Below are 56,819 nucleotides of genomic sequence, written 5' to 3' on the forward strand. Positions count from 1 at the left end.
CCTTCCGCCACGAGGATGTCGCCATTGGGCAAGACGAGCGTCTGGCGCGGGATCTTCAGATCGGTAGCAATCGCCGTGACGGCGTAGCCCTCCGGCACCGTCGGCTTCTCCTCGCCCCAGTTGGCCGGATCAGCGATTGTCATGCTGGGCAGCAGACCTCGCTGGGGCTCGGGGAGCTTGGGGTCGGCGCCGAGCGATTGAGCGATATTCTGATCCTCGCCACCGCATGCACTCAAAAACAACGCCACGGTCAGGACGGTTAGTGGGCTCGTGTGTTTCATGCTTTACCTCCTGCACGCAGATTGGTGAGGCCGATCCAGGTCGCCACGCAGGCCAGCACGGTGACTATCACCGATAGAACCAGGCCTGAGGGCATCGCTGCCCAGGCGTCCTTGGCGTGCTGGAGTGCATTGATGAAGCCCAGCACCCAAGTGGCCAGCAGGAGCAGAAGGTAAACCAGCGGCCGACCCTTTTTCTCCGTCGCTCGGGCCAGATTGACCAGCGCAAACAGTATCGCCAGCCCGCAGAAAACCAGGCCCCCCGCAATCAACCATGAGGAGAAATTGCTCCACTGAATCTCGTACGTGCGGTAGTAGGCGATATCACTCAGCATGGCGCCGAGAAACAGGGGGACGGTACCGGCAAGCAGCGTCCCGTGCAGCGGGTTCGGTACGTGGCGGGAGATGCTGTGCGTAGTGTGGTGAGTGCTGTGGGTGATAACGGTCACGGAGGCTTCCTCATCGCTGGGCGACCCTGGCCTGATGCCGTTGCGGATGCGCTAGCCCGCCGGGTTCGCTCTGAATGTGCATAAGAGGGGATCGTACCGCTGGGGAATTAGTTCACTCTCGTCTGTGTGCCTGGCCACCGGGAACGGAATGCTCAGAGCCTCCAAGTCGGCAGTGACTCCGTTATCGAAAGCAAAAGTTGCACGTTAATACTGGCTCCGAACAATTCGAAGAGACGTGCCTGCGGGCAAAGAGACGGGATACAGATTTGTTAAGGCAAGCAGCCTGGTTTCGATGAGCTACGCAATCGCAGTTCGACTACTCATCTGCAATTTGCGGCGCACTGAAGACCTTACTGTAGTAGCCCGACGGATCAAAACAGCAAACTCTCTTCTTTCCTGAGGCAAGCATGTCACACGCATCGTTGATCCGCTTCTCGCGCGTCTTTGCCTGCTTGGCGGAAATAACCCAATGAATCCAGTCGAGGCGGGCAACAGTGGTCGTGCCATCCCAGGTGGCCCGAGCCTCAGGGGAGGCCTCCAAAGCCTCAAGTAGATCAGCGGGGACGTCCGGTTCAGGCTCCAGCTCTACGGACACAATGTCAAATCGTGCGGTGTCACCAAAAGCGGCGCCTGAAGCTTCGATCAGCTCCTCATCGATCCGCAGCCAATGGCTTTTCTGACCATCCGGCTCGAGCAAGGCCCTGAAGCCTTGTCCATTAATAGTCCCGTCCACTGTTGCCCGACCGCGCCTCGGCAGCTTCGCGCTCGCCTCTCTAGGCAGGATCACGAACCCCCATGAGCTGCCGCTCCCCGGCTGTTTGGGGCGAAGCAATCGTGCATTGAACTGGGATCGTGTGTCCGCTTGCGTCATTTAAATCACCCGTACGTATGCGCCTAACGTTTAGGTTAACGGGTTGGCTTTTGCCCCCTCAGCGAGCGAAGCGAGCCATTGGATTCGTTTGTTAGGCAGGAAATGCTTGGATAACGTCAAGCTCCTCTGCGTAGGCTCGTGTGGCGCTTGTAGAAACTGCCGAATACCAACTAATACGTATGGCTCAGGGTTCCATGGTGCCTAACGGCGCACGTCAGCCGCGTGCGTCCTGCACGTCGCCTGCGCGCCTGTCAGGTGCGTCTACGCCCATGACTCTGAGTCTTTGCAGACCAAGTGAATGATTGATGCTGGGCTCGATACCCAAAATGCTTGAAACCCTTGCGGCAGCGGCTCGATTTCGTCGCAGCGGATCACCCCCGCCGCTTTGAGATGCTCTGAAGCAGCCGCGATGTCATTTGTGACTACCTCAAGCCAAGTCTCAGCCTGACTAATGCCAGGCACTTGGTCGATCCAGAGGTTGTTAGAACCAAACTCGAAGCCGACCGACGGAGCGTGCTTCGTTATTTCCTTCAGGCGAAGCACATCGCGATAGAACTGAACGGTAGCCTCATATAGATGAGGCGGCACTTTCATCGCAATATTGCGTCCAGCAGCGAAGTTTAGCTCTGTGCTCATATCGAGGCTCCCGAATATCTTGACGTTTGGTTAAAAGCGGGCTTTAGCCGGTCCCAGCGAACGAGCTGAGCGCTTTGAGGACATTGTTATGTGGCGTTGCCGCTAATGTAAATAGCTAAAGCGGTGCCTCCTAGAAGCAGCGTGGCAATGCCCGTAAAGCAAACAAGAAACCTCGTGATGGTTGTCGCCTCTTCATAACCGTGTATTCCAATTTTTGGTAATGAATTAAGGCTAATTGCCCGACAAACACACCAGCCAAGCCGCCAAGCAATTTCCTCGTAAAGAAATTCGAATATTAGCCAAGTAGACGCCCTGGCAAATAAATGTAGCAGCTTTATGATTAGTTTAAATGAGTGTTCTATGAGTTCATCCATGAAGTTGCCTTAAGTAAAATAACGCCAAGTTTATCCGTAGAACGGACTCGGCTTGCCGGCGGCGTGACTTTCAGTTGAGTGCCCGGTTAAGTGTTAGTCGGCTCATTAAAGAGAACCTTGTTAGAGAAAGGGTCCGTCACCGTAAAGCACCGATCACCCCATGGAGCATCCTCGATCACTGGCTTACTGAGTTTATATGGTTTAGATGTTACTTCGCGATAGAGCGAATCAAGGTCTTTTACATTGACGAAGACTTTGCTACCCGGCGTGCAGTCACCCGAATGTTCGCTTAGATGGAAGACAAGATTGCCTTTTGATACCTGCATGTATATTGGGAAATCGGCCTCAAAGCGATGCTCCCAATCCAGCTTCATACCTAGAAACCCCAAATAGAATTCCTTTGCTTTGTCTTCATCAAAAATTCGCAAAATGGGTATTGTTTGAAATTCCATGCTAGGTCCTTGATACATACCCGTGGACGCTGCTTGTGCGCCAGCTTGGGCGAGTTCGGGCGCGAGCCGGCCCGGACGGCCCGGCGCACTTTCTGGTGGATAGGCACATCCGCTTGAGAAGGAATGGTTAGCCAACTTCACGCAGGACGCTTGGCCAGCAGTGCCCACACGCCTGCGGCCGAGAGGAGCGTGCCGCCTGATAGATTGAAGCGACGCTGTGCCTGCGGAGAGGCCAAGAGCTTGCGCGCTGAAGCGGCGAAGACTACATAGAGGCTTGCATTGATTGTGGCCATGACAACGAACGTGACGGCAAGAACCCAAAGCTGGCGCGTTACGCTGGCACCTGGGTTGATGAACTGGGGCAGGAACGCGACGAAGAATACGATGCCCTTCGGATTAAGTGCCGTAACGAAATAGGTATTTGCGAACAACTTCCAGCGGGACTTCGGGGCGGCCGGCGTGGTCAATTCGGCGGACGAGACGCCTGCATGCAGGAGTTTCACGCCGAGGTAAAGCAAGTAAAGGCCGCCCGTCCATTTGACCACGGTGAACCAAAAGGCCGACGTTGCCAACAGGGCACCCAGCCCGAGTAGCGAAACTACCAACGCAGTTGAGTCGCCTAGTGCGACGGCGGCGATAAGCGGGACATTGGCGCGACGGCCGTGGGCCATGGAGTAGCTGATGACCGTAAGGATGGTTGGCCCAGGAATGATGAGAAGAACCGTAGATGCGGCGACAAAGGCGAGCCAGAGTTCAATGGACATAGGATGTTCTCTCTAGAGATAGCTAACGCTTGAATTAACCCCGCCGCAAAGCGGTGTCGGCTTAATGAATTGTCATGCCCTTGCCTCACTCTGACCATTTCGGTTTCCAGACAACATCAGGCCGAGGGGCTCTCCTTTCGGGGTTTATGTTTGCTCCAAGCTCTAACGCCAGAGTTAAGCCGACTTGCGAAGCGGAGCCAACAATGTAGCAATAATTTACATTGATGATGGGGCGAAGCAGTTCGGCGTGAACGAATTGTTAGGCCACAAAGCGGTGGCCGGCTACTTGTAGCGCCTGTACTGCATGCTCAAGATTCTCGGATTTGACCAATATGTAGTCCGTATCGAAAGTACTGGTCGCAAAGATGCCGATAGAGGCACTGGCGAGAGGGCTGAGGAATGAGGCTAGGACGCCAGTCTGATCAAAGGCGAATGGACCATGCACTTTGATCGCGCGCCAAGGTTGATCCACTTTGGTCAAGTCAGTTGCGACGTTCTCTGAGCAGACAATAGAGAGCTCGTCATCCGTCCGGGTGATTGATATGAAGTCGCGTGAGGCCAGAACGGTGCTCGGTACGTCAGCACTCGGTTCTAACCGTGCGACTACAAAGCTTTTGGGAAGTACAGAAAACGATAGTTTCATGGCTTATGATCTAACACTGGAGTTATGCGGCGGCGAGGCCGTCCGCCTTGAATGAGTTGTTAGGCATCGCTTTTTGCCCTCTGCAGCAGGAACACGAACCCGCAGCCACAGCCCGCTGCCACGATGCCCCAAAAGTAAGAGACCGGAATGGCGATCATGGCCCACATTTGTGCCTCGGGCTCAGCTGGATAAATTAGGGACGTGAACGCTACTACTATAGGCACGACAAGCGCACCCAACGCAATGCTGACAAAGACACCGTTCCCGCGTTTACGAAGGTAGGCGGCCCCTAATAAAGCGCCAATGACGCATGCGATAAGCCCCATAGTTTGATACCTAGCGCCGTCAGTTGCAGCGCCTTGTTGAGCGACATATTCACCCTAACTGTACGTTTCTACCGCGAACTCAATAAGACAAAATCCGTGTCCGAATGGATCGGAGAAAGTTATGCATTTTGAACCCTTCCACTCAATACATTCGCTTTCCTGACTCGCGCCTGCTCCCAGTGCACGTTCTGCCGCCTCCACGATGTTGTCCACAACGAAATCCAAATGGACTGGCGTCCAATGCCTGGAATACCGGCGTGTCTCGGAAGTGTTTCGTGCCGAGTTTGAACCGGGAGGGTTTTGCAGAAGATAGATGACCGACGACGTGCCCGTAAGCTCAGCCACATCGTCATCCAACGTACGGTTGTGCTCCAGCCCCAAGGCGGCGCAGTAGAATTCTATCGCTGGCTCGAGTTCCGGGACGTCAATATTCACCACTATTCTCATGGCTCAGCTTCCATTTTCAGCACGCCCAACGTTTGGTTAAGTGGCGGGCTTTAGCCCGTCCCAGTGAGCGAAGCGAGCGGCTCGAACCACTTGTTAGGGCGCGCCGCTCTCACCACGACCTCGCACATTAACCCACACCAACATCACAGAGCCGATGGCGCATATTGATGTTAACCCAACGCCAATTAAAAGCGTGCCGGGCTCGGTACGCAACACTAGCCAGCCTCCACTGAGGTTATGGATTACAATCGTGCCGCAGAAATAAGCCGGAACTAGAAGCAGTAAGGCGCAAACCCACCTACAAAAAGTGCTGATGCAGCAAGAACTGACAGGCAGTAGTGCTGGAAGCCACAACGGTAAGCAAACAAAAGCGCTACACGTTAACCAGAAGAGTTTCGCACGGTTCCCAAACTCTTCAGGCTCAAGAGCATAAGAAGTCGATGCCCCCAGATAAAATACAAATAAACCAAGGGCCAACGCGCCCATCAAAAAGAGTTCTCGCACTGTGATTGGCATGGGAGCCCTAACGTTTGGTTAAGAGGCGAGCTTTAGCCCGCCCTAGCGAGCGGCTTGAACCGTTTGCTAGGTTGCAGTACAAATTAAAAAACCGACCAATCGTACTGCCAACGAAATACAAACCGAATATGGTTGGAACGCCAAGAATGAGGTAAGAGGCAACCCATCCGAGTGATGCCAAAAATCCCCCTAGCCCTAGAGCTTGAAACGGACCGATTTGAAAGGCGATAGGAAGTTGTAAAAGTACAAAGCTTCCTTTCGGATCGCCCCGGATGACAAGTGAAGCAATGATGCAACCGGCAGCCATTACTGCATAGGCCAGGGATAGCGCTGCCCCCTGCTTTGCTGAAGCGTGTGCTCATACGAACCTAACGATTAAGCTAACGGGCGAGCAAAAGCGTAGCTTTCGCGAGTCCAGCGAACGGAGTGAGCGGAAGTTGAGCGCATTGTTAGGCTTCCGGCCACTCGGTTTTGGGGGCTTTGTAGCTAGGAATTAACGCTAGCAATTCTTCCAAATTCGCTTCTCCTGTAATGCAGTACTCACCAGGCGGATAGCTTTCAATTTGAAAGTCATATTGGCCAGGCTGCATTCCTGAAAGGCAGAGTACAGAGAATGTTACGGGTATGCTCCCTATTCGGAAACCTATTCCGTCCCTCTCTTGCTCAGACGAGCCGTATAGCAAAAAACTACTGGCATACTCATTTTTGAGTCGATCTATCAGAGCTTGAATGCCTGCGCTATGCATAAAAGAAAGCCTAACGTTTGGTTAAGGGGCGGGCTTTAGCCCGTCCCAGTGAGCGCAGCGAACGGTTTGAACCACTTGTTAGGCGGTTATTTTTTCACTTTGCTTTCTGTGTATTTTTGGATTTTATTCAATAGCTTCTCGGTGTGCTCAGAAAGCTTGTTGTCGTTATTTTGTTGCCACTGCTCTAGCTTAACTGTTTCGTAGCTTCGACCAATTATTAGTGCTCGTCTCGCATAATCAGAGCCATTTTTGTCAATTTGCTCAAGAATTCTTTGGTATGCATCAATTGCGCGCGCGTGGCCGAACTCTACTTGAAGCTGCCTATACTGATTTGCTGATATTTTATATACGAGTACTGAAAAAATAGCCCTAGAACCAAGGTTAAAAATAGTGCGATTACTGAAGTTTTTTTGAGCATGAATCAATGAAGCCTAACGTTTGGTTAAGGGGCGGGCTTTAGCCCGTCCCAGTGAGCGAAGCGAACGATTTTGAACCAGTTGTTAGAGATTTACCTGCGATGGGTTCGTGGCGCATTAAGCTAAGCTGCTTGGATCAAGCCAGTTGCCGGTTGCCTTGTAGCTAAATTCCAGTTTTTCCGCAGGTGAGGGATTGACAGTGATCAGTAGGGCTGAATCTTTTGCACGTTTAGATATTATCTTTGAGACTTCGCCTGAAATTTCCACTGACGGATCGCCGAAGAACTGTGCGGGGAAGGCAACTTGGATCTCTTTATTTCGAGACTCTGGCCCAGCCGTGAATTTTCCTTGGCATATTTGTGTGCCATTGGTGTATCTCAGGTATTCGCCATTTGCGTTTAAGCCCTTTTCTTTAAGCGGGCTTTGATGTAGGTGTTCCTTCACCAGTGTTAACAGTTGAGTTTCTGTTGGCAAAGTTGTTGGGAGTTTATCGATTAAGGGAACAGCCCATTCGGGAGCCTTCTTTGATGACTGTCTATAATATAGGTGGGATATTAACCATGAAACTAGCCCGCCAAGAAAGAAAAGAAGAAACTCCATGATGACCTCCATGTTTGCTTGTCTCTAACGCTTGGCTCACGCGCCGGTTTGGAGCCGCGAAGCGGCGGAAAATAGGTCGCTGTGCAGCCGTTTGTTATACGATACCCCACCATTCTCTCTCGGGGTTCCAAGCGTAGTCATAATGACTACTAACTTCTTCGCCCATAAGGGTATACGAATAGCTAGCCCTCAATTTATATTTATCGAGACTCTTTATTACAGCTTCAGGGATGCCATTCTCTCGGAAATAAACCAATGTAGGGAAATCTCGGGCCCTGCTGTCGTTCGGTCCCATATTCATACTATTTGAAAATAGCCTCGGAATTTTGATCACTTCACTATCGCGCACCAGAGAAAGCTCCAAATTGAGGCCGCGGCATTCATTTTGGCTAAAGTTCGCGTAATGTAAGACAGTTTGGTGAACGTTTTCGCTCGTTTCTTCAAGGATTCGCCGGTCGTTGTGTACCTGCAATAGAAGCTTCGGTTTTTGAGATTCTTTAAACACTGACAGATTCACGAAGTAGCCGTACACAACAAAAACCGCGGAGACCAAGCCACCTAAGGCGGTAACAATATAGACCACGATCGTAGTTTTATCTGTGAGATCAAAACTCTGATTCGCAACAAAAATCACAGCCACCGTCGCAGCTACAGTCAAGATGGCGGAAAGAATAATAGGTAACTTCATATTGTCCTTTTCGTATAACGTTTGGTTAAGGGGCGGGCTTTAGCCCGTCCCAGCGAGCGGTTTGAACCAGTTGTTATGTGAAATTACACTCGGAACATAATGCATGCGCTGTTTCTTCATCTATTTCAGGGAATAGCTCTTTTAGGTCTTGAGGTTTAGCCAGACTAAGTTTTTGGCATTTTTTTCTAATTTCACGGGCCGAGACAAAGGGGTTTTCTGGTAGTTTATTAACTAGCTCAAGTGCGCGACCGTAAAATTTGTCAGTAGGGACTGGCATTGGATGATTTGTTTGGCTTCTGGAAAGCTCAAGAGAAAAAGCAACTGCAATTCCCTCTTCTAGATAATTTGTGAAGCCTATTGTGGGGTCAAGAAGGTGAATGGTTTCATGTGCTAATTCATATAGAGCTGTGGGCCAATAGTTTGATGCGTTAGAGCTGAGTGAAGCCCAAGCTCCATCACCCTGAACGCTGTTCATAATACAGGGCCTGTCACCTTCAAAGGTTGGCTGGAATATTGTTTTTGTTTGGTCTTTCGCACCAATTAGCTCCTCAGCCTTTTTCAGAAGAAAATTTTGAAGAGCCCACATATCTGGTTTAGATTTTATCGGTGGATATTCTGGAAATTGGTACATAGGCGATATTTCACATAACGTTTGGTTAAGGGGCGGGCTTTAGCCCGTCCCAGTGAGCGAAGCGAACAATTTGAAACACTAGTTAGAGGCTGCACAAGTAGTTCTGTTGTTCAATGTACCAAGACTCAGGATATGGCTGATGATCTTGTTGCTCTGACGTTGTGTATTCACCTAAATCGCTGAACTGATAGTAAATTTGCATAGCTTCGAAATGAGAGTTTGCAAAAAATAGCCAGATGCAGACGCTGCCAGGTTCATTTAGCTCGCGTGCGGAATTACCTGCGGGCCCAAAGGCAATACAAGATGGAAGTAACTCCCCATCGTCACTCGGGCATAGCCAGACTTCGTGGATGTAGCCGCGCAAACTCATTGTTGCCTCTAACGCAAAGTTCAGGGGCGTGCGAAGCACGTCCAACTGCAACGCAATGTTAGGCCGTTAGCCATAGGTCTAAGAGGCTGAATAGTCGTTCAAAGCGTAAAGTTCAAGGTAACCGCATTCAGAGCACCTAAAAGCGCCAATAGGGATCTGCGAGGTAGAACTACGTATTGGCCCTAGCCAAAATGACTTCTCGGGTGGCCCATCATGCCAGTGTGATAATTGAACGCCCTGACCAATGTCGGGAATAAACCCCTGCTCCATGCTGCCACCGCACTTCGCACACTTCCGTTGTTCCATATGTTTAAAATCCCTTCACAGTGCCTAACGTTTGGTTAAGGGGCGGGCTTTAGCCCGTCCCAGTGAGCGAAGCGAGCGATTTGAACCGATGGTTAGGCTTTTCAGGAGAACTCATGGAGTTCACCTTCTGTAATGTTCCACTCTAGAACCTCATGCCTCAGCTCAGCAAATGTTCGGAGTAATTTGCCAAGCCTATTTATCTGTGATGGTTCGGCACGAATACAAAAATCAAATATCTCTCGATCCGGCAGGCTCTGATTATTATTGAAGCGAAGCTGGATAGCACAGCCTCCGGCTGAGTTTGTGTTGAAAACGCGTAGTCGAAAGTAGTAAGCGGTGCGATCTTCTGGAATTTCTGAGCCGATTTCGTGAAGAAAAACATCGCTACTATGGCGCGGGAACTGCTCTAACACGCTTGCCCATTCATGAATGGCTCTCGCATTTTCATAATATTCAAACCCGGCAGACAAGTTGCCGTTTGACGCGCTCACTACCAGATTTAAATGGTAAGGCTCTTCATACGGATGCCTTACGATGCGGAGGTGTGGTTTCATTGTTACGCCTAACGTTTGGTTAAGGGGCGGGCTTTAGCCCGTCCCAGAGAGCGGAGCGAACGATTTGAACCAGTTGTTAAATGACAAGCTCGCGGATAGCCCCAGTGTCATCGACGTATTGAAAGCCGTTGTACACTCTTGATGCGCCGTTCCATGCAGCTGTTGCCGAAACGGGTAAGGCTAGCTGGTTAATAGTTAGAAATTCTTTGAATTCACTGACTGCGTTCTTGCTTGGTTTTGAGGCACCATACCAAACTGAATACCAGTTGCCCTTGTGAAAAACTGAAAAAGATTCCGAACCATCAAATAAGCCTTTGAAGACTTTGCCGTCAGAAAAAACAAAGTGTGCTAACTCAATTTCAATAGCATGCTCTGAAAAGTCTGGATGAGTGTTGGGTATGACGAACTCAAAGCTGTCATAGCCTTCCTCGTCGTTGTGATATACACACCAACGGTTACTCTCTAAGTCGGCGACTGTTAATTCTTCTATGCGTTTTGGCACGGTTCAAGCCATTGTCATTTAACGTTTGGTTAAGGGGCGGGCTTTAGCCCGTCCCAGCGAGCGAAGCGAGGGATTTGAACCAGTTGTTAGGCATGCGGTGATTGGCCTTCTGTTTCAGAGGTTACAATTCCAGGGTCTGTGCAGCGTTTAACAGATAAATGGAGTACCAAAAATGTTGAAGGTGGATTTATGCCTCCCTCCATTCGTTGTTTTTCTGTTGCAGCAAATACAAAGAACCCCTTAGACGATAGCTCCTGAATTTCTTCTTCAAGCTCTTTTGCCGCACGTATCCGCTCAATTGGTTCCAATTCGCTAGCTATATCGCCCCAATCAGATACGTTCTGAATGAAGCCGCCAACCAGATCGACTTCTTCGTCGTTTAGATTGTCGCTGTAATCGGAGTATGTGCCATGGCATGCCATGGCGAGATTTAGTATTTCTTTGCCCGAGCGAATAACTGGAAGCTGAGTTGGTATTTCGCTTTTGATTCGACTAATCCTGACGGGGGAGTTCTGAGGCTTATCAGTTAGCTTTTCTGCAACCCATTTTTCATGATTTGACTTTATGTTATGGAGCACGCTTGCTGTATATGTTTCTTCTTGGTCATCAATCATTTTGTGGTGAACTCTGCATAGCAGCATCAAGTTCGATAGGCTATCTATCTCCTCTGTTGGGAATTCCGGATTGTGCCTTGGGCCTCCTTTTGCGCCAGATATAATATGGCACTCATCTCCCACAACCGATTCGGGATCAGCCGGTGTAGGGTCTATGACAAGTGCTTGTCTGCATATTGCGCATAGGTTGCCGGATTTCCCCCAGAGTATTTTCCGATTTTTATCTGAGATGGACACGTGGGCTTCCTTGAGTATGCCTAACGTTTGGTTAAGGGGCGGGCTTTAGCCCGTCCCAGCGAACGAAGTGAGCGGCTTGAACCGCTTGTTAGGCAGCGGAGCAAATCGGGCTTCGTCGATGAATACCCCACAGTGGCCGAGCTCGAAAAAATCATCAAGCCCGAAATAGGTGGCAGGTTCACACCCGTGCACGGCGCTTGGGCGCCAGCCTGGGCGAAGTTCGGGCGAGAGCCGGCACGGACAACACGGCACACTTTAGTGCTGCGCAAAACGTTCAGATTAATGATTGAAGCACCGGGCGCTAAACCAACTTTCATACTGTGCAAATGCCAGAAAAGAAATGACGCCTAACGTTTGGTTAAGGGGCGGGCTTTAGCCCGTCCCAGAGAGCGAAGCGAACGATTTGAACCGCTTGTTAGGCGTTTACTCTGCTTTGCGCTTCGGATGTTTAAAAACCTGCGAGTAGGTATTTTGCCAAAGCTGATCTTGCACGCAGCCTATTAAGCTCCGGTGTGCGGCCTCCTCTAGAATATTTTCTATGGCTTCGTCAGGTATTAGTACGCGGTGCGATTGCCTAGCACCTATGCAAACAGGACAGCCATCTTCAATTGAATAATTCGACAAACTTGACGATACCCAGCCAATTCGCCGAGGAAATCGCTTGTATTTCCAGAGATGGGAGATTTGCTCCGCCACCGTTATTTTTTTGTAGGGGTATAGAATGCTGAAGCTCGATAAGTGAACATCATGTGAGGACAGGTTTCTGACAAATATATATATACCTGATTTTAGGTCCTCTCCCTTGCCCTCAATTCCGAATATTAAATCAACTTTTATTTTTGGTTTTGACTGAAAGACATTCCAAAAAAATACCAGTGTAGATAAGCAAGCAGCATAGATAGCGAGGTAGTCCGTTGTTTTCAATTTATATGCATCCTGCCGTATTTTTCAGTGCTTTGCGCCTAACGTTTGGTTAAGGGGCCGGCTTCGCCGGTCCCAGCGAGCGGAGCGAGCGATTTGAACCAATTGTTAGGCAATAGGTATCGAGTCGAACGCAAGACATGCTGCCAACGCCGAGCTCGCCCGGCGGTGCGCACGGCGTGTCGGCTTTGGCCCCGGAAGTTATTTGTGATGTGCGCATTTCCTGAAAGCAACTCCTTTGCGGGCCACAAATAACGGCCTCTACTACCAGGCGACCATTCGATTCAGGAACACCGCGCTGATGCGGCGATTGTGTTTCCTGACTCGGTGCTGAACAACCCATTTCGCTCTTGCGCCTAACGATAAGCTAACGGGCGGCCAAAAGCGTAGCTTTTGGACGTCCAGCGAACGAAGTGAGCGATAGTTGAGCGCATTGTTAGGTGGCATACTCCTGGCTTAGCTCAAGAGATAGTGCTAATGCTATATCTACTTCGGCTCGTGCTTGCTGAGATTGTTCGGCGCTATGCCAAATTACATTGCCTGAGTTCCAACATAAGAATAATGCTGCCTCCAATATTTTGGTGCATATGGATGGCATGCCAGAAAGCTCGATAGACCAACCTTGCGGGGTAAAGTGAATAAATTGATTTCTGAGCTCTAGCAGTACTTCAATGCTTCTGTCTAACTCTGGGTCTTGAGGGAGAGCTTGGCTGTGAACATAGAAGCTCATAATCTCATTGTTTTTAACCTTTTCATAAAGGTTGGGGAAGTGGTCTAGTCTCTCAGGTGGCCATTGCTTACCTGCCTCATGTGCCTTTAGGCATTTTGCTGCCAGCGCATCTGGCATGACCCTAAGATTATTTCCAGCTCGCAGAGACATAACCATCGCGCCTTGCATCGCGTTATGCAGAGCGATCACAACCCACTTCCAATACTCAAGGTCATCGCGGACGGAGGTCAGCATTTGATGAACCATGCGGACTGATGAAATGAACTCTTGCTTTTCGTCGGTTCTAAGCCAGCGAGTCATTTTCTAGTGCCACCTAACTATAATTAGACACCAAATGGTGCATAAAATGCCGAACGGGCTTGGTGTATAACATTCCTTGTCATTGGAACTCTCCTTGTCTAGGCTGGGCGCTTCCGAGTGACGATGAATGTATAAGGGAGTTATACACCATGGATGGAAAGCCGCGATTGCTGGATCAGGTGCGGGAGCAGATCAGGCTCAAACACTACTCGATCAGAACTGAACGTGTCTATTGCGAGTGGGTTAAACGCTACGTTCGCTTTCACCAATATCGACATCCGGTCGAAATGGGCGCGCCGGAAGTGGAAGCCTTTCTTTCTGATCTTGCGGTTCGCCGTGATGTATCTGCTTCAACGCAGAATCAGGCGTTAGCCGCGTTGCTGTTTCTCTATAAGCAAGTCCTCAAGCAGGATCTACCTTGGCTAGGCGAGGTGGTGCGTGCAAAAAAGCCAGCTCGGTTACCGGTTGTGCTCTCGATGGAAGAGGTGCATCAGATATTAGGGCGGCTGAACGGCGAGGTCGGGCTTGTAGCTCGGCTTCTGTACGGCGGGGGTTTGCGTCTTATGGAAGGGGTTCGGCTGAGGGTCAAGGATGTCGATTTCGCTCGCAACGAAATCATCGTTCGGGACGGCAAAGGCCAGAAAGATCGCGTGACCGTCATGCCTGCAAGTCTGGTTGCGCCGCTTAAACAGCATATGGCCCGCGTGCAGTTTATCCATCGCCAAGAACTGGCCGAGAACAGGGGAGACGTATATCTGCCCGACGCTTTGGCGCGTAAATATCCAAAGGCGCCATGGGAGTGGGCCTGGCAGTACTTGTTTCCCGCGCCGGGTCCCTCTGTCGATCCGCGCAGCGGAGCTGTACGTCGACATCATCTTGACGAGAAGCGCGTGCAGCGGGCCTTCAAGCGAGCTGTGAAGGAATCCGGGATAGCCAAGTTGGCGACCCCTCATACGTTGCGGCACAGCTTTGCGACTCATCTGTTGGAAAGTGGGCAGGATATCCGCACCGTGCAGGAGCTGTTGGGGCACGCCGATGTAAAAACGACGATGATTTATACCCATGTGCTCAACCGTGGTGGTTTGGCGGTGCTGAGCCCTTTGGATCGGATGTGACTACGTGGGCGAAGGCGTAATGCCGTGCTGAAAGGTGTGCCATGACACGTTAACCATACGGCTATCGATTGGCAGGCAGGTGAGTTGCCTATCGACACAGGCTCGACTGAGCCCGAGCGATTCTGAATGTTGACCTGAGTATGTGAGGGAGAAATCAACGCGCGCGATCTACGGCTTCTCGAGAGCGCGTCGCGTTGTCTGTCGCATTCGATGCTTCCGGCTCGGCTGCAGCGGGCTCGGCGGAAGGCTCGCTGGACGGTGCCGCTGTAGGCGTGCCGATGCTTTGGTTAGCAGCACGGCAGGTCAGTTCAGCGAACGGCTCGTCAGGGGAGTAGTCACCGGGTACCCGCTCGACCCGTTGAGTGTTTGGCGTCACGGTGAATACGGGCGGGGCGGAGGTGTCTGCCCGTGCCTCGGCAGGCACGTGGAACTCGCAGGTCACCGTCTCGCCAGTCTTGTTCATGACCTTTACCGCCCGAATCCCCACCAGTTCGCCGCCGGCCTCGGTCGTTTCGGTCGGCACGCCCATGGCGCTGACCTCGACATCCAGGCCGTTCAGGTGCGTGATCACTTCGGGCTTCGGCGTCTGGGCGAATGCAGGCTGCGCGCAGAGCGCAATGCCAAGGGCGATGAGCAGTGGCTTGGTCATAGAACCTCCTTGAGTCGATGCCTGCTTAGAAGGGTTCGATGGGTAAGGGTTCGGTTCTTCCCGCAGGGATTGATTGCAAAAGATTGAATCGTCATCGAAATGTGATCGCGAAAGCGCGCTTCGTCTCGCTCGGGTGTTGCCGTGGCATTGAGCGGTAATGGCAGCGCGACGATCACGTCGATGCGCCATGGGTGTCGGCGCATGCCGGGTTATTTTGTTGTTTTGAGATTGCGCGCATAGAGCGCTTTTCCGCCAGTTGAAGTGGTTCCGCGTGACTCCAGTTCGAAGCGCTTGGGTTGGGATTTGATCAAGTCGCTTAGCTTCTTGAACCCGTAGAGACGCGGGTCGAACGCAGGGCGGAGCTTGCCGATGTTGGCGCCTAACGCACCCAGATGGACCCAGTCATCCTCATCGTCGGCAATATCGCTGAGCACCTTGGCGATGAAATCCACGGGCACCTTTTGCGATTTGACCTGGGTGCTCTTGTCGGCGGCCTTGGCTTCCTCTTCGATCTTTTCGATTGGTGCCGGCATGGGTGATCTGTCGCCGTTGTTCGGCGGCTCCTGCGAGGACTTGGGCGCGTCGGCACGGAGGATTTCGGTATAGATGAACTTGTCGCAGGCGGAGACGAAGGGCGAGGGCGTCTTCTGTTCGCCAAAGCCATAGACGGTCAGGCCTTCTTCGCGGATGCGCGCGGCCAGGCGGGTGAAGTCGCTGTCGCTGGATACCAGGCAGAAGCCGTCGAAGCGCCGGGTGTACAGCAGGTCCATGGCGTCGATGATCAGCGAGCTGTCGGTGGCGTTCTTTCCGGCGGTGTAGGCGAATTGCTGGATCGGTTGGATTGAGTAGTCGAGCAGCACTTTTTTCCAGCTGCCGAGGTTGGGCTTGGTCCAATCGCCGTAGATGCGTTTGACGCTGGCGACGCCGTACTTGGCGATTTCTTCAAACAGGCCCTCGACGATGGCTGCGGGCGCGTTGTCGGCGTCGATGAGGACGGCGAGGTGGGTCTGTTGGCGGGTGCTGTTGGGCTTGGCGGCCATAGGGTCGTCCCTGAATGGGTTTCGTCGACCTTAACGTCAGTGACGGGGCGCCGGCCATAGGCAATGTCTCGTTTGGGTGCGACGCACTGGGCAAAGCCGCAAACCAAGCAGTGTGGGTGTCTCGTGCAGTTACTGAGGAATCACTCCGAAGCCGCGAGCCATCAGGGCGGCCAGCAACGGGATCAGCAATAAGGCGAGCAGTTCGATGCGGATGATCAGCTTCACCCAACGTGTCGTGGTCGGGCTGATCGCTGGAACCTGACCGGCCTTCAATGCAGGGCGCCACTTGAGGAAGGTGACGGTGGGGTAGATCGACAGCAGGGCCACGACCACGAACAGCCCGATCTTGGCGTGAAAGAAGCTGTTATTGATGTAGTAGTCGAACCCCTTGCCGTAGCGCATGGCGCGCGCCGCACCTGTGACCAGCACCAGGCCGGCGACGATGCCGAAGGCAGTGTCGGCGCGTAACAGGCTGCGTGCCCGCTTGAAGTCCAGCGGCTGACTGAACAACTGATGTTCGAGGGTCAGTAGGGCGAAGAGCAGGAAGATCGCCACGAAGTGTAGGTAGGCGGCGACGGCATAGGCCATGTTCAGTGTCCTTTCGATGGTGCGGCCGCGGGTGCGGCATGAGTCGAGGTAAACCATTGTTGCTGGCGTTGCAGGCGTCGGGCGATGCTGCCCAAACAAATGCCACGCAGAAGCATGAAGGCGAGAAAGGCCAACCACAATCCGTGATTGCCCATTCCCCGCAACAGCCAGCCCAATGGTAGCGAAATCGCAACGGCCAGGAGCATCGCGTTGCGCATTTCACGTGCACGGGTGGCACCGATGAAAAGGCCATCGAGCAGGTAACTCCAGACGGCTACCAGCGGAAGCGCCGCCAGATACGGCAAATAAGTTATTGCCGTTTCGCGCACTGCAGGGATGTCAGTCTGCAGGCCGATGAACAGCTCGCCGCCGAGCAGGAAGAACAGGCCAAAGGCGATGCTCGCCAGCAGTGACCAGCCGCCGGCGACGATCAGGATACGACGCAGCTCGATACGGCTCTGCGCACCGATGGCGTGGCCAGTGAGCGCTTCTACTGCATGAGCCAGCCCGTCGAGCGCATGGGCGGTGAGCATCAAGCCGTTGAGCAGCAGCGCGTTGGCTGCAACCGTGGCATCGCCTAGGCGGGTGCCCTGTACGGTGACCAGAAAAAACACCAGTTGCAGGGCCAGCGAGCGCAGAAAAATGTCGCGGTTTACCGACATCAGCGGCTTCCAGCTCGCCCAGTGGCGCATGGCCTTGCTGTCCAGACAACCTCGATAGCGCAACAGGGCGCCGCGGGTCAGGGCCAGGCCGACCAGCACACCGCTCCATTCGGCGATGACCGACGCGCGCGCGGCACCGGCCACGCCCCAGTCCAGGCCGATGACGAACCAGAGGTCGAGCGCGACGTTGATCAGGTTGGTGGTGAGCAGGATCGCCAGTGGCGCGCGAGCGTTCTGGGTGCCGAGAAACCAGCCGATCAGCGCCAGACTCGCCAGTGCCGCGGGCAGGCCGAACAGGCGAATAAGGAAGTAGTCCTGCGTCAGGCTGTCGAGCTCGGCGGACGGCTGCATCAGCTGCAGCGCATACTCTTTGAGCGGCAGCGCGACCAGGCTCAGCAACAAGGCGAAACCGAGTGCGAGCAGCAGGCCTTGCAACAACACCTGTCGCAGCGCGCCGCCGTCCTCACGCCCCGCCGCTTGGGCAGCGAAGCCGGTGGTGCCCATGCGCAGGAAGCCCATGACCCAGACCAGCAATGTGTAAAGGCTACCGCCCACCGCGACCGAAGCCAACTGATGCGCATGCGGCAAATGGCCAATCACGGCGCTGTCGACCAGCGCCACCAGCGGCACGGAAAGGTTGGAAAGAATCATCGGTGCAGCCAATGCCCAGACCCGTTTATGGGTGGGCGCGTGCTGCCAGGCGGTCAACAGCCGTGACATGAAGAGGCTCCAAAACAGCCGGAAATCATACGTTGGCGCGACGAAAGCGACTAGCGAGAGGGCTGCAAAGGGCGAAACGGCCGAGGAAAAGGGGGGGGGCGGACGAACGATCAAGTCATCAAGGCATTACAAACAAAACATCTGATTGTCCGCCCCGCTTGCCTGAGCTCGCAGTCTTTTCTCCATCAATGAATCAACCAGCTCAACAGCCAAAGTCCGAGAAACAGGTAAATCACGCCGGCGATGATCGAGCGTCGGAAGAAGGCGCGAGCGGCGGCCACCAGAAACATCAGGCCGATCGCCAGGGCGATCAGGCTGATCAGCGAACGATCCATGCCCAAGGTTCGCGAAAGGCCCTCCAGAAAGTTCGCCCCGGCATCGGCGAACAATCCGAAGAGGCCGCTGAGTGCATCGACGATGTAGCGGATTACCGTGCCGAGCGCTTGGCCCAGCCATTCGAAAAAACCTTCCACCCGCATGTCTTTCTCCTGCCGTTCGATCCGGGGCTGCAAGCGCAGCCGTTCCTTGGGGCATTGGGCTATCAATCCGTCTGCCAGTTCCCACGGCCCGGATTGAACCGGCGTTTTGCCGGCAGGTCAGTACAGGCTGATCGGCTCCTGTGTTGTGTGCCGTCATGCAATTGCAACCCTTTGCGAGTAGGCTGTCCGCCGATGCTCTAGCGAGAAAAGACGATGCCGATTTTTACCAACGCGCAGTCACGGTGGTTGCCAAGCGCGCGCCCGAAAGCCTGGGCCCTGGGTATGCTGGGCGCCGGTTTGCTTTACGCCGCTGCGACATTTCATCTGGATGAACGGGTGTTTTATGGGCTGAAATCCGCCTGGTACGAGAACAGCTGGGAAGCACGCAGCCTGTGGCTCCCCGAGTACAACGTGCGCGTCGAGGCGCAGCCGGTGGCGTCGATTTCCAATAACTTGTCCGGGCTGACCTTCGATGATGGGCGCAATCATCTTTGGGCTGTGGTGAACAACCCAGAGTTACTGGTCGCGCTGGATCAGGATGGCAACTTTCTTGAGCGTTACCCCTTGCAGGGTTTCACCGATGTCGAGGGCATCACCTACCTGGGCGACAACCTGTTGGCGGTTGTCGAAGAACGCAGTCAGTCGGTGGTAATCATGCCGGTGCCGGATCGTCCCGGTACGTTGCAGCGCGAGGACTATGCGTCGGTCTCGCTGGCGCTGGGCGAGGAAGACAATGCCGGTTTCGAAGGCGTTGGCTACGATCGCGCCGGTGATCGGTTGTTCGTGGTGAAAGAGCATTCGCCGCGCAAGCTTTATGAAATCCAGGGCATCAAGGCCAGCCTGAACGGCCAGTTGGACCTGAAGATCATCGACCGCGAATCATGGATCGAGGACACGGACATGGCTACCGACCTCGCCTCCGTGCACTTCGACGAGCGAACCGGCCATCTTGTGCTGCTCAGCGACGAAGCGAAGATGATGTTGGAACTCGACAGCGAAGGCGGGCTGGTCAGCTTCCGTTCGCTGTGGAGCGGCTTTGCCGGCCTCGAAAACAGCGTGCCGCAAGCCGAGGGCATGACCTTCGATGCGCGGGGCGATCTATACCTCGTCAGCGAACCCAACCTGTTTTACGCGTTCGAGCGCAAATAGCTTGTTTCGACCGCCGCGCTCAGCCGCGGCGGATCATCCACACGCCACCGAAGATCAGCACCAGCCCGGCAACCTTGCCGACGCTGATCGATGACTGACGAAAACCCGCCCAGCCGAAGTGATCGAGCAGCAGCGCCATCCCCAACTGCCCAGCCAGCACCAACGCCATGAACAGCAACGCGCCAATGCGCGGGCCGGCGAACGCCGCCGTGGCGATGAAAAACATGCCGAGTAGGCCGGCGCACCAGTGGTACCAGTGCAAACCCTTCAGTGCCTGAATCGAGGGCATATCGCGCTGGACCAGAACGACAAAGATCAACGCCACGGTGCCTACGGCAAATGAAAGCATCGCCGCGCTCATGACGCTGGTCAGGTGTTTGGCCACTTGTCCGTTGATTCCGGCCTGCAGCGGCAGAAACGCCCCGGCAATCAAAGGCAGAACGAGAAGCCACCAGGCTACGACAGGCATGCGAATTTACTCCGATGATTACAAAGACAACCCTGCCAGGACGGCAGGCCAGAGATCGATGATGAACCCCAGCTCTCGGGGCAATTTGCAGGTGTTTCGTTACTACGCTCCACCTTTTGGCGAGCCCATGGATCATTAATGGGCTGTTGCGCCAGTATTCGCCACGAAGCGCGCCTCCCACGGTTCGGCATGGTCTCTAGCTTTGTGTAGAAATCCCGCCCTCGGGGCGAAGCGTTTACCCTTTGTCGGCAGTTCGAAGCCCGCCACTGCAGCAGGCCGGGTTCGGAACGGACTGCAGTCTACTGCGGTGGATATTGCGCAAGCACCTTGGCGACGGTCTCGCGGAACATTCCGGCGCGCTCCTGAGGACTGCCAGGATCGTCGCGCAAGACTTGTTCAGCACTGCCGCGCCAGACCAGCTTGCCGTCCTCGGCATCGTAAAAATCTACCTGCAGGGTACCGACCTGGTAGTGAATGGTGCGGGTGTCGGTGATCATCGGCCCGCCCCAGAAACCATGCCACGGGCTGCCCCAGGCTCCCATCGACGTGGACGTATATTGCTGGGAGCGCTCGTCGACGATGAACCAGGCCTGTATCAGCACATCCGGCTGGCTGCCGGACTGAGCCTGGCGCAGACCGCGCTGGTCGAGCTGTTCGCTGACCGCGCTACGGATGCGCTGCTCGGTGAGGTCGCTCTTGATCCGCGGATCATCCGGGCGGTACTGCAGCGCCGGCTCCTGCCAGCTCCAGGTCCGGTAGGCGGAGAAGTCGCGCTGCGGATCGAAGTCACGTTGCACCTGAGTGCTCTGGCAGGCGGCCAGCAGCAACAACAGGGGAAGCATCAGTAATGAACGGAACATTTCGGTTCTCCTCGCGATAGGGGCATGCAGGCTCAGCGCGGTGGATAGTCGGCAAGGGCGTTATTCACGGCTTGACGCGCGGCATCCTTGCGTTCGGCCTGATTGCTGCCGCTACGGGCTTCGGCGCGGTTGCTCCAGATGGCCTGGCCTGAGCTGCTGTCATACATCTCGACGTACACCGAGACCACCTCTTCTTCGTAGGTGCGCATTATCGGCGCACTGGTCCCAATGCCATAACCGCTGCCGTAACCGCCGTAATGACCAGCCCCGATATGAGGGCCGTAATCGTCATACGTCTGCCGCACACGCGTCTCCATGTTGGCTCGAGCACTGATCTGCACGTCGCCCTTGGTATTCTCTGGCGCAGGCCGCAGGCCGCGCTGATCGAGGGCGCCGGCGACCATTTCCTGAAGTTCTTCCCCGGCGAGCGAGGCCGTGCCAGGCGGTGGATTGCGCCAGCTCCAGCTCTGATAACTGGAAAAATCCCGCGGTGCCGCAGGGTACACCGGAGACTGGATCTGCTCGACGGGCGGCGCGGGCGGAATCGGCGCGGATTCGCTGGTGTACGGATTATTGCTCTGGCAGGCCACGAGACTTAGGCAGAGCAGCGGCAGGGCAGCGCGGGTAAACATGAAATACCTCCCGGCCGGCACTCAGCGGGGCCGACACAACCAGTGCAGGTAGCGTCCGAGACCGGCGAAGGTGGGATGGCGGCGGTAGGCCAGTTCCATCTCGATCAGGTCGGCAGGCTCGGTGCGGGCCTGGAAATCGGCGGGCATGTAATCATGGAATACACGCACGCCACTGGTTGATTCGACCTGCCAGTGCGGTGCGAGTTGCGCGGCCAGCTCGCGTGGGTCGAGTGGCTGTTGCGGCGTCAGGCTCTGACGTTCACCGGCAAAGCTCTGGCTGCGCAGCTTCTTGAAGTGCCCCTTGAGCAGGTTGCGGTAGATCAGCGCGTCGCGGTTGTAGAAGGCCAGCGATAGCCAGCCATCGGCGGCGGCCAGGCGATGCAGCACCGGCAGGATCGCGGCGGGTTCGGCCAGCCATTCCAGCACCGCATGGCAGATGATCAGATCGAAACGGCCGTCGACATGGCTTTCCACGTCCTGCCAGGGTGCCTGAATAAAGGTGGCGTTCTGGCCCGCTTCGGCAAAACGCTCGCGAGCACCTTCGAGCATCGGCTCGGCGGGCTCCGCGAGCGTCACTTGATGGCCTTGCTGTGCGAGCCAGAGACTCATGTGCCCGAGACCGGCACCGATATCGAGCACGCGCAGCGGGCGTTGCGGTAGCACTTCTGTGAGGTCCGCCTGCAACACCGCAAGACGGATCGCACCCTTGGCGCCGCCGTAGATCTTCTCGGCGAATCGCGTCGCCAGCTCGTCGAAATGGCGATCGGTCATCGAGTGAACCGCCGCTCGTTGTCCGCCAGCTTGGCCAGCAGCGCCTGTTCCATGTCGATGCCCAGTTCGCTGCACATCAGCAGCAGGTACATAAGGATGTCGCCGACTTCCTGGCCGGCATGCTCAAGCTTGTCGGCAGGCAGTTGCCGCGACTCGTCCTCGGTCAGCCACTGGAAGATTTCCACCAGCTCGGCCATTTCCACGCTGGCGGCCATGGCGAGGTTTTTCGGGCTGTGAAAGCGCTGCCAATCGTTGCGATCGCGGATGGCGTGCAGGCGTTGGGTGATCTGTTCGATGTTCATCTGGTGGCAACTCGTTGGAAGGCGGCTAGCTTCCGTCAGCGCGCCGATGCTCGCAAGGGGCAGCACCGGTTCAAATGTTCGCGGCGGTCCGGCGTACCTTGAGCACGCGCTCCATGGCGAGCACACCGGGGCGATAGTCGTTCTGCTCGATGGCGCGAATCGCCTGATTCAGTGCCAATTCGGCGATCTGCTCATGCTGCTGGGAAATCGCGTTGACCGGTATCGGCAGGAAATCCAGCAGCTGCGCGTCACCGAAGGTGGCCAGCCGCAGCTGCGCCGGCCATAGCAGGTCGCGCTCGCGCAGGGCATCGAAGACGCCTTCGAGCAGAACATAGGCGGTGGTGATCAGTGCGTCGGGCAACTCGCCGTGGTCAAGCAGCGCTAGCATCTGCTCGCGGCCACAGGCGCGGCTGAACTGCTCGGCCTGCTTCACGCTGATCTGGCCCGCGTGTTTTTCCAGTGCTTGGCGAAAGCCTTGCTCGCGCTGCTGGCTGATGCGCAATCCGGGCCGTGCGCTGATCAGCGCGATATGCGCGTCGATTGGTGAATGCAGTGAGTGGGTCAGCTGCGTGGCGGCTTCGCGGTCGTCGCTGACGACCGAGCAAAACTGCTCCGGGTCCAGCGCTCGGTCGAGGGCGATGATCGGCGTGCCGCTCGCCTGAATCTTGCGATAGCTGGCGTCATCCGCCGGCAGGCAGCTGGCAACGATCAGCGCATCGCAGCGCCGCGAGCGCAGCACCTGGATGACTTGGCGTTCAGTTTCCGGCTCGTCATCGGAGCCGACGATCAATAACTGATAGCCGCGCAAGCGGGCGCGTTGTTCGAGCAATTTCGCCAGCCGGGCATAGCTGGGGTTTTCCAGGTCGGGAACGATGAAACCCAGGGTGCGCGACTGTCCGCGCCGCAAACCGGCAGCCTGTTGATCGAGTTGGAAACCCTGTTGCTCAGCCACTGCCATTACCCGATCCACCGTGGCCTGGCTTATCCGCCGCTGTACGGCCTGGCCGTTGAGGACGTAGCTGGCGGTGGTCACCGAGACATTGGCGAGGCGGGCGATGTCGGTCAGTTTCAACTGCAGAATCCTGGGCTGAGAGACAGAAGGTATGAACTTGGGGTTCTAGAGTTACCCAATATTGCGTAATGTGCCAGCCTTTGCTGAAACGTTTCAGCAGCTATCCGGTCATAAGCGCCGTCCGGGTGATCCCAGCGCCCCAGCCGGCAAAAGAAACAATCGTGAGCCCGCACAGGAGTTCTTCATGCTTGAGTTGAATGCCCAGCATATCCACATGCATCAGGCGGCCGCCGACAAGCCTGCCGCTCTGGCTTTGCTGGCCGAAGTGCTGGTGGCTGACGGGCTGGTGGCGCCCGGTTATCTCGACGGGCTTCGCGCGCGCGAAGCGCAGGGCTCGACCTTTCTTGGCCAGGGGATCGCCATCCCGCACGGCACGCCGGAGACCCGCGATCAGGTCTTCACCACCGGCGTGCGCCTGCTGCACTTTCCAGGTGGTGTGGACTGGGGCAACGGCCAGCAGGTGTATCTCGCCATCGGCATCGCCGCGCGTTCGGATGAGCATCTGCGTTTGCTGCAGTTGTTGACCCGAGCGCTTGGCGAAGGCGATCTGAGTGAGGCGCTGCAGAAAGTGCATAGCCCCGAGGCGATCATCGATCTGCTGCAGGGCGCGCCGCAGGAATTGGCGTTGGATGGCGAGCTGGTGGCGCTCGGTGTCGCCGCCGATGATTTCGACGAGCTGGCCTGGCAGGGCGTCAAGCTGCTCAAGCGCGCCCAGTGCGTGGAGCCCGGTTTCAATGCCGGGCTGGCACTGAGCCAGGCGCTGCCGCTGGGCGATGGGCTATGGTGGTTGAGCAGCGAACAGTCGGTGCAGAGTCCTGGGCTGGCCTTCGTCACGCCCATCAATTCGCTGGTACACCAGGGGCAGCCGCTCAACGGCCTGTTCGTGCTCGCCAGCCTGGGTGAGGCGCATCGGGCGATGCTCGAGCGCTTGTGCAATCTATTGATCGAGGGGCGCGGGCAGGAACTCAGCCAGGCGACCTCCAGCCGCGTGGTGCTCGAAGCGCTCGGCGGCGAGGTGCCCGCCGACTGGCCGAGCGCTCAGGTGCCTTTGGCCAATCCTCACGGTCTGCATGCGCGGCCCGCCAAGGTGCTGACTGAAATCGCCCAGGCGTTCGACGGCGATATCCGTGTACGTCTGGCTGGTAGCGAGATTGCCGGCGTGTCGGTAAAGAGCCTCAGCAAACTCCTGGCGATGGGTGCGCAGTGTAGTCAGGTACTGGAATTCATTGCCGAGCCTTCGATAGCCGGCGATGCGCTGCCGGCACTGGTGCGAGCTGTGGAAGAGGGATTGGGTGAGGAGGTCGAGCCCTTGCCCGAGCCGGGCCAGGTGATGGAAAACGCCGGCGCGTCGCTTGCCGCGCAACCGGATCAAAAGACTGTCGAGCACGCGGCTTTGCGTGTCGGCGAGCGCGTGATGGCCATTGCCGCCTCGCCCGGCATCGCCATCGGTCCGGTACTGGTGCGCAAGCCTCAGGTTATCGACTACCCCAAGCATGGCGAATCCCCGGCGGTCGAGCTGCAGCGCCTGGATGCAGCGCTCGACCGCGTGTTCAGCGAAATCGGCGTGCTGATCGAGGAAAGTCAGGTCGCCAGCATTCGCGACATTTTCACCACTCATCAGGCCATGCTGCGCGATCCGGCTTTACGCGAGGAGGTGCAGGTACGGCTGCAAAAGGGCTTGAGCGCCGAAGCCGCCTGGGTCGAGGAAATCGAAAACGCCGCGCAGCAGCAGGAATCGCTGCACGACAAGCTGCTGGCCGAGCGCGCGGCGGATCTGCGTGACGTCGGCCGCCGTGTGCTGGCCTGCCTGACCGGTATCGAGGCGGAGCAGGCGCCCGATGAGCCCTACATTCTGGTGATGGACGAAGTGGCACCCTCGGACGTTGCCACGCTCAACTGCCAGCGCGTCGCCGGCATCCTTACCGCTGGCGGCGGTGCGACCTCGCACAGCGCGATCATCGCCCGTGCGCTGGGCATTCCGGCCATCGTCGGCGCCGGGCCAGGCGTGCTGGGGTTGGCGCCGAACACGCTATTGCTGCTCGACGGCGAGCGCGGCGAACTGCTGGTTGCGCCGAGCGATGCGCAACTGGCCGACGCCCGAAGCGAACGCGCCGAGCGCGAGGAACGCAAGCGCCTGGCGAACGAGAGACGAATGGAGCCGGCGATCACCCGCGACGGTCATCCGGTAGAGATCGCCGCCAACATCGGCGCGGCCGGCGAGACCGCCGACGCCGTCTCCCTCGGCGCCGAAGGCATCGGCCTGCTGCGCACCGAACTGGTGTTCATGAATCATTCCCAGGCGCCGGACCAGGGGACTCAGGAAGCGGAATATCGCCGCGTGCTGGAAGCGCTCGAAGGACGGCCCTTGGTGGTGCGTACGCTGGACGTCGGCGGCGACAAGCCGTTGCCGTACTGGCCGATGCCCGCCGAGGAAAATCCGTTCCTCGGTGTGCGCGGCATTCGCCTGAGCCTGCAACGCCCGGACATTCTCGAAACCCAGCTGCGCGCGCTGCTGGCTTCCGCCGACGGTCGCCCGTTGCGGATCATGTTTCCCATGGTCGGCAACATCGATGAGTGGCGCACCGCCAAAGCCATGGTCGACCGGCTGCGTGCGGAGCTGCCGGTGGCCGATCTGCAGGTGGGCATCATGATCGAGATTCCGTCCGCCGCGCTGATCGCGTCGGTGCTGGCTCGGGAAGTGGATTTCTTCAGCATCGGCACCAATGACCTGACCCAGTACACCCTGGCCATCGACCGCGGGCATCCGACCCTTTCCGGTCAGGCCGATGGCTTGCATCCGGCGGTGTTGCGGCTGATCGATATGACCGTCGAAGCCGCGCACGCGCAGGGCAAGTGGGTTGGGGTGTGCGGCGAGCTGGCCGCCGATGCGCTGGCGGTGCCGATGCTGGTGGGTCTCGGTGTCGACGAACTGAGCGTGTCCGCCCGCAGCATTGCGCTGGTCAAGGCGCGGGTGCGGGAGCTGGATTTCAGCGCCTGCCAGCGGCTGGCCAGGCAGGCATTGCTGTTACCGGGTGCGCATGAAGTGCGGGCTTTTGTCGGGGAGCATTGCTGATGGCACGCGTCCTGACGGTCACCCTTAATCCTGCACTCGACCTGACCGTGCAACTGCCATCGCTGCGCCTGGGCGAGGTCAACCGCAGCGAAAGCTTGCAGGTGCATGCCGCCGGCAAGGGCCTCAACGTGGCGCAGGTGCTGGCCGACCTCGGTCACCAGCTGACCGTGACCGGCTTTCTCGGCGCGGACAATCCGCAGGCGTTCGAGCAATTGTTCGAGACGCGCGGGTTTGCCGATGAGTTCGTTCGGGTGGCAGGGGAAACCCGCAGCAACATCAAACTGGCCGAAGCTTGCGGACAGATCACTGACATCAACGGTCCTGGGCTAATGATCGCCGAGGCGGAGCGCGTCGAACTGCTGGCCAAGCTAAAGCGCCTCGCGCCCGCACATGATCTGGTGGTGGTGGCCGGCAGCCTGCCGCGCGGTGTTCAGGTGGAGTGGTTCGTCGAGCTGCTGCGCTCGCTCAAGCAACTCGGCGTGCGGGTCGCGTTGGATACCAGTGGCGCGGCGCTGCGCGCCGGCTTGGCGACGGCGCCCTGGCTGATCAAACCAAACGAAGAGGAGCTGGCCGAGGCCCGCGAAATGCAATCCGCCGATGCGCAGGCGCTCGCCCGGGAGGCTTGGCGATTGCAGGTCGAAGGCGTTGAGCACGTGGTCATCTCACAAGGCGCCGAGGGCGTGAGCTGGTTCTCGCCGGGCGCTGGCTTGCACGCCTGTCCGCCAAGAGTGCAGGTGGTCAGCACCGTTGGTGCGGGTGACTCGCTGCTCGCCGGCATGCTTCACGGCTTGCTGGAAAACTGGCCCGCCGAACGCACCCTTAGCCACGCCACGGCCATCGCCGCGCAGGCAGTTGGGCAGGTCGGCTTCGGCATCACCGACCCGGCACAACTCGCCGAGCTGGAAGCCGCAGTCCGGCTTCAGCCGCTGACCCAATAATTCCAATAAGAGGTGAAAGGAATGAATCTTCTCATCGTCACGGCCTGCCCCAACGGAATGGTCACCAGCGTGCTTACGTCGCGCTTGCTCGAAGCGGCTGCCCATCGTCTGGGCTGGTCGACCGCCGTGGAAGTCCACGACCCCAAGGCTATCGGCTCGCCGCTGACGCCCGCGCAGATCGCCAATGCGGACCTGGTCGTGGTGGTCAAGACCGGGCCGTTATCGCTGCAACGCTTCATCGGTAAGCGCGTCGCTCAATCGACGCCGTCCGAAGCCCTGCTTGACCCGGAAGGCTTCCTGCGCAGCGCCGCCGAGACGGCCGGCGAACTGCAACAGGATGACGAGGCTGATGCAGCCCAGTCCCGCAGCAAACCCAAGCTGGTGGCCATCACCGCGTGCCCGACTGGCGTGGCGCATACCTTCATGGCTGCCGAAGCCCTGCAGCAGGCGGCGATCCGCAAGGGTTACGATTTGCAGGTGGAAACCCGCGGCTCGGTGGGTGCACGCAATGTGCTCGACGCGCAGGCCATCGAAGAGGCCGATGCGGTGCTGCTGGCCGCCGATATCGAGGTGGACGTCGCCCGCTTCGCCGGTAAGCGAGTGTTTCGCTGCGGCACCGGTGTAGCGCTGAAACAACCCGATGCGACGCTGGATCGCGCGCTGGAAGAAGCAACGGTGCTCAGCGGCGGCGCCGCGGTCAGTGCCAGCGGCGGCGAGCAGAAGGGCGAGAAAACCGGCGTCTATAAACACCTGCTCACTGGCGTTTCGTACATGCTGCCGATGGTGGTGGCCGGCGGCTTGCTGATCGCGTTGTCCTTCGTCTGCGGCATCGAAGCATTCAAGGAGGAAGGCACCTTGGCCGCGGCGCTGATGAAGATCGGCGGCGAAACGGCTTTCCAGTTGATGGTGCCGCTGCTGGCCGGTTACATCGCCTATTCCATCGCCGACCGGCCTGGCCTCGCGCCTGGCATGATCGGCGGGCTGTTGGCCGGCACGCTGGGTGCGGGTTTTATCGGCGGGATCATCGCGGGCTTCGTCGCCGGTTACGCGGCCAAGGCGGTCAGTCGCTGGATTCCGTTGCCGGCCAGTGTCGAGTCGCTCAAGCCGATCCTGATCATCCCGTTGCTGGCCAGCCTGGTCACCGGCCTGGTGATGATTTACGTGGTGGGCACGCCGGTGGCGAAGCTGCTCGCCGGTCTCACCGAATTTCTCGACACCATGGGCACGTCCAACGCCGTCCTGCTCGGGCTGCTGCTCGGCACCATGATGTGCGTCGACCTCGGCGGACCGGTGAACAAGGCGGCCTATGCCTTCTCTGTTGGACTGCTCGCGTCGCAAAGCTACGCACCGATGGCCGCGACCATGGCCGCCGGTATGGTGCCGCCGATCGGCATGGGCATCGCCAGCATCATCGCCCGGCGCAAGTTCGCCCAGAGCGAGCGCGAAGCCGGCAAGGCCGCGCTGGTGCTCGGTTGCTGCTTCATCTCCGAGGGCGCGATTCCCTTCGCCGCGAAAGACCCGCTGCGCGTGATTCCCGCGAGCATCGCCGGCGGCGCGCTGACCGGTGCGCTGTCGATGGCCTTCGGCGCCAAGCTGCTGGCACCCCACGGTGGCCTATTCGTGCTGCTGATTCCCAACGCCATCAACCATGCGCTGCTGTATCTGCTCGCAATCCTCGCCGGTAGTTTGGTGACTGGGGTGATTTACGCCGTGATCAAGCAGCCCGAGGCTCAGCCGCTCGCCGTTGGGGCAGCAACCTGATCGGCGGGCCGAAAATGCTGAACTAAAGCCCTTCCCGCCGTATCCACTAAAAGCTGGTCGAGACTTTGTGTCAGAAAGTTTCGCCAGCTTGCTTTGAAGAACGAATCGGCAGGAGAGCGTTGCATGAGTATCGAATACGGGCCACGACCCTTGCGTATCACCCTGACTGCCTTAGTAGTTTTGGTGCTGGGCGGGCTGATGGCGGTCGGCGGCGGCTACCTCGCGATACTGGGCGGGTCCTGGTACTACCTGATCGCCGGCATCGGACTGCTGGTGGTGGCGGGCCTGCTGTTTGCCCGGCGCCGTGCGGCTATCTGGCTGTATGCGGTGCTGCTGCTGGCGACACTGGTCTGGGCGCTCTACGAAGTCAGCTTCGACTGGTGGCAGCTGGCGCCGCGGATCGATCTCTGGTGTATTCTCGGCCTCTGGCTGATCCTGCCTTTCGTCAATCGCTACGTGAGCGACCGGTTGGTCTGGCGCGACGGTGCCAGCGGATTGCTCGGGCTCGGCCTGCTGGCCGGGGCGCTGATGGCGGCTTACTCGCTGGCGCAGGATTACCATTCGATCACTGGCGAATTCAGCGACGCCCAGATGCAGGGTCTCGACCCGCAAGGGCAGGCCGGTCGCTCCGAGAGCGAGTGGCCGTCATACGGCGGGTCCGAGCAGGGTGACCGGTACTCGACGGCGGATCTGATCACGCCGGAGAACGTCGGCAAGCTGGAAAAAGCCTGGGAATACCACACCGGCGATCTACCGGGACCGAACGATCCGGGTGAATTCACCTACGAGGTGACGCCACTGAAGGTTGGCAACAGCCTGTATATCTGCACGCCGCATAGCATCGCCATTGCGCTGGATGCCGATACCGGTGAGGAGCGCTGGCGCTACGACCCGAACATCAACCGCGATGCCAAGTATTACCAGCACATGACCTGCCGTGGCCTGGCCTTCCATGATGCGACCCGCTATGCCGCGGCGGTCTCGACCACCGGGCAGCCGGACCAGCCCGCTGCACGCTGCGAGCGCCGGCTTTTCCTGCCGACCAACGACGCCACACTGATCGCCCTCGACGTAGAAGACGGCAAGCCCTGTGAAGATTTCGGCGATTCCGGGGTGGTGGATCTAAAAGTCGGGTTGGGTGATGGCGCGCTGGGCGTTTATCTGCCGACTTCGCCGCCCGTGGTGACCGAGAAACTGGTCATCGTGGGAGGGTCCGTTACCGATAACGGTTCGGTGGATTCTCCCGGTGGTGTTATTCGCGCATACGACGTTCGCAATGGGCGGCTGATCTGGAACTTCGATCCGGGCAATCCGGACGCTACCGAGCCGTTGCCGCCAGGCGAAACCTATACGCGCAGCACGCCGAACTGGTGGACCACCGCGACGGCGGACGAGTCGTTGGGCCTGGTCTACATCCCCACAGGCAACCAGACGCCGGACCAGTGGGCAGAACCGCGTACGCCGCAATCCGAGCGCTTCACCGATACTCTGGTCGCACTGGATCTGGCGACCGGCAAGGTGCGCTGGGAATTCCAGACCGTCCATCACGACCTCTGGGACCGCGACCTGCCGTCCCAGCCAACCTTGGTCGACATCGACGGACCGCAGGGCAAGGTCCCGGCAATCATCCAGCCGACCAAGCGCGGCGACCTCTATGTGCTTGACCGCCGCACAGGCGAGCCCATCGTGCCGGTGGATGAGTTTTCCGTGCCGCAGGGCACCGATTACGGTGACTTCACTGCCCCGACTCAGCCGGCGTCGGCGCTCAGCTATGCGCCCGACGAACCGCTGTATGAGAAGGACATGTGGGGCGGCACCCCGCTGGACCAGATGATGTGCCGGATCCAGTTCCGCAAGTTGCGTTACGACGGTGACTTCACGCCGCCGTCGCAGAAGGGCTCGCTGATCTATCCGGGCAACGTGGGCACCTTCAACTGGCCATCTGTGGCGGTCGATCCGAGCCGGCAGCTGCTGTTCGGTGCGCCGAACTACTTGGCGTTCGTCTCGACCATGGTCAAGCGCAGCGAAGTCGATCCCGATGAGCGTTCCGGCGGCGGCGAGACCGGTCTGCAACCAAACCTCGGCGCGCCCTACATGGTCAGGCTGGAGCCTTTTCTGTCGGTGTTGGGCCTGCCATGCCAGACCCCGCCGTGGGGCTTCGTCACCGCAGTTGATTTGCGCACCATGAAGAAGGTCTGGATGCACAAGAACGGCACCAGCCGCGACAGTGCGCCGCTGGGCATTCCGTTCCCGGTGGGTACGCCGGCACTGGGCGGCCCGATCGTCACCGCAGGCGGTGTGGCCTTTATGAGCGGCACGCTGGATTACTACCTGCGCGCCTACGATCTGCAGACCGGCGAAGAGCTTTGGAAAGCGCGGCTACCGGCGGGTGGGCAAGCGACGCCGATGACTTATGTTTCGGAGAAGACCGGCAAGCAGTACGTCGTGCAAATGGCCGGTGGGCACGGGTCGTTCGGGACCAAGATCGGCGATTCGGTGGTGGCGTGGACGTTGGATGAGGACGCCCAATAGCTCATCGATCGCGTAAAAGAATTCGCGAGCAAGCTCGCTCCTACAGACTTGGCTCCGTTCTCGCTTTTTGTAGGAGCCAGCTTGCTGGCGAAGCTTTGGCAATGTGCAGGTATTCGCGAGCTAACTCGCTCCTACGAGTTTCGGTGCCGCTGATGCTTTTGTAGGAGCAAGGGGGACGCCGAGTTCTTGCTGGTGAAGCTTTTAAGTCGCTAGACGAGTAAGCATCATCACAACCACGCAGCATCCCAGAACGGATAGTCGCCGATGCGCTTGACCAGCCCGGCGCGCAGCGGGTTCGCGACGATGTACCGCGCAACGTTGCGCAGGTCTTCCTCGTTGCGGATGGCGCGGTCGTGATAGCCCTTCTGCCAGATCGCGCCTTGGCCGCCGTTGAGACGGTTGGTGGCAATCGCGCTTCGTGATTTCAGGCGCTGCATCAGCTGGCCCAGCGAGCCAGTTCTCAGCTGCACGAGCCAATGCAGATGGTTGGGCATGACTACCCAGGCCAAGGACTCGATTGCGTCCGACTGCCCGATCTGGTGGATTTCCCACGCCAACGACGACGCGGCAGGCCAGTCTGTGAACAGGGCGGTGCGGTTCAGCGTCACGCAGGTCAGCACATAGGTCTGGTTGGGCAGACTGACTCGCCCTTTGCGTAGGTCGCATCCATGAAAGCGCATTCCGTTGCGTCCTTCTGTTGATGCCTGGGGTCAAAAGCGGCGGCGCTTCATTCGCGAGCAAGCTCGCTCCTACAAGTGAGGCTGAGTCAGGCCTGTAGGAGCGAGCTTGCTCGCGAAGCTTTTATGCAACAGGCACATTACAGCGCGCCGGCGAACCGTTGCATCGTCGCGTTACTCAATGATGCTCGCGCGTCGCCCTGAATTTCACGTCAGGCCAACGTTCTTCCATCAGCGCTAGATTCACCCGCGTTGGTGCCAGATACGTCAGATGGCCGCCGCCATCGACCGCAAGGTTCTCATAAGCCTTGTCGCTGAATTCCTTGAGCTTCTTCTCGTTGTCGCACTCGATCCAGCGGGCGGACCAGACGTTGATCGCCTCATAGGCGCATTCAACCTTGTATTCCTCCTTCAGGCGGCTGGCGACGACGTCGAACTGCAGTACGCCTACAGCACCGAGGACGATGTCGTTGTTGCGCTCGGGAAAGAACACCTGGGTCGCGCCTTCCTCGGCCAGTTCTTGCAAGCCCTGACGCAGCTGCTTGGATTTCAGCGGGTCCTTCAGGCGCACACGGCGGAACAGCTCTGGGGCGAAGTGCGGGATGCCGGTGAAGCCGAGGTTTTCGCCTTCGGTAAAGGTGTCACCGATCTGGATGGTGCCGTGGTTGTGCAGGCCGATGATGTCGCCGGCCCAGGCTTCTTCCAGCTGCTCACGTTCGCTGGAGAAGAAGGTCAGGGCGTCTGCGATGCGCACATCTTTGCCGATCCGCGCGTGGCGCAGCTTCATGCCTTTTTCGTACTTGCCCGAGCAGATGCGCATGAAGGCGATGCGGTCGCGGTGCTTGGGGTCCATGTTCGCCTGGATCTTGAAGACGAAGCCGGTGAATTTCTCTTCAACCGGCTCGACCACGCGCTCGTTGGCCTCACGCGGCAGTGGGCGCGGCGCCCAGTCAACGACCGCATCGAGCACATGGTCGACGCCGAAGTTGCCGAGGGCGGTGCCGAAGAACACCGGGGTCAGCTGACCCTTGATGAATTCGTCCTGATCGAACTCGTGGCAAGCACCCTGCACCAGCTCCAGCTGCTCGACGAATCGATCATATTCGTCGCCGATGTGCTTGCGCGCTTCATCGGAGTCCAGGTTCTGGATGATCTTCACGTCGGTGCGCTCGTGCCCATGGCCTGGCGTGTAGACGATGATGTAGTCGTCCTTGAGGTGATACACACCCTTGAAGTCACGGTAGCAACCGATCGGCCAGGTGATCGGCGCGGCCTTGATCTTCAGGACCGCTTCGATCTCGTCGAGCAGCTCGATGGGGTCGCGGATGTCGCGGTCGAGCTTGTTGATAAAGCTGACAATGGGCGTGTCGCGCAGACGGCAAACGTCCATCAGCGCGATGGTGCGCGGCTCGACGCCCTTACCGCCGTCGAGGACCATCAGCGCCGAATCCACCGCGGTCAGGGTGCGGTAGGTGTCTTCCGAGAAGTCTTCGTGGCCGGGCGTGTCGAGCAGGTTGATCATGTGCTCGCGGTAGGGGAACTGCATTACCGAGGTGGTGATGGAGATACCGCGTTGCTTTTCCATTTCCATCCAGTCGGACGTTGCGTGACGATCGGATTTACGCGATTTCACGGTACCGGCCACGGCAATGGCCTTGCCCATCAGTAGGAGCTTTTCGGTGATCGTGGTCTTGCCCGCGTCGGGGTGGGAAATGATGGCGAAGGTGCGGCGCTTCGCGACTTCGGCGGCCTGAGAGGTCATGGCGGTCCCGGTATAGAAAGCGTGTCGGAAAAAAGCCGGCGATTATAGCGCAAAGGGCGTTCCACGCGTGGACCGTCAAGGGGGGCTCCGGTGGTCTCGCAAGACTCCGTCAGTCCGCAGCGGGGCGAGACGGATGGAACATCACCGCAGCACATCTGTCGGTTTGAATAGGGTAGGTTCGCCAACGCGGCAAAAAATGGAGCGGGTGCGGATTTTTCGTTGATCTGTAACAGCTGTGGTTCTAAAGTTCGCGCCCGAACGTCCATGCTGGCAACGATCCATCCGGCTCAAGTACTGACGACGAGAGATTACGATTCACCAGGTCAGCGACAACGCAGCATGAACGAATGCAGCGGTTGTCATTTGGCTTGGCCGTAATACTCGGCGACATGCCTTGGGAAGTAGGCGAACCAAAGTGGGGAAACTGATCAGGCGTTCATGTTAGGTCTGGCCTGCTCGCAGCGAGCAGAACAGACGCAAGTCCCCAATCCGACTTTACGTTTCCCGATTTGGAGCCATGCATGTCGATCAATATCGAAGACTATTATTCCCGTTCCACCTTCCAGAAGATGAAGGATTTCTCTGACCAGCACGAAACGCCGTTCGTGGTTATCGATACCGAAACCATCAGCACCGCCTACGACGATCTACGCGCCGGTTTCGAGTTCGCCAAGGTTTATTACGCGGTGAAGGCCAATCCGGCGGTCGAGATTATCGATCTGCTCAAGAGCAAGGGTTCCAACTTCGATATCGCCTCGATCTACGAGTTGGACAAGGTAATGTCCCGCGGTGTCGGCCCGGAGCGCATCAGCTACGGCAATACCATCAAGAAAGCCAAGGACATCCGCTACTTCTACGACAAGGGTGTGCGCATGTTCGCCACCGACTCGGAAGCCGACCTGCGCAATATCGCCAAGGCCGCGCCGGGGTCGAAAGTCTACGTGCGCATCCTGACGGAAGGCTCGACCACCGCCGACTGGCCACTGTCGCGCAAATTTGGCTGCCAGACCGACATGGCGATGGACCTGCTGATTCTTGCGCGTCAGCTGAAGCTCGAGCCTTATGGCATCTCCTTCCACGTTGGCTCGCAGCAGCGTGATATCTCGGTATGGGATGCCGCGATCGCCAAGGTCAAGGTGATCTTTGAGCGCTTGAAAGAAGAAGACGGCATCGAGCTGAAGATGATCAACATGGGTGGCGGCTTCCCGGCCAACTACATCACCCGGACCAACAGCCTGGAAACCTACGCCGAGGAAATCATCCGCTTCCTCAAGGAAGACTTCGGCGACGACCTCCCGGAAATCATTCTCGAGCCGGGCCGTTCACTGATCGCCAACGCGGGCGTCCTGGTGAGCGAAGTGGTGCTGGTGGCGCGTAAGTCGCGTACCGCGGTGGAGCGATGGGTCTATACCGACGTCGGTATGTTCTCCGGCCTGATCGAAACCATGGGCGAAGCCATCAAGTTCCCGATCTGGACCGAGAAGAAGGGTGAGATGGAGGAAGTGGTGATCGCTGGCCCGACCTGCGACAGCGCCGACATCATGTATGAGAACTACAAGTACGGCCTGCCGCTGAACCTGGCCATCGGTGATCGCATGTACTGGATCTCGACGGGTGCGTACACCACCAGCTACAGCGCCGTGGAGTTCAACGGCTTTCCGCCGCTGAAGGCGTACTACCTCTAAGCATCGTCTCTATGCAAAACGCCGCGATCTTCGCGGCGTTTTTGTTTCTGCGATTCGGGGGAGCGACGCTAAACGGCCAGCGAGGTAGGGTGGGCCGGGCGGCGTTCCGCTTCAGCCCACCGTGACAGGATCGCCATCTGCTTGTGGTGGGCTGAAGCCCACCCTACAGCGCTAACTTGACGCTGCGGGAAACCGCGCTACGTGATTCGTGCATCCGCGACGGGCTGCGTTGCAGCAGGCCGAGCGGCGATCTGGGTATCGCTCTGATCGCCGATTTCGGCGCACCGTGCCGCATACTTTGCAGTGATGTCGGCAATCGGTGCGATCTTCGCTGCGAGCAGTTCGTCTCGGGCTTTGCGCAGAAATTTCAGGTGACCGAGCGACAGCGCCTGGATCAACCAGTGACGGGCATCATCCCAGCGCTGCTCGCTAATCAGCACGGCGGCGTAACTGAACTGCCCACGAAAATCTCCCGCCTCGGCGGAGCGTCGGTACCAGTCCCAGGCTGTCGCCCGATCAGCCGGCACCATCAGGCCTTCTTCCAGATAACGCCCGACCAGGTTCATCGACTTGGCGTGGCCAAGCTCGGCGGCGCGGCGATAAAGCGCAAAGGCAGACGCTTGGTCCTGCGCAACGCCACGGCCGGTGGCGACCAGGTTTGCGAGGTTGTAAAGGCTCCAGTCGAGGCCTTGCCCGGCAGCTTTTCGGTAATAGCGGGCCGCCCGGGACAGATCGGCTACACAGCCCCAGCCATGCTCGTGACAGCGCCCCGCCATATTGGCTGCCATGGCATGACCGCGTTCTGCGGCGATGCTGAACCACTGCAGCGCCAGCGCCTGATCCTGTTCGATGCCGCGCCCGTCGAGGAGGATCTGCCCCAGCAATGCTTGGGCCTCCAGCTCGCCCTGGCTGGCGGCATGGATGATCCAGCGAGCGGCACGCCGCGGGTGCTCTTCGAGGTCCAGGCCGAACTGGTCGAGGCTCAATGCCTCGTCGCGATGCAGATGGTGAGCGCCCATCAAACCTCGACCCAGCGCCGCAACAGGTTGTGGTAGGTGCCCGTGAGCTGCACCAGCGAAGGGTGATCCGGAACGTCCTGATTGAGCTGCTGAATCGCCTGGTCCATGTCATAGAGCAAGGTGCGTTGCGCATCTTCGCGTACCAGGCTTTGAATCCAGAAGAACGAGGCGAATCGCGCACCTCGGGTTACCGCTTCGACCTTGTGCAGGCTGGTGCTGGGGTAGAGCACCAGGTCGCCAGCGGCCAGTTTGACCCGCTGGGTGCCGTAGGTGTCCTGGATCAACAGCTCGCCGCCGTCGTAGTCCTCTGGTTCGCTGAAGAACAGCGTCGCCGAGAGGTCCGTGCGTACCCGTTCGGCGCTGCCGCGAACCTGTCGCACGGCGTTATCGATGTGATAACCGAACTTGCCGCCGGCCGTGTAGCAATTGAACAGCGGCGGAAAGACCTTGCCTGGCAGTGCAGCGGACATGAACTGAGGATGCTCCCAGAGCCGCTGCAGCATGGCTTCGCTGATCTCACGGCTCAGCGGGTCATCTTCGGATAGTTGCAGGTTGTGTTTGGCCTTGGCCGACTGATAGCCGGCCGTGACTTTGCCATCGAGCCACTGCGCCTGTTCCAGCGCAGTGCGGATCCTGAGCGTTTCGTCTGCGGAAAAAACCTGGGAGATGCATAACAGCATGAGTGCACCGGAAGGTGATGGCGAATAAATGATAGCTGTTCGCATTTAAATGTTTCGGAATGCAACGAAATGTATCAGAATGCCGGCCGCTAATAATAGCAATTATCGATAGCGTTTAACTTTTGAAGGATATTGTTTCCGATGTCGCGTCCGTCTCTAGAGCTCTCTCCAAACCCCCGCTTGCTGGTCTCGGCCATCGGCGTGACCCTTACTGCGCTGTCCGCACCGGCAGTCGCGCAGGACGCGGAAAAAGCGCCCGCTGACAATCAGGAGCCCGTCGCCCTGGATTCGGTGACCGTCGTTGGTAACCAAGAGCAGAGCTACAAGGCTGATGGTTCGGCATCGAAGAAGTACACCGCGCCGCTGCGTGAAACACCCAAGTCGATCACTGTGATTACCGATCAGGTGATCCGTGACACGGGTGCGTTGTCGCTGGTCGACGCTCTGCGCACTACGTCAGGCATCACCTTTGGCGCCGGGGAGGGTGGCAACCCGGCTGGCGATAGGCCGATCATTCGTGGCTTCGATGCCGAGAGCGATACCTTCATCGACGGCTTGCGCGACATCGGCTCGCAAACCCGCGAGATTTTCAACATCGAGCGAATCGAAGTGAGCAAGGGGCCGGGCTCGGCCTATACAGGGGCTGGTTCAACCGGCGGAAGCCTCAATCTGATCACCAAGACGGCCAAGCGCCAGAACTTCGGTGATGCCAGCTTCACTTACGGCTCCGATCAGACCCGCCGTTACACCCTCGATGTGAGCCGGGTGATCAGCGATAACGTCGCCGGCCGTCTCAACCTGATGAAGCATGAAGCCAACGTCGCTGGCCGCGACGGCGTTGAGGTTAGCCGCTGGGGCGTGGCGCCAACCGTGACCTTCGGTTTCGACACTCCGACGCGCGCGACGCTGTCCTACTACCACCTGGAAACCGACGATGTGCCGGATTACGGTATTCCGCTGACCGATGCCACACCGGCAAATCCCAACCGCGTGCCTGTGAGTGTCGATCGCGACAATTTTTATGGTCTGAGCCACCGCGACTACCGGGAAAGCACCACCGATGCCGGCACCATCAAGCTGGAACATGACCTCAACGACAACTTGACGCTGTCCAACACGACCCGCGTTGTTCGGACCACGCTCGATTACATCGTCACCACGCCAAATGACTCCGTAGCCGGCAATCTGGATCAAGGGCTGGTCTTTCGCTCGCCGAAGAGCCGTAACTCGACTTCCGAAGGTTGGGTCAACCAGACGGACCTGAGCGCGCGCTTCGACACTGGTAGCGTCGAACATAGCGTGGTGACGGGTGTGGAAATCAGTGATCAAGGTACGCACAACCGGCCGTATGTCATCAGCACCAGCGGTCGTGTCTGTACGGCAATTGGCCCGGACTGCGCCGACTTGGCGAACCCGAACTACGACGCCGCCTGGAATGGAACGATCGAAGACAGTGACAACTACACCGATACCGACACCAGGACGCTCGCGGCTTATGTGTTCGACACGCTGAAGTTCAACGAACAATGGTCGTTGAATCTTGGGTTGCGCTATGACGACTACGAAACGACATCCAGCGGCTACGGCTCGCTGGCGGGCCGCGGATCGCCGAGCGGCGATTTCGAACGAGAAAGCGGCTCTCATTTCTGGAATTACCAAGCGGGGTTGGTTTTCAATCCGCTACCTAATGGCAGCATCTATGTAGCCTGGTCGACTTCCAGTAACCCGGTCGGTGAAAGCAGCGGCGAGGGCTCGTCCAACGTTGCCTACAACACGCTTGATCTTGAACCGGAACGTAACCGCAACGTTGAGATCGGCACCAAGTGGGAATTCCTCGATGATCGCCTTGGCGTCGATGCGGCTGTGTTCAAGACCGAAAAGACCAACGCTCGAGTCAACGACGCAAACGGCTTGCCGATGAATATTGGCGAAACGGAAGTCACCGGCTTCGAGCTGAGCGTCAACGGCCAGCTCACCTCGAAGTGGCAAACCTTTGCCAGCTACACCTACCTCGATGGAGAGTTGGTCAAGGGTGTTGGAACAGGCGTTGACGATGGGAACGCAATCCCTAGCACACCGGAAAACAGCTTCAGCTTCTGGACGACCTATCATCTGCTGCCGCAGCTGACCGTCGGTGGCGGCGCCAACTACGTCGATTCACGCTTCGGCAATACGGCCAACACCATCGAGGTGCCGAGCTACTGGCGCTACGACGCGATGGCCGCATATCGCGTCAGCAAGAATCTGGATCTGCAACTGAACGTGCAGAACCTGACCGACAAGCGTTACTTCGACCAGGTTTACGGCAGCCATATGGCACACGTGGCCGCGGGCCGTACTGCGCTGCTGAGTACTAACTTCCACTTCTAAGCGAAGCAGCGAGTGCCGCGCCATCGCGTATAGCTGAGGGTGGCCGCAAAATAAAAATGCCCGTATCGAGAGATACGGGCATTTTTTTGCTTCTTTTCAGTGTGCGCTGGTGCCTGTCGGACCTGTTTCGCTGTCGCGGATGGTAACGCCTGGAACGGCTGATGGGGCCAAGCGCCTGCTGCCAGTCTTCTGCGTCAGTACAGGTCCCGTTTGTATCGCCCTTGCTCGGTCAGCTGTTGCAGCTGCTGGTCGCCCAGCACACCGGCAAGGATCTGTTGCACCTCGCGCCCCATTCCTTCGAGGCTGCCGCAGATATAAAGCGCGGCGCCTTCGTCGATCCAGCGCCGCAATTCGTCGGCCGCATCGCGCAGAAGATGCTGCACATAGATTTTCCCCGGCTGGTCGCGGGAAAACGCCAGATCCAGTCGCTGTAGATGACCCGATATCAGCCAGGCTTGCAGCTCGTCACGAAAGAATTGATCGTGCTGTGCGCTGCGCTCGCCAAACACCAGCCAGTTCATGGAGGCCGGCGTGCCGGCGCGTTCGCGCAGGTGCGCGCGTAGCCCTGCCAGGCCGGTGCCGTTGCCGATCAGGATCATCGGCGTGTCTGCAGCCGGACCGTGAAAACCCGGATTGCTGCGTACCCGCAGGTCAAGCTCATTGCCGATCGCCGAATGCCGGCAAAGCCAGCCGGAGCCAATTCCCAGACTACCGTCGGCGTGTCGCGCTTCGCGAACCAGTAGCTGCAACTGGCCGTCCGCGGGGACCGAGGCGATGGAGTATTCGCGATGCGGCAACAGCGGCAGCGCCAATAGCCCATCGATATCAAGACCGAGTAGCGCTGCTTCGTCGTCGGGCAATCGCCGCGTGGACAATGCATCGGCGAGTGTTAGCTGGTCGATGGATGCCTGTGGATCGTGACCAAGGCGCCGTAGTAACGCGTCCATCTCGGCTAGCGAATGCCGCGGGCCAACTTCTGCGATGTCGCCGGCGCGCCAGTTGTGTCTGCCATCGCCTGCACTCAAGCCCAGATGGAAAGCCGGCGCACCCTGGCTGCCAGGGTTCAGGCATTCACGCAGGTCGAGGCGCCAACGCTGGTACGGTGCGGGCTGCCAGTCGGAGAAGTCGCTGTTGCCGCCCACATGGGCGAGCTGTTGTTGCCAATGACGCAACACGCCGGCGTCACCACGGTCGGCCTCCAGTCGATCGAATAGCGGCAAGGCGCCAAGCTCGCGCAACCGGGTATCGAGGCGTCGGCCAAATCCGCAGAAGTGGTTGTATTGACGGTCGCCCAGCGCGAGGACGGCATATTCCAGGTGCGACAGGTCGCGCGCCTGATTCAGCAACTGGCGTTCGAAGCGTGCGGCGTTTTCCGGCGCCTCGCCCTCGCCGTAGGTGCTGACAATGAACAGAACGCGGCGGTGATCGTGCAAGGCCTCAGGACTGAGGCCGTTCAAGGGCAGAACGCTGGTCGCGACACCTGCGCCGCGAAGTTGGTCGGCGCTGCGCTCGGCAAGTTCTCTGGCCTGGCCGCCTTGGCTGGCATAGGCGATCAGCAGTGCGCTAGATGTTGTTTCGTGCGGCGGAACGGCTTGGCGGTGGTGCTGCCATAGATGCAGACAGACTCCCAGATAGGCCATCGCCACCAGCGTCGCGGAAAGCTCCCGGGCCGGTTGCCACCAGAACAGCAGCGTGGCGAGCGACAGGCACGCCAGCGAAGGCATGTGGCGCACGAGCTTTGATGAATGCAGCAAGATGAGCCGTCTCCGGGGATTGGCTTGTTTCAAGTGTGGTGACGCGAGCGGTTTTGGAGGCAATTCGAACGCAAGGGGATGTTGCAGCAACTGCCGGGCTGAGCTGTTCCGGCACTGAAGGATTGTATCTGCGCGGTCCGATCCACCTTCCAGCGCTGCCCCATATGAAGCAGCGTGCGTTGCGCGCTCTCTAGGGCGCCTGTACTTCCAAGGTTGCGCTATAGGTGGCGCGGCGTTCGGTGGCGGGCTTCGAGACACCCTTGTCGCTGATCATCTCGGCTTCCAGCCAATACATGCCCGCTTCCGGCCAAGTGATACTCACCTTGCCCTGTTCGTCGGTGGTTGCGTGGATCTCGCCCAAATGGTCGCGATAACGATTGCCGCCGGGGATCACGCTGATCTTCACGCCCGCGGCCGGTTCGCCATCGAGTAGGAAGGTGAACTCCGCTGCTTCGCCGGCGAAGAGGTCGTTGGGATGGGTAACGGGCGCCAGTTCCAATCCTTTGCCGGTGGGCGTGAGCACTTCCTCAGAGGGATTGCCGGAGGTAACGAACACTTCCATGCGGCTGCTGTTCTGGCTGACCTTGAGGTCCTCGCCTTTGGCTGGGACTTCCTTGGCGAACGCCTCGGGGCTACCCATCCAACGACGCATCTGGCCGTTTTCCTTCCAACGCGCAAACAGGCCGTTGTTGGCCACCGCCAGCTTATAGGTCCCTTTCTGCGTCAGATGCACATCGAAGGTGCTGCGATAGTGGCCGATGGCGCCATTCTCGGCCTGGATGTGCGAGCCGTCCGGTGCGATCACGTGCAACTGCGATGCGGGCCGTGCGCGCATGCCGGGCGGACCGCTAGCCGGCGCCTGGTCGAGGTTGCCGATGCCCTGCAGGCGCAGTGGGACGTGCTCGAAATAGAACAAGTCATTGGATACCGCGGCGTCGACGGTAATCCATGGATCTTCACCAGACAGGACGGTCGCCGATGGCAGCATCCAGGCGCGGTGAGCCTGGGCAGAAACTGGCAGACACACGGCCAGGGCCAGAGCGGTCCATTTGATCATGGGTTTCATGACGGGCTCCTAGTTCAGGGATTCAGGGTGAGAGATATGTTGCCCAGCTCGCTTTCGCCCTGGGCTCGATGGCTTTGTTTTTCCTGTGGCGGCCAGCTGAATGGCACTCGCAGCAATTCGCGACCGCCGACTTCCCGGGCTGCTTCCACGACCAGGCGATACTCACCGGCGGGCAAATCCTTGAGTGGGGCCTTGCTGTCGTCGAAGTTCAGTTCATGGCTGCCGACGGCACGTGTCGCAGCGCTGACACCATCGACCGGAAGGTCCAGGCTACGACCGCTGCGGCGCCACCACTGACGCAGATCTTTGAGCCATTTTTCACCTTCCTCATCCTTCAGCTTCACGTCGTACCACACGGCCAAATCGGCGACATGGCTCTGGTCCGGGCGTTCCAGCCAAAGTGCGACGTAGGGGCGGTGATATTCGGCGACCTGCAACCGTGGAATCTCGACGGAGACTTGTAGGTCAGCCGCCATAATTGGCGCGCTGATCAGAGTGAGGGGTAGCAACAAGCGTTTACGCATCGCAGATCCTTAATGAATGAACAGCAGGGCCAACAGCACGGGAACAACCAGGCCCAGGCCGACCAGCGGCCAGGTGATGGGTCGCCCGGCGGCGTGGCGCTGCAACAGCAACAGGCCGGTGAGACTGAAAACTACGCATGCGGTGGCAAAGATATCGATGAACCAGCTCCAGGCCGTGCCGGTGTTGCGGCCTTTGTGCAGGTCGTTGAGATAGGAAACCCAACCGCGATCGGTGGATTCGTACAGCAGTTCGCCGCTTTCCAGTTCGAGGCTCAGCCATGCATCGCCACCGGGGCGGGGCAGGGCGATATACAACTCTCCATCGGTCCACTCGGCGTTGCGATCGGCTAGCTCGATGTTCAGCTCATTCTCCAGCCAGACACGCAATCGACTAGGCAAACCAGCCTCTGGCGACTCCGTCAGCAGCTTGGTCCGCAACGCTTCAGGAAGATGAGCCTGACGCTCGGAAATGACGGGGCTGGCCTCGATTTGCCCTGCATGGTTGAGCGTGATGCCGGTAATCGCGAATAGGAGCATGCCGACCAGGCACAGCGCGGAGCTGATCCAGTGCCATTGGCGGAGGGTGCCGAGCCAGAGTCGCATGGTGATCCTTGTTTGGAGCGAGGGCGGCAAAGATTCTAGGGGGCGCTGGAGGCAAACGCTAATAATTTACAGACGTTATACATTCGCATCGAGAGGCTGCGTGTTGCCGGCGTGAGCGAAATTAAACGACGGTCAGGAGTTCCGGTTCTCGTTGGTTTAGAGGGCCAGGTTGGCAGTCATTGAATGGAGTGCGACGTCTGAAAGCGTGCTCGATACGGCATGGCTCGCTTCGAGCCGGTTGTGTCTCGGTCGTGTGGCGGGGCGTGCAACCCCGCCAAACTGGGGGTTACGACGTCACGGCATCTCAACTTCGATGACACCGTCGGCATTGATGCTGACCTGGCGGGTCCCGGCCTCGACCTCCGGTGTCGGCATGGAATCCATGCTCTTCATCGCGAAGTTGCGCATCACCGGCTGGTAACTGCCGCCACTGTTCAGATTGAGGTTGACGATCCGGTAGTCAGTGCCGCCAAGCGCTTCGGTAGCCAGTTGTGCGCGGGCGCGGAAGGCGGCGACGGCATCCTTCAGCAGGGCGTCTTCGTTCTGCTTTCGGATCGCGTCGGAGACGCTGAAGTGCATGCTGCCCATCTTCAGCTCCTGCATCAATTCGCCGGTAAGTTTGGACAGAGCAGTGAAGTCACCGCTCTCTAGGCGCAGCTCGGCGCGTTCGCGCCAGGCGGTGATCTGCTGGCCCTTTTCCTCATAGACCGGATAGCTGCTGCGGCTGCCCTGGCTGACGACGACGCCTTTCGTTTGGCGGGCGCGCTGCAAGGCTTTGTTCATGGCTTCGGTGGTCTGCGCGGCCAGCTGCGCCGGGTCCTCGTGCTGGGCTTCGCTGTAAAGCGTGACGTGCATGCGGTCGTGGGCTACTTCGCTGCTGGCCTCGGCACGCAGGGAAATCTGGTTGTAGTGCTGCTCGTCGGCAACAACCGGAAAGCAGGCAAGGCAGGCCAGCAGCGCGACGCTGCGGGGAACTGTAACGAACATGAGAGCTCCTGAATTCAGTGCACCACCGGTGCGGCGCAGAGACTTTAGCCCTTTGAGGGCCGTTACGCAGTTTTTCTGTGCGTCGCGTTGACGCAGAAAGGGCTGCCTCCCGAATCGCTTGGTTATACTCGCCATTCGTTTGGAGAACCCATGTACGCATCCGTTCACCTGCTGTCTGCCAGCCGTCAGAATCTCCGTCTGCTCACCCTGATCCGCATCCTCGTGCTTGCTGCTCAGGCGGGCGCGGTGGGGCTCGCCTATGCCACGCAGTTGTTCGTCTTGCCGTGGGCGCATCTGAGTATCACGTTGGCGATCTCCGCGCTTATTTGCCTGGGCACGGCTTTACGGCTGCGAGGGCCCTGGCCGGTGACCGAACTCGAATACGCGGTTCACCTGGCTGCTGACTTGTTGATTCACAGCGCGCTGCTGTATTACTCGGGCGGTTCGACTAACCCGTTCGTTTCCTACTATCTGGTACCGCTGACGATCGCTGCGGCCACATTGCCGTGGCTGTACTCAGTCGTTCTGTCCGGCATGGCGCTTGCGGGCTACACGCTGATGCTGGTGTGGTACGACCCGGTCATCGCACCGCCGGTCGATCGCACCACATTGCTGGTCTATGGAATGTGGCTGAGTTTCGCCCTGGCAGCTGCGCTGATCACCTTTTTTGTCGCGCGTATGGCCGAGCAACTACGACGTCAGGAGCAACTCCAGGCCCAGCGCCGCGAAGAAAGCATGCGTGACCAGCAGCTTCTGGCCGTGGCGACGCAGGCGGCTGGCGCCGCGCATGAATTGGGTACGCCGCTGGCGACCATGAGCGTATTGCTCAAGGAGTTGCGCCAGGAATACCGCGATCCGCAATTGAGCGAAGACCTCGAACTGTTGCAGTCACAGGTCCAGCTCTGCAAGGAAAGCCTGCGTCAGCTGGTTCGTGCCGCCGAAGCCGATCGCCGCCAGGCCATCGTCGAGCAGACCGTGCGCGAGTGGGCCGAATCGGTGCTGCAGCGCTGGCATCTGATGCATCCAGAGGCAACCTATCGCTTTCAGTGCCTCGGTAAAGGCACGCCGCCGCGTCTGATGCCGCCGGCAGATCTGAGTCAGTCGCTGCTTAACCTGCTGAACAACGCCACCGATGCCAGCCCGGATGATCTGGAGATTCGCCTGGACTGGGACGCACAATGGATCAAGTTGACCATTCGCGATCACGGCGCCGGTGTGCCTCTGGCTATTGCCGAGCAGATCGGCAGACCCTTCATCACGACCAAGGGCAAAGGCTTCGGCCTCGGCCTGTTCCTGAGCCAGGCCAGCGTGACGCGCGCCGGCGGTACGGTGAAACTCTACAATCACGAAAAGGGTGGCACTCTGACCGAGCTGCGCCTGCCGCATGGCTCGGTACGGGCCTGAACTGACGTGACAATGATGCGAGGAATCCAGACATGACCGAAGAGTTGCAGCACGAAGGCGACGATCAGCCCCATCTGCTGCTAGTGGATGACGATCCGACATTTACCCGTGTCATGGCGCGCGCCATGAGCCGCCGTGGTTTGCATGTCAGCATCGCCGGATCGGCCGAGGAAGGCCTGGAGATGGCGCAGCAAGAATTGCCCGATTACGCGGTACTGGACCTGAAGATGGAAGGCGACTCAGGTTTGGTACTGCTGCCTAAACTGCTCGAGCTGGACCCGGAGATGAAGGTACTGATCCTCACCGGTTATTCGAGCATCGCCACCGCGGTCGAGGCGATCAAGCGCGGTGCTTGCAACTATCTGTGCAAACCCGCCGACGCTGACGACGTGCTCGCCGCACTGCTTTCCAAACATGCTGATCTGGATACGCTGGTGCCGGAAAACCCGATGTCGGTGGACCGGCTGCAGTGGGAGCATATCCAGCGCGTGCTCGCTGAGCATGACGGCAACATCTCCGCCACGGCGCGCGCGTTGGGCATGCATCGGCGGACCTTGCAGCGCAAGCTGCAGAAGCGCCCGGTTCGGCGCTGATCGCCCTCAGCCAGCGCCGGCAGCCGTCTTGGATGTTGGCACTGCGCTGTCGATACCAGATCGACGGCCAGCCCTGCGTCCCGATCCGGCAGTTTTTGTTTACCCTGTTGGTATCCACGACACTTCTTTTCGAGCGTTGCCATGCTCCCCCTGGTTCTGCAGACCCTGAGCGTCACCGCACCGGTTTTCGTAATGCTGTTTGCCGGCGTCGCACTGATGCGCCTGCGCTGGATCGATGGTGCATTCATCCATACGGCATCGACGTTGGTGTTCAACGCCACGATGCCAACGCTGCTGTTCCTTTCGGTCATCAAGGCGGATTTAAGCGCCGCGCTACAGCCGACACTGCTTATCTATTACATAGCCGCTACGGTGGGTGGCTTTTTGCTGGCTTGGGCCTGGGCGCATTGGCGCTGTCCGGTGGCGGATCGCGGCGTCTACGTGCAGGGGGCTTTTCGCGGCAACAACGGAGTGATCGGACTGGCATTGGCTACCAGTCTTTATGGCGACTACGGGCTTTCGCTCGGCGGAGTGCTGGCCGGTGTGGTAATCCTTTTGTATAACAGCCTGTCTGCTGTGGTCTTAGCGATCTACAGCCCCGATGGCCACGCAGATGCCCGGGCGATCATCCGCAGCATTCTGCGCAACCCTTTGATCATTGGCGTGACCGCAGCGATACCCTTCGCCTATTGGCAGGTTCCTCTACCCGATTGGCTGATGACATCGGGGCAATATTTCGCTCAGCTGACGCTACCGCTGGCTCTGATCTGCATCGGCGGCACACTCTCGATTGCGGTGTTGCGTGAAAGCAGCGGCATTGCGATGAGCTCGAGCATGATGAAGATGGTCTGGTTTCCGGCGCTGGCTACGCTGGGCGCTTGGCTATGCGGCTTTCGCGGCGCCGAGCTCGGTATCCTGTTTCTGTATTTTGGCTGCCCGACCGCGGCTTCCAGCTTTGTCATGGCGCGCGCGGTCAATTCCAATCATCAATTAGCCGCGACCATCATCGTCATCACAACGCTCGGCGCGGCGGTGACGATCAATACCGGGTTATTCCTGCTCCGCTGGGCCGGCTGGATCTGACCAGCCGGCCATGAGCATCAGACGCGTTGGCTTTTCCAGGCGCGCCCGGAAATCACCACCAATGTCACAGCAGTCAGCGGCAGAACATAGCCAATAATCGCGTCACCAAAGGTTTCGGCAAACGGGCGTCCGGTACTGGCCGTCACCAGGTAGACCGTATAGGCGATGTAGTAGGCCAGGAACAACAGACCTTCCCAGCGGTTGATGGCGTAGCCGGTGAAAAAGATCGGCAGACAGGCCAGCGCAACCGCGATCATTACCGGGAAGTCGAAGGCCAGGGCGCTGGCTGCGACGCCGATTGCCTCTGGCGATACCAGCGAGGCCAGCCCTAGCACGCAGAGCAGGTTGAAGATGTTGCTGCCGACGATATTGCCCACGGCGATATCGCGCTCACCCCGGATGGCGGCGAGTATCGAGGTCGCCAGTTCGGGGAGGGAAGTGCCGACGGCAATCACGGTCAAACCGATCACCAGTTCCGACAGGCCCAACGCACGGGCCAGCGATACGGCGCCCTCCACCAAAAAGTTCGAGCCAGTCACCAGCAACACCAGGCCGGCAATCACGAGGCCGGCGTTGATCAGGCTTGCGTAGGGCTTTGGTTTTCCATCGAGACCGAACTCCTTGGTGAACTCGTCATCAGCGGCTGCGACTGCATTGGCGCGGCGGCTGCTGATGATCAGGAACAGGGTATAGCCGATGACGGCCGCAAATAGCAGGGCGCCATCGAGGCGACTGAGCGTGCCGTCCCAAGCCAATGCATAGGTGACCAGGCTGGCACCGATCATGATCGGCACATCGAGGCGGATCAATTGGCGAGAAACGATCAGCGGCGCAATAAGCGCCGTCATGCCAAGAATCAACAAGACGTTAGCGATGTTGCTGCCGATCACGTTGCCGATGGCGATATCGCCGCTGCCATTCAGCGATGCCTGCACGCTTACCGCCGTCTCTGGCGCGCTGGTGCCGAAGGCGACCACGGTAAGGCCGATGATCAATGGCGGGATGCCGAATTGGGCTGCCAGTTTGGCAGCGCCGCGCACCAAAACCTCGGCGCCAGCGACAAGCAGCACCAGGCCGGCTATCAGATAGACAAACGTCATCAGGGTCACGAAGGGAGCTCCAGAGGGGATCGAGGTGGGTCAGCGCTGGTGTTTCCAGGCGCGCAGAAAGATCACGAAAAGCGTAATGACCGTCAAGGGCAATACGTACCAAGTCATTGCATGGCGTAACAGACTGATGGCCGGCAGGCCGGTAGAAAACATCACCAGATAGAGCGTATAGGCCAGGTAGTAGCCTAAGAACATCGTGCCCTCCCAGCGTTTGATTTGGTATCCGGAAAAGAAGATCGGCAGGCAGGCACCAAACACGGCGAGCATGACCGGCAGGTCGAAGGCCAGCGCATTGGGTGAAATCGACAGGCCGTCGGCCGAAACCAACGCTCCGGCACCGAGCACCAATAGCAGGTTGAAGATACAACTGCCGACCACGTTGCCAACGGCGATATCACGCTCCCCGCGATAAACCGCCAGCAGTGAGGTCGCCAGCTCGGGAATGGACGTGCCGACCGCGATTACGGTGAGGCCAATCACCAGTTCGGACAGGCCCAGTGCGCGTGCCAGGGCCACCGCACCTTCAATCAGCAGATTCGAGCCAGCCATCAGCAGGCCCAGCCCGAGCACTATCATCGACAGCTGGACGAGCCAGCCGAGTGGTTTCGGTTGGCCTTCGGGGCCGTATTCGGTGATGAACTCGTCAACCGGCGCGCGTCTTTTCTCGCGCTTGCTGGCGATGATCAGAAACACCGTATAGAGCAACAGCGAGGCTATCAGAATGCCGCCGTCCAGCCGGCTGACGCGGCCGTTCCAGGCGAGGAAGAAGGTCAGCACGCCGGCGCCGATCATGACCGGCACGTCGAGGCGCACCAGTTGGCGGGACACCAGCAGCGGCGCGACTAGTGCCGAAAGGCCAAGAATCAGGAGGATATTGGCAATGTTACTGCCGATCACATTGCCTACGGCAATGTCGCCGCTGCCGCTCAGCGAGGCCTGGATGCTGACGGCCGCCTCCGGTGCGCTGGTACCGAACGCGACGACGGTCAGGCCGATGATCAGCGGAGAGATACCGAAGCGCGCAGCCAGTTTTGCGGCGCCACGGACTAGGGCTTCGGCACCTGTCATCAGCAAGACCAGGCCGACGATCAGATAGGCGAACGTCATTAAACTCATTGCAACTCCATCGGTATTCGGCGCTCCCGGTCAGTCTACTTTTTCGATCTTGGCGTTGACCACGCCGTCCTCGATCAGGTCAATCTTGCTGGCAGCGACCCGTGACAGATCGATGATCCGCCCCGGCTTGAACGGGCCGCGATCGACGATGCGTACCGTTACCTGTTTGCCGTTTTCGAGATTGGTCACCTTTACGCGCGTGCCGAACGGCAGCGTTTTGTGCGCAGCGACCAGCTCGTTTTGATTGAATGTTTCGCCGCTCGCGGTCTGCTCGCCATGAAAACTGCGGGCGTAATAGGACGCCTTGCCCTGCTGGATGAAGGTGCGTTTGGCTTTCGAAACCTCATCCTGCTTTTCGGTGCAGCCGCTAGCCAGGGCGAGCAGGAAGGGTATAACCAGCAGTCTGGTTTGCATGAGCCAATCTCCCTGAATGAATGCAGGCGCGGCACCAACTGCCGGGAGTGGATTGCTATACGGTCTTATTGAGCGCTAACCGACGCAGCCGTTCAACGGGTCGATCGACACCGAAGCGTTGCAATCGTCATGAGCTCCGGAGACGAGGCGGGTCCTGAAAGACCCGCCTCGTTGGGTCAGCCTTCGAGCTTGCTCTTCAGCAACTGGTTGACCTGGGCAGGGTTGGCCTTGCCCTTGGAGGCTTTCATCGCCTGGCCGACGAAAAAGCCGAACATCTTGCCGCGCTTGGCTTCGTCGCTGGCGCGGTACTGTTCGACCTGCTCGGCGTTGGCTGCCAGCACCTCGTCCAGCATCGATTCGATGGCACCCGAGTCGGTGACCTGCTTGAGGCCCTTTTTCTCGATGATGTCATCTGCCGAGCCTTCACCTGTCGCCATGGCTTCGAAGACCATCTTGGCGATCTTGCCGCTGATGGTGTTGTCCTTGATGCGTTGGATCATCCCGCCTAACTGCTCGGCAGAGACTGGCGACTGCTCGATATCCAGGTTGTCCTTGTTGAGCAGGCTGGACAGTTCGCCCATCACCCAGTTGGCGGACAGCTTGGCATCGCCGCAAGTGCGCTGCACCTGCTCGAAGTAATCGGCCATCTCGCGACTGGCAGCCAGTACATCGGCGTCGTAGGCGGAAAGGCCGAATTCGCGCTGGAAGCGTTCGCGCTTCTCAACCGGCAGTTCTGGCAAGCTGGCACGGATCTGGTCGAGAACGCTCTGCTCGATGACTACCGGCAGCAGGTCGGGGCAAGGGAAGTAACGGTAGTCGTTGGCTTCTTCCTTGCTGCGCATGGAGCGCGTCTCGTCGTTGTTCGGATCGTACAGGCGAGTTTCCTGCACCACCTTGCCGCCGTCTTCGATCAACTCGATCTGCCGCTGCACTTCGTGATTAATCGCTTTCTCGATGAAGCGGAAGGAGTTGACGTTCTTGATCTCGGCGCGGGTGCCGAATTCGGTCTGGCCTTTCGGGCGCACCGAGACGTTGCAGTCGCAACGCAGCGAGCCTTCAGCCATGTTGCCATCACAAATTCCCAGATAACGGACAAGTGCGTGGATCGCCTTGACGTAGGCCACCGCCTCCTTGGCGCTACGGATATCCGGCTCGGAGACGATTTCCAGCAGCGGCGTGCCGGCGCGGTTGAGGTCGATGCCGCTCATGCCGTGGAAATCTTCGTGCAGGCTCTTGCCGGCGTCTTCTTCCAGGTGCGCACGGGTAATGCCGATGCGCTTCTGCGTGCCGTCTTCCAGGGTAATGTCGAGGAAACCCTTGCCGACGATGGGATGATCCATCTGGCTGGTTTGATAACCCTTCGGCAGATCGGGATAGAAATAATTCTTCCGGGCGAAGACGTTCTTTTCGGCAATCTCGGCATCGATTGCCAGACCGAATTTGCAAGCCATGCGCACGGCTTCGGCATTGAGCACTGGCAGCGTGCCGGGCATGCCCAGGTCAACCAGGCTGGCCTGGGTGTTGGGCTCGGCGCCGAAAGTGGTGGCGCTGCCGGAGAAAATCTTCGACTGGGTTGCGAGCTGTGCGTGGATTTCCAGCCCGATCACGGTTTCCCATTGCATCTTCAATCTCCTCAGAATCCGGCCGGGGCGCGCATGTGCCAATCGGTCACTTGCTGGTACTGATGCGCCACGTTGAGCAAGCGCGCCTCTTGGAAATAGGGCGCTAACAACTGCACGCCTACGGGCAATCCATCGATGAATCCAGCTGGCATGGAAATGCCCGGAATGCCGGCCAGGTTAGCGGTGATGGTGTAGATATCTTCCAGATAGGCCGAGACCGGGTCGGCATTCTTTTCGCCGAGCTTCCACGCCAGGTTCGGCGTGGTCGGGCCGAGAATCACGTCGACTTCATCGAAGGCGCTGACGAAGTCGTTCTTGATCAAGCGGCGAATCTTTTGCGCCTTGAGATAGTAGGCATCGTAGTAACCGGCGGACAATGCATAGGTACCGACCATGACGCGGCGTTTGACTTCGTCACCGAAGCCTTCGGCGCGCGAGCGCTTGTAGAGGTCGGTAAGGTCCGCTGGGTTCTCGCAGCGATAGCCGAAGCGCACACCGTCGAAACGCGACAGGTTGGAAGAGGCCTCGGCCGGCGCGATCACGTAGTAGGAGGGGATTGCGTGCTGCATGTTTGGCAGGCTGATTTCCTTCACCGTGGCACCGAGCTTTTTCAGCTCCTCGACCGTCGCCATTACAGCGTCGGCGATCTGCGGATCGAGCCCTGCGCCGAAATATTCCTTCGGCAGACCGATGCGCAGGCCGTTAAGCGGCTTGCTCAGCGCCGCTAAATAATCGTCTAGCGGTTGGTCGACGCTGGTGGAATCCTTCGGGTCGAAGCCGGCCATGGCGCCGAGCATCAATGCGCAATCCTCGGCAGTACGGGCCAGCGGACCACCCTGATCGAGGCTGGAGGCGTAGGCGATCATGCCCCAGCGCGAGACGCGTCCGTAGGTCGGTTTCAGTCCTGTAAGGTTGGTCAGCGCGGCGGGTTGGCGAATGGAGCCACCGGTATCGCTGCCGGTTGCGGCTGGCAGCAGACGTGCGGCAACCGCTGCGGCCGAACCGCCGGACGAACCACCCGGGACTCGGGTCGGATCCCAAGGGTTCTTTACCGCGCCATAAAAACTCGACTCATTGGCCGAGCCCATGGCGAATTCGTCCATGTTCAGCTTGCCCAGCGATACCGCGCCCGCAGCGGCGAGCCGCTCAACCACCGTGGCGTCATAGGGCGATTTGAAGCTGTCGAGGATCTTCGAGCCGCAGCTGGTGCGCACGCCCTGGGTGCAGAACAGGTCCTTGTGGCCTATCGGTGCGCCCAGCAGAGCGCCGCTTTCGCCGCTGGCGCGACGCATATCGGCGGTCTTGGCCTGGGCAATGGCTTGCTCTTCGGTGACGGTGATAAAGCTGTTCAGTTGCGGGTCGAGCTGCTGGATACGGGTCAGCAGCGAGCGGGTCAGTTCTTCTGCAGAGAAGCGCTTTTCGCTCAGGGCGCGCGCAATTTCGGCGAGAGTCAGTTGGTGCATGTCGGCGTCCTTCATTACTCGATCACCTTCGGGACCAGATAAAGGCCGCTTTCCACGGCCGGAGCTATTGCCTGGTAGGCCTCGCGCTGGTTGCTCTCAGTGACTTCGTCGGCGCGCAGGCGCTGGTGGGTTTCCAGCGGATGGGCCAGCGGCTCGATGCCATTAGTGTCGACCGCCTGCATGCGATCGATCAGGCCGAGGATGTTATTGAGGGTCTCGGTGGTGCGGGGCAGGTCGTCTTCATTCAGGCCCAGACGGGCCAGATGAGCGATCTTTTCCACCTCGGAGCGTTCAAGCGCCATCGGAATTCTCCAGCGTGAGGCGAATCGGGTGCGCCTTCCGTCGGCAAAGGCCAGCGTCAGAGCAGCAAGGTCGAGCCGCGGCAGCGGGCATTCGAGCCCGGAAAAGCCGTCAATCTTACATGCCTGTAGGTGTTCTCGGTAGCACGGCTGCGGCTTGCCGGGTGCACTGTGTTTTTTCTTCGCTGATCGTTTTTTCGCGCAATAGCTCACGTCTGGCCAGACAAGCGTGGACTCGCGCCTTGCCCTAAGTTCGCACCATTGTTAGAGTTTGCGGCACTTTTTTCCCCACGCGTTTGCCCCAGGGCCCTTTTCCCATGTTCAAGAAACTGCGTGGCATGTTTTCCAGCGATTTGTCGATCGACCTGGGCACTGCCAATACCCTTATTTACGTGCGCGACCGCGGCATCGTCCTGAACGAGCCGTCCGTGGTGGCTATTCGCTCCCATGGCAATCAAAAAAGCGTGGTCGCCGTGGGCACCGACGCCAAGCGCATGCTTGGCCGTACTCCTGGCAACATCAACGCGATTCGCCCGATGAAAGACGGCGTGATCGCCGACTTCAGCGTTTGTGAAAAGATGCTGCAGTATTTCATCAACAAGGTTCACGAAAACAGCTTTCTGCAGCCCAGCCCTCGCGTGCTGATCTGCGTTCCCTGCAAGTCCACTCAGGTCGAGCGCCGTGCGATCCGCGAATCGGCGTTGGGTGCTGGTGCGCGTGAGGTCTTTCTGATCGAAGAGCCAATGGCGGCAGCCATCGGTGCCGGCCTGCCGGTCGATGAGGCGCGCGGTTCGATGGTCGTCGATATCGGCGGCGGTACCACCGAGATCGCGCTGATATCCCTCAATGGCGTGGTTTACGCCGAGTCCGTCCGTGTCGGCGGCGATCGCTTCGACGAATCCATCGTCACCTACGTGCGTCGCAACTATGGCAGCCTGATCGGCGAATCCACCGCCGAACGTATCAAGCAAGAGATCGGTACCGCGTTTCCGAGCAATGATGTGCGTGAAGTCGACGTTCGTGGCCGTAATCTGGCTGAAGGCGTTCCTCGCAGCTTTACGCTCAACTCCAACGAAGTGCTCGAGGCGCTGCAGGAATCCCTGGCCACCATCGTCCAGGCGGTCAAGAGCGCGCTGGAGCAGTCGCCGCCGGAGCTGGCGTCCGACATCGCCGAGCGCGGCCTGGTACTGACGGGTGGTGGCGCGCTGTTGCGTGATCTCGACAAGCTGCTTTCCCAGGAAACCGGTCTGCCGGTAATCGTCGCCGAAGAGCCACTGACCTGCGTCGCACGCGGTGGCGGCCGGGCTCTGGAAATGATGGACCGTCACGCCATGGATCTGCTGTCCACGGAGTGACCTACAAGCGGTAAGCTCCAAGCGCAAGCCGAAAGCAGGGCCACACTCTGCTCTCGGCTTGTCGCGTTTAGTTTGAAGCCTGCAGCTGCGAGGACCTGTCAATCAAACCACTATTTGCCAAAGGACCCTTGCTCGGAGTTCGCCTGCTGGTGCTCTCCGTGCTCTGTGTCGCGCTGATGGTGGTCGACGCGCGCTTCGAGACGTTGAAACCTGTGCGCAGCCAGATGGGCCTGGTGTTGACGCCTTTCTATTGGTTGGCCGATCTACCGGTGCGCACCTGGCAGCGTGCAACCGAGCAGATCAGCAGCAGCACCAGCCTGGTCGCCGAGAATGAGAAGCTGAAAGCCGAAGCGTTGCTCATGCAGCGGCGTCTGCAGAAGCTGGCGATGCTGACCGAGCAGAATGTGCGCCTGCGCGAGCTGCTCAACTCCGCCGCATTGGTCGATGACAAAGTGATCATTGGCGAGCTGATTGGCCTCGATCCCAACCCCTTCACTCACCGCATTCTCATCGACAAGGGCGAGCGTGACGGTGTCTTCCTCGGCCAGCCGGTGCTCGATGCCAGCGGGCTGATGGGGCAGGTCGTCGAAGTTATGCCCTACGCCGCCAGGGTCCTATTGCTGACGGACGTGACCCACAGCATTCCGGTGCAGGTCAATCGCAACGGTTTGCGGGCGATTGCGGTCGGCACTGGCAGTCCTGATTATCTCGAGCTGCGTCATGTCGCCGAGACGGCCGATATCAAGGAAGGCGATTTGCTCGTCAGCTCGGGATTGGGGCAGCGCTTTCCCAGTGGTTATCCGGTCGCCCAGGTCACCGAGGTGGTGCGGGGCTCGGGGCAACCCTTCCTGATCGTTCGTGCCATCCCCACTGCGATGCTCAATCGCAGCCGCTATTTGTTGCTTGTCTTCAGCGATTCGCGGACACCGGAGGAACGTGTCACAGCCGCTGCCGAAGCTCAGGAGACGGCCGATCGCGAGGCCGCCGAGCAGGCGGAGCCGGCTGCTGCCGATGCGATCTCTGAGCCGGAAACCCCTGACGCTGCCCCGGC

The 56,819-nt window shown here is 58.7% G+C and carries 53 protein-coding genes and 1 pseudogene (2 of these 54 running past the window's edge); 13 read left to right on the plus strand and 41 right to left on the minus strand.

Annotated features, from left to right (window positions below; translation table 11 throughout):
- The 15 genes from D7241_RS14970 to D7241_RS15040 form a co-directional block, all read right to left on the minus strand.
- Positions 1-281, minus strand: partial view of a PQQ-dependent sugar dehydrogenase gene (locus D7241_RS14970; protein WP_408102172.1) — the 5' portion only. Its footprint begins 1,015 nt before the window's first position; only the first 281 of its 1,296 coding nucleotides appear in the window; its start codon is at positions 279-281; its stop codon lies off the left edge, out of view.
- Positions 278-727 (minus strand): DUF2231 domain-containing protein, encoded by a 450-nt coding sequence (locus D7241_RS14975; RefSeq protein ID WP_408102173.1) that lies wholly within the window; start codon positions 725-727, stop codon positions 278-280. Before D7241_RS14975 ends, D7241_RS14970 begins: the two co-directional genes overlap by 4 nt.
- Positions 728-1,043: 316 nt before the next feature.
- A complete protein-coding gene (locus D7241_RS14980) occupies positions 1,044-1,598 on the minus strand; it encodes a YdeI/OmpD-associated family protein (protein WP_408102174.1) in 555 nt (184 codons plus the stop codon).
- A 261-nt stretch (positions 1,599-1,859) separates the two neighbouring features.
- Entirely contained in the window at positions 1,860-2,234 is a 375-nt protein-coding gene (locus D7241_RS14985; RefSeq protein ID WP_408102175.1) for a hypothetical protein, read from the minus strand.
- Positions 2,235-2,694: 460 nt separating this feature from the next.
- The gene (locus D7241_RS14990) at positions 2,695-3,060 is read right to left on the minus strand and encodes a glyoxalase superfamily protein (RefSeq protein ID WP_408102338.1); all 366 of its coding nucleotides are present in this window, start codon (positions 3,058-3,060) and stop codon (positions 2,695-2,697) included.
- Positions 3,061-3,197: 137 nt separating this feature from the next.
- Positions 3,198-3,824, minus strand: coding sequence for a LysE family translocator (locus D7241_RS14995; RefSeq protein ID WP_408102176.1), 627 nt, complete (start codon positions 3,822-3,824; stop codon positions 3,198-3,200).
- A gap of 259 nt (positions 3,825-4,083) precedes the next feature.
- Entirely contained in the window at positions 4,084-4,467 is a 384-nt protein-coding gene (locus D7241_RS15000; RefSeq protein WP_408102177.1) for an ACT domain-containing protein, read from the minus strand.
- A 380-nt stretch (positions 4,468-4,847) separates the two neighbouring features.
- The gene (locus D7241_RS15005) at positions 4,848-5,240 is read right to left on the minus strand and encodes a VOC family protein (protein ID WP_408102178.1); all 393 of its coding nucleotides are present in this window, start codon (positions 5,238-5,240) and stop codon (positions 4,848-4,850) included.
- Positions 5,241-7,035: 1,795 nt separating this feature from the next.
- A complete protein-coding gene (locus tag D7241_RS15010) occupies positions 7,036-7,518 on the minus strand; it encodes a hypothetical protein (protein ID WP_408102179.1) in 483 nt (160 codons plus the stop codon).
- 94 nt (positions 7,519-7,612) lie between these two features.
- Positions 7,613-8,206 carry a hypothetical protein gene (locus tag D7241_RS15015; protein WP_408102180.1) on the minus strand — a complete coding sequence of 198 codons (594 nt, stop codon included), beginning with the start codon at positions 8,204-8,206 and terminating at the stop codon, positions 7,613-7,615.
- Between the two features lie 73 nt (positions 8,207-8,279).
- Positions 8,280-8,837: a hypothetical protein gene (locus tag D7241_RS15020; protein ID WP_408102181.1), complete on the minus strand. Its 558-nt coding sequence runs from the start codon at positions 8,835-8,837 to the stop codon at positions 8,280-8,282.
- A gap of 777 nt (positions 8,838-9,614) precedes the next feature.
- Positions 9,615-10,067: a hypothetical protein gene (locus tag D7241_RS15025; protein ID WP_408102182.1), complete on the minus strand. Its 453-nt coding sequence runs from the start codon at positions 10,065-10,067 to the stop codon at positions 9,615-9,617.
- Between the two features lie 76 nt (positions 10,068-10,143).
- A complete protein-coding gene (locus tag D7241_RS15030) occupies positions 10,144-10,569 on the minus strand; it encodes a hypothetical protein (RefSeq protein WP_408102183.1) in 426 nt (141 codons plus the stop codon).
- Between the two features lie 86 nt (positions 10,570-10,655).
- A complete protein-coding gene (locus tag D7241_RS15035; RefSeq protein ID WP_408102184.1) occupies positions 10,656-11,420 on the minus strand; it encodes an HNH endonuclease signature motif containing protein in 765 nt (254 codons plus the stop codon).
- Between the two features lie 1,357 nt (positions 11,421-12,777).
- Positions 12,778-13,371 carry a hypothetical protein gene (locus D7241_RS15040; RefSeq protein WP_273265930.1) on the minus strand — a complete coding sequence of 198 codons (594 nt, stop codon included), beginning with the start codon at positions 13,369-13,371 and terminating at the stop codon, positions 12,778-12,780.
- A gap of 149 nt (positions 13,372-13,520) precedes the next feature.
- On the opposite strand from D7241_RS15040, the gene D7241_RS15045 reads away from it, so the two are divergent.
- Complete coding sequence (locus D7241_RS15045) at positions 13,521-14,486, plus strand: integron integrase (protein WP_408102185.1); 966 nt, start codon at positions 13,521-13,523, stop codon at positions 14,484-14,486.
- Between the two features lie 280 nt (positions 14,487-14,766).
- Here D7241_RS15045 and D7241_RS15050 read toward each other — a convergent pair.
- The 5 genes and pseudogenes from D7241_RS15050 to D7241_RS15070 form a co-directional block, all read right to left on the minus strand.
- A pseudogene (locus D7241_RS15050) lies at positions 14,767-15,135 on the minus strand (hypothetical protein); the annotation flags it as partial.
- A gap of 209 nt (positions 15,136-15,344) precedes the next feature.
- The gene (locus D7241_RS15055; RefSeq protein ID WP_408102186.1) at positions 15,345-16,175 is read right to left on the minus strand and encodes an NYN domain-containing protein; all 831 of its coding nucleotides are present in this window, start codon (positions 16,173-16,175) and stop codon (positions 15,345-15,347) included.
- A gap of 129 nt (positions 16,176-16,304) precedes the next feature.
- Positions 16,305-16,763 (minus strand): DUF2214 family protein, encoded by a 459-nt coding sequence (locus D7241_RS15060; protein ID WP_408102187.1) that lies wholly within the window; start codon positions 16,761-16,763, stop codon positions 16,305-16,307.
- 2 nt (positions 16,764-16,765) lie between these two features.
- Entirely contained in the window at positions 16,766-18,145 is a 1,380-nt protein-coding gene (locus D7241_RS15065; protein WP_408102188.1) for an MATE family efflux transporter, read from the minus strand.
- Between the two features lie 185 nt (positions 18,146-18,330).
- The gene (locus D7241_RS15070; RefSeq protein WP_255983287.1) at positions 18,331-18,624 is read right to left on the minus strand and encodes a hypothetical protein; all 294 of its coding nucleotides are present in this window, start codon (positions 18,622-18,624) and stop codon (positions 18,331-18,333) included.
- A 213-nt stretch (positions 18,625-18,837) separates the two neighbouring features.
- Here D7241_RS15070 and D7241_RS15075 point away from each other — a divergent pair, with 213 nt between their 5' ends.
- Positions 18,838-19,773, plus strand: coding sequence for an SdiA-regulated domain-containing protein (locus tag D7241_RS15075; protein WP_408102189.1), 936 nt, complete (start codon positions 18,838-18,840; stop codon positions 19,771-19,773).
- A gap of 19 nt (positions 19,774-19,792) precedes the next feature.
- On the opposite strand, the gene D7241_RS15080 is transcribed toward D7241_RS15075, so the two are convergent.
- The 6 genes from D7241_RS15080 to cra form a co-directional block, all read right to left on the minus strand.
- Positions 19,793-20,242 (minus strand): DMT family transporter, encoded by a 450-nt coding sequence (locus tag D7241_RS15080; RefSeq protein WP_408102190.1) that lies wholly within the window; start codon positions 20,240-20,242, stop codon positions 19,793-19,795.
- A gap of 299 nt (positions 20,243-20,541) precedes the next feature.
- The gene (locus D7241_RS15085) at positions 20,542-21,102 is read right to left on the minus strand and encodes a DUF4136 domain-containing protein (protein ID WP_255983268.1); all 561 of its coding nucleotides are present in this window, start codon (positions 21,100-21,102) and stop codon (positions 20,542-20,544) included.
- Positions 21,103-21,134: 32 nt separating this feature from the next.
- Positions 21,135-21,734 carry a DUF4136 domain-containing protein gene (locus D7241_RS15090; RefSeq protein WP_408102191.1) on the minus strand — a complete coding sequence of 200 codons (600 nt, stop codon included), beginning with the start codon at positions 21,732-21,734 and terminating at the stop codon, positions 21,135-21,137.
- Between the two features lie 21 nt (positions 21,735-21,755).
- Complete coding sequence (locus tag D7241_RS15095) at positions 21,756-22,505, minus strand: methyltransferase domain-containing protein (RefSeq protein WP_408102192.1); 750 nt, start codon at positions 22,503-22,505, stop codon at positions 21,756-21,758.
- Entirely contained in the window at positions 22,502-22,807 is a 306-nt protein-coding gene (locus D7241_RS15100; protein WP_408102193.1) for a nucleotide pyrophosphohydrolase, read from the minus strand. The genes D7241_RS15095 and D7241_RS15100 overlap by 4 nt, the downstream gene beginning before the upstream one ends.
- A 70-nt stretch (positions 22,808-22,877) precedes the next feature.
- Positions 22,878-23,879 (minus strand): catabolite repressor/activator, encoded by a 1,002-nt coding sequence (cra, locus tag D7241_RS15105; RefSeq protein ID WP_408102194.1) that lies wholly within the window; start codon positions 23,877-23,879, stop codon positions 22,878-22,880.
- Positions 23,880-24,063: 184 nt separating this feature from the next.
- On the opposite strand from cra, the gene ptsP reads away from it, so the two are divergent.
- The 4 genes from ptsP (at position 24,064) to D7241_RS15125 (ending at position 32,183) form a co-directional block, all read left to right on the plus strand.
- Positions 24,064-26,952: a phosphoenolpyruvate--protein phosphotransferase gene (ptsP, locus tag D7241_RS15110; RefSeq protein WP_408102195.1), complete on the plus strand. Its 2,889-nt coding sequence runs from the start codon at positions 24,064-24,066 to the stop codon at positions 26,950-26,952.
- A complete protein-coding gene (pfkB, locus tag D7241_RS15115) occupies positions 26,952-27,890 on the plus strand; it encodes a 1-phosphofructokinase (RefSeq protein WP_408102196.1) in 939 nt (312 codons plus the stop codon). The genes ptsP and pfkB overlap by 1 nt, the downstream gene beginning before the upstream one ends.
- 21 nt (positions 27,891-27,911) lie before the next feature.
- Complete coding sequence (locus tag D7241_RS15120; protein ID WP_408102197.1) at positions 27,912-29,651, plus strand: PTS fructose-like transporter subunit IIB; 1,740 nt, start codon at positions 27,912-27,914, stop codon at positions 29,649-29,651.
- Between the two features lie 123 nt (positions 29,652-29,774).
- On the plus strand, positions 29,775-32,183 hold the full coding sequence (locus tag D7241_RS15125) for a glucose/quinate/shikimate family membrane-bound PQQ-dependent dehydrogenase (protein ID WP_408102198.1): 2,409 nt from the start codon (positions 29,775-29,777) through the stop codon (positions 32,181-32,183).
- Positions 32,184-32,410: 227 nt separating this feature from the next.
- Here D7241_RS15125 and D7241_RS15130 read toward each other — a convergent pair whose 3' ends face one another.
- Both D7241_RS15130 and D7241_RS15135 read right to left on the minus strand, forming a co-directional pair.
- Positions 32,411-32,863, minus strand: a complete 453-nt coding sequence (locus D7241_RS15130; RefSeq protein ID WP_408102199.1) for an REP-associated tyrosine transposase — start codon at positions 32,861-32,863, stop codon at positions 32,411-32,413.
- 175 nt (positions 32,864-33,038) lie between these two features.
- Entirely contained in the window at positions 33,039-34,622 is a 1,584-nt protein-coding gene (locus tag D7241_RS15135) for a peptide chain release factor 3 (protein WP_408102200.1), read from the minus strand.
- Positions 34,623-35,143: 521 nt separating this feature from the next.
- Here D7241_RS15135 and D7241_RS15140 point away from each other — a divergent pair.
- Positions 35,144-36,307, plus strand: coding sequence for a type III PLP-dependent enzyme (locus D7241_RS15140; protein ID WP_408102201.1), 1,164 nt, complete (start codon positions 35,144-35,146; stop codon positions 36,305-36,307).
- Between the two features lie 197 nt (positions 36,308-36,504).
- Here D7241_RS15140 and D7241_RS15145 read toward each other — a convergent pair whose 3' ends face one another.
- On the minus strand, positions 36,505-37,326 hold the full coding sequence (locus tag D7241_RS15145; protein ID WP_408102202.1) for a tetratricopeptide repeat protein: 822 nt from the start codon (positions 37,324-37,326) through the stop codon (positions 36,505-36,507).
- Positions 37,326-38,006 carry a Fe2+-dependent dioxygenase gene (locus D7241_RS15150; RefSeq protein ID WP_408102203.1) on the minus strand — a complete coding sequence of 227 codons (681 nt, stop codon included), beginning with the start codon at positions 38,004-38,006 and terminating at the stop codon, positions 37,326-37,328. The genes D7241_RS15145 and D7241_RS15150 overlap by 1 nt, the downstream gene beginning before the upstream one ends.
- Positions 38,007-38,147: 141 nt before the next feature.
- Here D7241_RS15150 and D7241_RS15155 point away from each other — a divergent pair, with 141 nt between their 5' ends.
- Positions 38,148-40,376 (plus strand): TonB-dependent receptor, encoded by a 2,229-nt coding sequence (locus D7241_RS15155; protein WP_408102204.1) that lies wholly within the window; start codon positions 38,148-38,150, stop codon positions 40,374-40,376.
- Between the two features lie 194 nt (positions 40,377-40,570).
- Here D7241_RS15155 and D7241_RS15160 read toward each other — a convergent pair whose 3' ends face one another.
- The 5 genes from D7241_RS15160 to D7241_RS15180 all read right to left on the minus strand — a co-directional run bounded on the left by D7241_RS15160 (position 40,571) and on the right by D7241_RS15180 (position 45,310).
- Positions 40,571-42,127 (minus strand): sulfite reductase subunit alpha, encoded by a 1,557-nt coding sequence (locus D7241_RS15160; protein ID WP_408102339.1) that lies wholly within the window; start codon positions 42,125-42,127, stop codon positions 40,571-40,573.
- A gap of 193 nt (positions 42,128-42,320) precedes the next feature.
- On the minus strand, positions 42,321-43,196 hold the full coding sequence (locus D7241_RS15165; RefSeq protein WP_408102205.1) for a DUF4198 domain-containing protein: 876 nt from the start codon (positions 43,194-43,196) through the stop codon (positions 42,321-42,323).
- 14 nt (positions 43,197-43,210) lie between these two features.
- A complete protein-coding gene (locus D7241_RS15170) occupies positions 43,211-43,720 on the minus strand; it encodes a DUF2271 domain-containing protein (RefSeq protein ID WP_408102206.1) in 510 nt (169 codons plus the stop codon).
- 9 nt (positions 43,721-43,729) lie between these two features.
- A complete protein-coding gene (locus D7241_RS15175) occupies positions 43,730-44,323 on the minus strand; it encodes a PepSY-associated TM helix domain-containing protein (RefSeq protein ID WP_408102207.1) in 594 nt (197 codons plus the stop codon).
- Between the two features lie 294 nt (positions 44,324-44,617).
- Positions 44,618-45,310, minus strand: coding sequence for an SIMPL domain-containing protein (locus D7241_RS15180; protein ID WP_408102208.1), 693 nt, complete (start codon positions 45,308-45,310; stop codon positions 44,618-44,620).
- 150 nt (positions 45,311-45,460) lie between these two features.
- On the opposite strand from D7241_RS15180, the gene D7241_RS15185 reads away from it, so the two are divergent.
- The 3 genes from D7241_RS15185 (at position 45,461) to D7241_RS15195 (ending at position 48,390) form a co-directional block, all read left to right on the plus strand.
- Positions 45,461-46,714: an ATP-binding protein gene (locus D7241_RS15185; protein ID WP_408102209.1), complete on the plus strand. Its 1,254-nt coding sequence runs from the start codon at positions 45,461-45,463 to the stop codon at positions 46,712-46,714.
- 32 nt (positions 46,715-46,746) lie between these two features.
- Positions 46,747-47,307 (plus strand): response regulator transcription factor, encoded by a 561-nt coding sequence (locus tag D7241_RS15190; RefSeq protein ID WP_255983227.1) that lies wholly within the window; start codon positions 46,747-46,749, stop codon positions 47,305-47,307.
- A 141-nt stretch (positions 47,308-47,448) separates the two neighbouring features.
- On the plus strand, positions 47,449-48,390 hold the full coding sequence (locus tag D7241_RS15195) for an AEC family transporter (protein ID WP_408102210.1): 942 nt from the start codon (positions 47,449-47,451) through the stop codon (positions 48,388-48,390).
- A 17-nt stretch (positions 48,391-48,407) separates the two neighbouring features.
- Here D7241_RS15195 and D7241_RS15200 read toward each other — a convergent pair whose 3' ends face one another.
- From D7241_RS15200 to gatC, 6 genes are all read right to left on the minus strand, one after another.
- Entirely contained in the window at positions 48,408-49,499 is a 1,092-nt protein-coding gene (locus D7241_RS15200; protein ID WP_408102211.1) for a calcium/sodium antiporter, read from the minus strand.
- Positions 49,500-49,529: 30 nt separating this feature from the next.
- Complete coding sequence (locus D7241_RS15205; protein WP_408102212.1) at positions 49,530-50,615, minus strand: calcium/sodium antiporter; 1,086 nt, start codon at positions 50,613-50,615, stop codon at positions 49,530-49,532.
- A 30-nt stretch (positions 50,616-50,645) separates the two neighbouring features.
- A complete protein-coding gene (locus tag D7241_RS15210) occupies positions 50,646-51,029 on the minus strand; it encodes a septal ring lytic transglycosylase RlpA family protein (RefSeq protein ID WP_408102213.1) in 384 nt (127 codons plus the stop codon).
- Positions 51,030-51,205: 176 nt separating this feature from the next.
- Entirely contained in the window at positions 51,206-52,651 is a 1,446-nt protein-coding gene (gene gatB, locus D7241_RS15215; protein WP_408102214.1) for an Asp-tRNA(Asn)/Glu-tRNA(Gln) amidotransferase subunit GatB, read from the minus strand.
- An 11-nt stretch (positions 52,652-52,662) separates the two neighbouring features.
- On the minus strand, positions 52,663-54,114 hold the full coding sequence (gatA, locus tag D7241_RS15220; RefSeq protein ID WP_408102215.1) for an Asp-tRNA(Asn)/Glu-tRNA(Gln) amidotransferase subunit GatA: 1,452 nt from the start codon (positions 54,112-54,114) through the stop codon (positions 52,663-52,665).
- A gap of 14 nt (positions 54,115-54,128) precedes the next feature.
- Positions 54,129-54,416: an Asp-tRNA(Asn)/Glu-tRNA(Gln) amidotransferase subunit GatC gene (gatC, locus tag D7241_RS15225; protein ID WP_255983213.1), complete on the minus strand. Its 288-nt coding sequence runs from the start codon at positions 54,414-54,416 to the stop codon at positions 54,129-54,131.
- 314 nt (positions 54,417-54,730) lie between these two features.
- Between gatC and mreB the strand changes: the two genes are divergently transcribed.
- Both mreB and mreC read left to right on the plus strand, forming a co-directional pair.
- On the plus strand, positions 54,731-55,768 hold the full coding sequence (gene mreB / locus D7241_RS15230; RefSeq protein ID WP_408102216.1) for a rod shape-determining protein MreB: 1,038 nt from the start codon (positions 54,731-54,733) through the stop codon (positions 55,766-55,768).
- 128 nt (positions 55,769-55,896) lie between these two features.
- Positions 55,897-56,819, plus strand: the 5' portion of a protein-coding gene (mreC, locus tag D7241_RS15235) for a rod shape-determining protein MreC (RefSeq protein ID WP_408102217.1). The gene runs 43 nt beyond the window's last position; only the first 923 of its 966 coding nucleotides appear in the window; it begins with the start codon at positions 55,897-55,899; its stop codon lies beyond the right edge, outside the window.

It is taken from the genome of Stutzerimonas sp. VN223-3 (genome assembly GCF_045999685.1).
Classification (GTDB): Bacteria; Pseudomonadota; Gammaproteobacteria; order Pseudomonadales; family Pseudomonadaceae; genus Stutzerimonas; species Stutzerimonas stutzeri_AR.

Bases quoted from the DNA above. Each gene is read 5' to 3' on its own strand.
- D7241_RS14980 (WP_408102174.1), bottom strand. From the start codon at position 1,598: ATGACGCAAGCGGACACACGATCCCAGTTCAATGCACGATTGCTTCGC.
- D7241_RS14985 (WP_408102175.1), bottom strand. From the start codon at position 2,234: ATGAGCACAGAGCTAAACTTCGCTGCTGGACGCAATATTGCGATGAAA.
- D7241_RS14990 (WP_408102338.1), bottom strand. From the start codon at position 3,060: ATGGAATTTCAAACAATACCCATTTTGCGAATTTTTGATGAAGACAAA.
- D7241_RS14995 (WP_408102176.1), bottom strand. From the start codon at position 3,824: ATGTCCATTGAACTCTGGCTCGCCTTTGTCGCCGCATCTACGGTTCTT.
- D7241_RS15000 (WP_408102177.1), bottom strand. From the start codon at position 4,467: ATGAAACTATCGTTTTCTGTACTTCCCAAAAGCTTTGTAGTCGCACGG.
- D7241_RS15005 (WP_408102178.1), bottom strand. From the start codon at position 5,240: ATGAGAATAGTGGTGAATATTGACGTCCCGGAACTCGAGCCAGCGATA.
- D7241_RS15010 (WP_408102179.1), bottom strand. From the start codon at position 7,518: ATGGAGTTTCTTCTTTTCTTTCTTGGCGGGCTAGTTTCATGGTTAATA.
- D7241_RS15015 (WP_408102180.1), bottom strand. From the start codon at position 8,206: ATGAAGTTACCTATTATTCTTTCCGCCATCTTGACTGTAGCTGCGACG.
- D7241_RS15020 (WP_408102181.1), bottom strand. From the start codon at position 8,837: ATGTACCAATTTCCAGAATATCCACCGATAAAATCTAAACCAGATATG.
- D7241_RS15025 (WP_408102182.1), bottom strand. From the start codon at position 10,067: ATGAAACCACACCTCCGCATCGTAAGGCATCCGTATGAAGAGCCTTAC.
- D7241_RS15040 (WP_273265930.1), bottom strand. From the start codon at position 13,371: ATGACTCGCTGGCTTAGAACCGACGAAAAGCAAGAGTTCATTTCATCA.
- D7241_RS15045 (WP_408102185.1), top strand. From the start codon at position 13,521: ATGGATGGAAAGCCGCGATTGCTGGATCAGGTGCGGGAGCAGATCAGG.
- D7241_RS15055 (WP_408102186.1), bottom strand. From the start codon at position 16,175: ATGGCCGCCAAGCCCAACAGCACCCGCCAACAGACCCACCTCGCCGTC.
- D7241_RS15060 (WP_408102187.1), bottom strand. From the start codon at position 16,763: ATGGCCTATGCCGTCGCCGCCTACCTACACTTCGTGGCGATCTTCCTG.
- D7241_RS15065 (WP_408102188.1), bottom strand. From the start codon at position 18,145: ATGTCACGGCTGTTGACCGCCTGGCAGCACGCGCCCACCCATAAACGG.
- D7241_RS15070 (WP_255983287.1), bottom strand. From the start codon at position 18,624: ATGCGGGTGGAAGGTTTTTTCGAATGGCTGGGCCAAGCGCTCGGCACG.
- D7241_RS15075 (WP_408102189.1), top strand. From the start codon at position 18,838: ATGCCGATTTTTACCAACGCGCAGTCACGGTGGTTGCCAAGCGCGCGC.
- D7241_RS15080 (WP_408102190.1), bottom strand. From the start codon at position 20,242: ATGCCTGTCGTAGCCTGGTGGCTTCTCGTTCTGCCTTTGATTGCCGGG.
- D7241_RS15085 (WP_255983268.1), bottom strand. From the start codon at position 21,102: ATGTTCCGTTCATTACTGATGCTTCCCCTGTTGTTGCTGCTGGCCGCC.
- D7241_RS15090 (WP_408102191.1), bottom strand. From the start codon at position 21,734: ATGTTTACCCGCGCTGCCCTGCCGCTGCTCTGCCTAAGTCTCGTGGCC.
- D7241_RS15095 (WP_408102192.1), bottom strand. From the start codon at position 22,505: ATGACCGATCGCCATTTCGACGAGCTGGCGACGCGATTCGCCGAGAAG.
- D7241_RS15100 (WP_408102193.1), bottom strand. From the start codon at position 22,807: ATGAACATCGAACAGATCACCCAACGCCTGCACGCCATCCGCGATCGC.
- ptsP (WP_408102195.1), top strand. From the start codon at position 24,064: ATGCTTGAGTTGAATGCCCAGCATATCCACATGCATCAGGCGGCCGCC.
- pfkB (WP_408102196.1), top strand. From the start codon at position 26,952: ATGGCACGCGTCCTGACGGTCACCCTTAATCCTGCACTCGACCTGACC.
- D7241_RS15120 (WP_408102197.1), top strand. From the start codon at position 27,912: ATGAATCTTCTCATCGTCACGGCCTGCCCCAACGGAATGGTCACCAGC.
- D7241_RS15125 (WP_408102198.1), top strand. From the start codon at position 29,775: ATGAGTATCGAATACGGGCCACGACCCTTGCGTATCACCCTGACTGCC.
- D7241_RS15130 (WP_408102199.1), bottom strand. From the start codon at position 32,863: ATGCGCTTTCATGGATGCGACCTACGCAAAGGGCGAGTCAGTCTGCCC.
- D7241_RS15135 (WP_408102200.1), bottom strand. From the start codon at position 34,622: ATGACCTCTCAGGCCGCCGAAGTCGCGAAGCGCCGCACCTTCGCCATC.
- D7241_RS15140 (WP_408102201.1), top strand. From the start codon at position 35,144: ATGTCGATCAATATCGAAGACTATTATTCCCGTTCCACCTTCCAGAAG.
- D7241_RS15145 (WP_408102202.1), bottom strand. From the start codon at position 37,326: ATGGGCGCTCACCATCTGCATCGCGACGAGGCATTGAGCCTCGACCAG.
- D7241_RS15150 (WP_408102203.1), bottom strand. From the start codon at position 38,006: ATGCTGTTATGCATCTCCCAGGTTTTTTCCGCAGACGAAACGCTCAGG.
- D7241_RS15155 (WP_408102204.1), top strand. From the start codon at position 38,148: ATGTCGCGTCCGTCTCTAGAGCTCTCTCCAAACCCCCGCTTGCTGGTC.
- D7241_RS15165 (WP_408102205.1), bottom strand. From the start codon at position 43,196: ATGAAACCCATGATCAAATGGACCGCTCTGGCCCTGGCCGTGTGTCTG.
- D7241_RS15170 (WP_408102206.1), bottom strand. From the start codon at position 43,720: ATGCGTAAACGCTTGTTGCTACCCCTCACTCTGATCAGCGCGCCAATT.
- D7241_RS15175 (WP_408102207.1), bottom strand. From the start codon at position 44,323: ATGCGACTCTGGCTCGGCACCCTCCGCCAATGGCACTGGATCAGCTCC.
- D7241_RS15180 (WP_408102208.1), bottom strand. From the start codon at position 45,310: ATGTTCGTTACAGTTCCCCGCAGCGTCGCGCTGCTGGCCTGCCTTGCC.
- D7241_RS15185 (WP_408102209.1), top strand. From the start codon at position 45,461: ATGTACGCATCCGTTCACCTGCTGTCTGCCAGCCGTCAGAATCTCCGT.
- D7241_RS15190 (WP_255983227.1), top strand. From the start codon at position 46,747: ATGACCGAAGAGTTGCAGCACGAAGGCGACGATCAGCCCCATCTGCTG.
- D7241_RS15195 (WP_408102210.1), top strand. From the start codon at position 47,449: ATGCTCCCCCTGGTTCTGCAGACCCTGAGCGTCACCGCACCGGTTTTC.
- D7241_RS15205 (WP_408102212.1), bottom strand. From the start codon at position 50,615: ATGAGTTTAATGACGTTCGCCTATCTGATCGTCGGCCTGGTCTTGCTG.
- D7241_RS15210 (WP_408102213.1), bottom strand. From the start codon at position 51,029: ATGCAAACCAGACTGCTGGTTATACCCTTCCTGCTCGCCCTGGCTAGC.
- gatB (WP_408102214.1), bottom strand. From the start codon at position 52,651: ATGCAATGGGAAACCGTGATCGGGCTGGAAATCCACGCACAGCTCGCA.
- gatA (WP_408102215.1), bottom strand. From the start codon at position 54,114: ATGCACCAACTGACTCTCGCCGAAATTGCGCGCGCCCTGAGCGAAAAG.
- gatC (WP_255983213.1), bottom strand. From the start codon at position 54,416: ATGGCGCTTGAACGCTCCGAGGTGGAAAAGATCGCTCATCTGGCCCGT.
- mreB (WP_408102216.1), top strand. From the start codon at position 54,731: ATGTTCAAGAAACTGCGTGGCATGTTTTCCAGCGATTTGTCGATCGAC.